This is a genomic window from Cyanobium sp. ULC082 (assembly GCF_977927535.1).
In genome coordinates, this window is sequence record NZ_OZ376398.1 from 271,408 (window position 1) to 328,002 (window position 56,595).

The 56,595-nt window shown below is 63.7% G+C and carries 50 protein-coding genes and 2 pseudogenes; 30 read left to right on the top strand and 22 right to left on the bottom strand.

What is annotated here, in order from left to right:
- Positions 1-8: 8 nt before the first annotated feature.
- Positions 9-1,361 (bottom strand): tRNA uridine-5-carboxymethylaminomethyl(34) synthesis GTPase MnmE, encoded by a 1,353-nt coding sequence (gene mnmE, locus ACXMDY_RS10790; protein ID WP_259701214.1) that lies wholly within the window; start codon positions 1,359-1,361, stop codon positions 9-11.
- Between mnmE and ACXMDY_RS10795 the strand changes: the two genes are divergently transcribed.
- A complete protein-coding gene (locus tag ACXMDY_RS10795; protein ID WP_259701215.1) occupies positions 1,342-1,830 on the top strand; it encodes a DUF2062 domain-containing protein in 489 nt (162 codons plus the stop codon). The two genes, mnmE and ACXMDY_RS10795, sit on opposite strands and share 20 nt — an antisense overlap.
- A gap of 6 nt (positions 1,831-1,836) precedes the next feature.
- Here the strand turns inward: ACXMDY_RS10795 and ACXMDY_RS10800 are convergent, their stop codons facing one another.
- From ACXMDY_RS10800 to ACXMDY_RS10810, 3 genes and pseudogenes are all read right to left on the bottom strand, one after another.
- Positions 1,837-2,025 carry a hypothetical protein gene (locus tag ACXMDY_RS10800; protein ID WP_259701216.1) on the bottom strand — a complete coding sequence of 63 codons (189 nt, stop codon included), beginning with the start codon at positions 2,023-2,025 and terminating at the stop codon, positions 1,837-1,839.
- Positions 2,026-2,121: 96 nt separating this feature from the next.
- On the bottom strand, positions 2,122-3,615 hold the full coding sequence (locus tag ACXMDY_RS10805; RefSeq protein ID WP_259701217.1) for a protein adenylyltransferase SelO: 1,494 nt from the start codon (positions 3,613-3,615) through the stop codon (positions 2,122-2,124).
- A gap of 1,776 nt (positions 3,616-5,391) precedes the next feature.
- Positions 5,392-6,980, bottom strand: a pseudogene (locus ACXMDY_RS10810) (IS3 family transposase).
- A gap of 397 nt (positions 6,981-7,377) precedes the next feature.
- On the opposite strand from ACXMDY_RS10810, the gene ACXMDY_RS10815 reads away from it, so the two are divergent.
- Positions 7,378-7,815 carry a hypothetical protein gene (locus ACXMDY_RS10815; protein ID WP_259702469.1) on the top strand — a complete coding sequence of 146 codons (438 nt, stop codon included), beginning with the start codon at positions 7,378-7,380 and terminating at the stop codon, positions 7,813-7,815.
- Between the two features lie 618 nt (positions 7,816-8,433).
- Here the strand turns inward: ACXMDY_RS10815 and ACXMDY_RS10820 are convergent.
- The 3 genes from ACXMDY_RS10820 to ACXMDY_RS10830 all read right to left on the bottom strand — a co-directional run bounded on the left by ACXMDY_RS10820 (position 8,434) and on the right by ACXMDY_RS10830 (position 10,331).
- Positions 8,434-8,943: a hypothetical protein gene (locus ACXMDY_RS10820; RefSeq protein ID WP_457767613.1), complete on the bottom strand. Its 510-nt coding sequence runs from the start codon at positions 8,941-8,943 to the stop codon at positions 8,434-8,436.
- A 97-nt stretch (positions 8,944-9,040) separates the two neighbouring features.
- Positions 9,041-9,766 (bottom strand): FAD-dependent thymidylate synthase, encoded by a 726-nt coding sequence (thyX, locus tag ACXMDY_RS10825; protein WP_259702478.1) that lies wholly within the window; start codon positions 9,764-9,766, stop codon positions 9,041-9,043.
- A gap of 10 nt (positions 9,767-9,776) precedes the next feature.
- Complete coding sequence (locus ACXMDY_RS10830; RefSeq protein WP_259702477.1) at positions 9,777-10,331, bottom strand: thioredoxin domain-containing protein; 555 nt, start codon at positions 10,329-10,331, stop codon at positions 9,777-9,779.
- A 95-nt stretch (positions 10,332-10,426) separates the two neighbouring features.
- On the opposite strand from ACXMDY_RS10830, the gene ACXMDY_RS10835 reads away from it, so the two are divergent.
- The gene (locus ACXMDY_RS10835) at positions 10,427-10,843 is read left to right on the top strand and encodes an NIL domain-containing protein (RefSeq protein WP_259702467.1); all 417 of its coding nucleotides are present in this window, start codon (positions 10,427-10,429) and stop codon (positions 10,841-10,843) included.
- The gene (locus ACXMDY_RS10840; RefSeq protein ID WP_259702466.1) at positions 10,837-11,361 is read left to right on the top strand and encodes a hypothetical protein; all 525 of its coding nucleotides are present in this window, start codon (positions 10,837-10,839) and stop codon (positions 11,359-11,361) included. Before ACXMDY_RS10835 ends, ACXMDY_RS10840 begins: the two co-directional genes overlap by 7 nt.
- Here the strand turns inward: ACXMDY_RS10840 and ACXMDY_RS10845 are convergent.
- On the bottom strand, positions 11,358-12,581 hold the full coding sequence (locus ACXMDY_RS10845; protein WP_457767614.1) for a lytic transglycosylase domain-containing protein: 1,224 nt from the start codon (positions 12,579-12,581) through the stop codon (positions 11,358-11,360). The genes ACXMDY_RS10840 and ACXMDY_RS10845 overlap by 4 nt on opposite strands.
- Here ACXMDY_RS10845 and ACXMDY_RS10850 point away from each other — a divergent pair.
- Positions 12,570-12,770, top strand: coding sequence for a hypothetical protein (locus tag ACXMDY_RS10850; protein ID WP_457767615.1), 201 nt, complete (start codon positions 12,570-12,572; stop codon positions 12,768-12,770). The genes ACXMDY_RS10845 and ACXMDY_RS10850 overlap by 12 nt on opposite strands.
- Before the next feature lie 301 nt (positions 12,771-13,071).
- Here ACXMDY_RS10850 and ACXMDY_RS10855 read toward each other — a convergent pair whose 3' ends face one another.
- Positions 13,072-13,359, bottom strand: coding sequence for a hypothetical protein (locus ACXMDY_RS10855; protein ID WP_457767616.1), 288 nt, complete (start codon positions 13,357-13,359; stop codon positions 13,072-13,074).
- On the opposite strand from ACXMDY_RS10855, the gene ACXMDY_RS10860 reads away from it, so the two are divergent.
- The gene (locus ACXMDY_RS10860) at positions 13,347-13,670 is read left to right on the top strand and encodes a hypothetical protein (protein WP_259728464.1); all 324 of its coding nucleotides are present in this window, start codon (positions 13,347-13,349) and stop codon (positions 13,668-13,670) included. The genes ACXMDY_RS10855 and ACXMDY_RS10860 overlap by 13 nt on opposite strands.
- A 26-nt stretch (positions 13,671-13,696) precedes the next feature.
- A complete protein-coding gene (glmM, locus tag ACXMDY_RS10865; RefSeq protein ID WP_259702463.1) occupies positions 13,697-15,082 on the top strand; it encodes a phosphoglucosamine mutase in 1,386 nt (461 codons plus the stop codon).
- Here the strand turns inward: glmM and ACXMDY_RS10870 are convergent.
- Genes ACXMDY_RS10870 through ACXMDY_RS10885 form a run of 4 tightly spaced genes read right to left on the bottom strand, consistent with a single transcriptional unit; the run spans position 15,069 to position 19,313 of the window.
- Positions 15,069-16,076, bottom strand: a complete 1,008-nt coding sequence (locus tag ACXMDY_RS10870) for an N-acetylglucosamine kinase (RefSeq protein ID WP_259702462.1) — start codon at positions 16,074-16,076, stop codon at positions 15,069-15,071. The genes glmM and ACXMDY_RS10870 overlap by 14 nt on opposite strands.
- Positions 16,069-17,382, bottom strand: coding sequence for an IctB family putative bicarbonate transporter (locus ACXMDY_RS10875; RefSeq protein WP_259702461.1), 1,314 nt, complete (start codon positions 17,380-17,382; stop codon positions 16,069-16,071). Before ACXMDY_RS10875 ends, ACXMDY_RS10870 begins: the two co-directional genes overlap by 8 nt.
- The gene (trmB, locus tag ACXMDY_RS10880; RefSeq protein ID WP_259702476.1) at positions 17,382-18,044 is read right to left on the bottom strand and encodes a tRNA (guanosine(46)-N7)-methyltransferase TrmB; all 663 of its coding nucleotides are present in this window, start codon (positions 18,042-18,044) and stop codon (positions 17,382-17,384) included. The genes ACXMDY_RS10875 and trmB overlap by 1 nt, the downstream gene beginning before the upstream one ends.
- 6 nt (positions 18,045-18,050) lie before the next feature.
- Positions 18,051-19,313, bottom strand: coding sequence for an FIST signal transduction protein (locus tag ACXMDY_RS10885; RefSeq protein WP_259702460.1), 1,263 nt, complete (start codon positions 19,311-19,313; stop codon positions 18,051-18,053).
- A gap of 59 nt (positions 19,314-19,372) precedes the next feature.
- Between ACXMDY_RS10885 and ACXMDY_RS10890 the strand changes: the two genes are divergently transcribed.
- Together ACXMDY_RS10890 and ACXMDY_RS10895 are read left to right on the top strand one after the other, a co-directional pair.
- Positions 19,373-19,987 carry a DUF3177 family protein gene (locus ACXMDY_RS10890; RefSeq protein ID WP_259702459.1) on the top strand — a complete coding sequence of 205 codons (615 nt, stop codon included), beginning with the start codon at positions 19,373-19,375 and terminating at the stop codon, positions 19,985-19,987.
- Positions 19,988-20,236 (top strand): annotated as a pseudogene (locus ACXMDY_RS10895) (DUF7734 family protein); the annotation flags it as partial.
- Here the strand turns inward: ACXMDY_RS10895 and ACXMDY_RS10900 are convergent.
- The gene (locus tag ACXMDY_RS10900) at positions 20,160-21,689 is read right to left on the bottom strand and encodes a four-carbon acid sugar kinase family protein (RefSeq protein WP_259702458.1); all 1,530 of its coding nucleotides are present in this window, start codon (positions 21,687-21,689) and stop codon (positions 20,160-20,162) included. The pseudogene ACXMDY_RS10895 and the gene ACXMDY_RS10900 sit on opposite strands and share 77 nt — an antisense overlap.
- A gap of 20 nt (positions 21,690-21,709) precedes the next feature.
- On the opposite strand from ACXMDY_RS10900, the gene ACXMDY_RS10905 reads away from it, so the two are divergent.
- Entirely contained in the window at positions 21,710-22,888 is a 1,179-nt protein-coding gene (locus tag ACXMDY_RS10905; RefSeq protein WP_311133945.1) for an FAD-binding oxidoreductase, read from the top strand.
- Here ACXMDY_RS10905 and ACXMDY_RS10910 read toward each other — a convergent pair.
- Both ACXMDY_RS10910 and ACXMDY_RS10915 read right to left on the bottom strand, forming a co-directional pair.
- Positions 22,875-23,747: an aldose epimerase family protein gene (locus tag ACXMDY_RS10910; protein ID WP_259702456.1), complete on the bottom strand. Its 873-nt coding sequence runs from the start codon at positions 23,745-23,747 to the stop codon at positions 22,875-22,877. The two genes, ACXMDY_RS10905 and ACXMDY_RS10910, sit on opposite strands and share 14 nt — an antisense overlap.
- A gap of 50 nt (positions 23,748-23,797) precedes the next feature.
- Positions 23,798-24,706, bottom strand: coding sequence for an alpha/beta fold hydrolase (locus ACXMDY_RS10915; protein WP_259702455.1), 909 nt, complete (start codon positions 24,704-24,706; stop codon positions 23,798-23,800).
- A gap of 53 nt (positions 24,707-24,759) precedes the next feature.
- On the opposite strand from ACXMDY_RS10915, the gene ACXMDY_RS10920 reads away from it, so the two are divergent.
- A complete protein-coding gene (locus ACXMDY_RS10920; RefSeq protein ID WP_259726600.1) occupies positions 24,760-25,056 on the top strand; it encodes a hypothetical protein in 297 nt (98 codons plus the stop codon).
- A gap of 27 nt (positions 25,057-25,083) precedes the next feature.
- Here ACXMDY_RS10920 and ACXMDY_RS10925 read toward each other — a convergent pair whose 3' ends face one another.
- Entirely contained in the window at positions 25,084-25,623 is a 540-nt protein-coding gene (locus tag ACXMDY_RS10925; protein WP_259702454.1) for a methyltransferase family protein, read from the bottom strand.
- Positions 25,604-26,941 (bottom strand): cation:proton antiporter, encoded by a 1,338-nt coding sequence (locus tag ACXMDY_RS10930; RefSeq protein ID WP_259702453.1) that lies wholly within the window; start codon positions 26,939-26,941, stop codon positions 25,604-25,606. Before ACXMDY_RS10930 ends, ACXMDY_RS10925 begins: the two co-directional genes overlap by 20 nt.
- Positions 26,942-27,249: 308 nt before the next feature.
- Here ACXMDY_RS10930 and ACXMDY_RS10935 point away from each other — a divergent pair, with 308 nt between their 5' ends.
- The 3 genes from ACXMDY_RS10935 to ACXMDY_RS10945 are packed head-to-tail and all read left to right on the top strand — an operon-like array spanning position 27,250 to position 33,410.
- Positions 27,250-29,715, top strand: a complete 2,466-nt coding sequence (locus ACXMDY_RS10935; protein ID WP_399244198.1) for a phosphoketolase — start codon at positions 27,250-27,252, stop codon at positions 29,713-29,715.
- Between the two features lie 55 nt (positions 29,716-29,770).
- Positions 29,771-32,314: a glycogen/starch/alpha-glucan phosphorylase gene (locus ACXMDY_RS10940; protein ID WP_259702452.1), complete on the top strand. Its 2,544-nt coding sequence runs from the start codon at positions 29,771-29,773 to the stop codon at positions 32,312-32,314.
- A 7-nt stretch (positions 32,315-32,321) separates the two neighbouring features.
- A complete protein-coding gene (locus ACXMDY_RS10945; RefSeq protein WP_259702451.1) occupies positions 32,322-33,410 on the top strand; it encodes an acetate/propionate family kinase in 1,089 nt (362 codons plus the stop codon).
- On the opposite strand, the gene ACXMDY_RS10950 is transcribed toward ACXMDY_RS10945, so the two are convergent.
- Positions 33,364-33,873, bottom strand: coding sequence for a hypothetical protein (locus ACXMDY_RS10950; RefSeq protein ID WP_259702450.1), 510 nt, complete (start codon positions 33,871-33,873; stop codon positions 33,364-33,366). The two genes, ACXMDY_RS10945 and ACXMDY_RS10950, sit on opposite strands and share 47 nt — an antisense overlap.
- A 56-nt stretch (positions 33,874-33,929) precedes the next feature.
- On the bottom strand, positions 33,930-34,271 hold the full coding sequence (locus ACXMDY_RS10955; RefSeq protein WP_259702449.1) for a hypothetical protein: 342 nt from the start codon (positions 34,269-34,271) through the stop codon (positions 33,930-33,932).
- A gap of 310 nt (positions 34,272-34,581) precedes the next feature.
- Here ACXMDY_RS10955 and ACXMDY_RS10960 point away from each other — a divergent pair, with 310 nt between their 5' ends.
- The 6 genes from ACXMDY_RS10960 (at position 34,582) to ACXMDY_RS10985 (ending at position 38,841) form a co-directional block, all read left to right on the top strand.
- Positions 34,582-35,484, top strand: coding sequence for a hypothetical protein (locus ACXMDY_RS10960; RefSeq protein WP_457767617.1), 903 nt, complete (start codon positions 34,582-34,584; stop codon positions 35,482-35,484).
- Between the two features lie 687 nt (positions 35,485-36,171).
- Complete coding sequence (locus tag ACXMDY_RS10965; RefSeq protein WP_259702447.1) at positions 36,172-36,669, top strand: SLOG family protein; 498 nt, start codon at positions 36,172-36,174, stop codon at positions 36,667-36,669.
- Positions 36,670-36,719: 50 nt separating this feature from the next.
- Complete coding sequence (locus ACXMDY_RS10970) at positions 36,720-37,352, top strand: siphovirus Gp157 family protein (protein ID WP_259702446.1); 633 nt, start codon at positions 36,720-36,722, stop codon at positions 37,350-37,352.
- 95 nt (positions 37,353-37,447) lie between these two features.
- Entirely contained in the window at positions 37,448-37,660 is a 213-nt protein-coding gene (locus ACXMDY_RS10975; RefSeq protein ID WP_259702445.1) for a hypothetical protein, read from the top strand.
- 37 nt (positions 37,661-37,697) lie between these two features.
- On the top strand, positions 37,698-38,495 hold the full coding sequence (locus tag ACXMDY_RS10980) for an RAD52 family DNA repair protein (protein WP_259702444.1): 798 nt from the start codon (positions 37,698-37,700) through the stop codon (positions 38,493-38,495).
- A gap of 64 nt (positions 38,496-38,559) precedes the next feature.
- Entirely contained in the window at positions 38,560-38,841 is a 282-nt protein-coding gene (locus ACXMDY_RS10985) for a hypothetical protein (RefSeq protein ID WP_259702443.1), read from the top strand.
- A gap of 29 nt (positions 38,842-38,870) precedes the next feature.
- Here ACXMDY_RS10985 and ACXMDY_RS10990 read toward each other — a convergent pair whose 3' ends face one another.
- Both ACXMDY_RS10990 and ACXMDY_RS10995 read right to left on the bottom strand, forming a co-directional pair.
- A complete protein-coding gene (locus ACXMDY_RS10990) occupies positions 38,871-39,536 on the bottom strand; it encodes an Abi family protein (protein ID WP_259702473.1) in 666 nt (221 codons plus the stop codon).
- Positions 39,533-39,724, bottom strand: a complete 192-nt coding sequence (locus ACXMDY_RS10995) for an Abi family protein (protein ID WP_457767618.1) — start codon at positions 39,722-39,724, stop codon at positions 39,533-39,535. The genes ACXMDY_RS10990 and ACXMDY_RS10995 overlap by 4 nt, the downstream gene beginning before the upstream one ends.
- A gap of 170 nt (positions 39,725-39,894) precedes the next feature.
- On the opposite strand from ACXMDY_RS10995, the gene ACXMDY_RS11000 reads away from it, so the two are divergent.
- The 10 genes from ACXMDY_RS11000 (at position 39,895) to ACXMDY_RS11045 (ending at position 56,045) form a co-directional block, all read left to right on the top strand.
- The gene (locus ACXMDY_RS11000) at positions 39,895-40,359 is read left to right on the top strand and encodes a hypothetical protein (RefSeq protein ID WP_259702441.1); all 465 of its coding nucleotides are present in this window, start codon (positions 39,895-39,897) and stop codon (positions 40,357-40,359) included.
- A gap of 276 nt (positions 40,360-40,635) precedes the next feature.
- Positions 40,636-43,665 (top strand): ATP-binding protein, encoded by a 3,030-nt coding sequence (locus ACXMDY_RS11005; protein WP_259702440.1) that lies wholly within the window; start codon positions 40,636-40,638, stop codon positions 43,663-43,665.
- On the top strand, positions 43,662-44,117 hold the full coding sequence (locus ACXMDY_RS11010) for a DUF7680 family protein (RefSeq protein WP_259702439.1): 456 nt from the start codon (positions 43,662-43,664) through the stop codon (positions 44,115-44,117). The genes ACXMDY_RS11005 and ACXMDY_RS11010 overlap by 4 nt, the downstream gene beginning before the upstream one ends.
- Positions 44,118-44,127: 10 nt before the next feature.
- Positions 44,128-44,967, top strand: a complete 840-nt coding sequence (locus ACXMDY_RS11015) for a YEATS-associated helix-containing protein (RefSeq protein WP_259702438.1) — start codon at positions 44,128-44,130, stop codon at positions 44,965-44,967.
- Between the two features lie 211 nt (positions 44,968-45,178).
- A complete protein-coding gene (locus ACXMDY_RS11020) occupies positions 45,179-48,163 on the top strand; it encodes a DUF1156 domain-containing protein (protein WP_259702437.1) in 2,985 nt (994 codons plus the stop codon).
- A gap of 6 nt (positions 48,164-48,169) precedes the next feature.
- Positions 48,170-51,418 carry a helicase-related protein gene (locus ACXMDY_RS11025; protein WP_259702436.1) on the top strand — a complete coding sequence of 1,083 codons (3,249 nt, stop codon included), beginning with the start codon at positions 48,170-48,172 and terminating at the stop codon, positions 51,416-51,418.
- A complete protein-coding gene (locus ACXMDY_RS11030) occupies positions 51,415-52,302 on the top strand; it encodes a DUF3800 domain-containing protein (protein WP_259702435.1) in 888 nt (295 codons plus the stop codon). The genes ACXMDY_RS11025 and ACXMDY_RS11030 overlap by 4 nt, the downstream gene beginning before the upstream one ends.
- Positions 52,303-52,757: 455 nt before the next feature.
- Positions 52,758-53,891, top strand: a complete 1,134-nt coding sequence (locus ACXMDY_RS11035; protein ID WP_259702434.1) for a PP2C family protein-serine/threonine phosphatase — start codon at positions 52,758-52,760, stop codon at positions 53,889-53,891.
- 55 nt (positions 53,892-53,946) lie between these two features.
- A complete protein-coding gene (locus ACXMDY_RS11040; RefSeq protein WP_259702433.1) occupies positions 53,947-54,963 on the top strand; it encodes a serine/threonine protein kinase in 1,017 nt (338 codons plus the stop codon).
- An 8-nt stretch (positions 54,964-54,971) separates the two neighbouring features.
- Positions 54,972-56,045 (top strand): serine/threonine-protein kinase, encoded by a 1,074-nt coding sequence (locus ACXMDY_RS11045; protein WP_259702432.1) that lies wholly within the window; start codon positions 54,972-54,974, stop codon positions 56,043-56,045.
- The last annotated feature ends 550 nt before the right edge of the window (positions 56,046-56,595 follow it).

A 56,595-nucleotide genomic window follows, 5' to 3' on the forward strand; every position in this document is an offset into this window, starting at 1 on the left:
CAGCGCCCTCACTTGCCGATGCAGAAGCGCGCGAACACCCGATCGAGCACCGCTTCGCTCACCTCCTCGCCGGTGATCTCGCCGAGGCTGCGCACGGCGGCGCGCAGATCGATCGTCCAGAAGTCCCAGGGCAGCTGGTCTGCTGCCGCCTCCAGGCTGCGCTCCAGGGCGGCGGCGGCGGCGGCGGCCAGCTCGCGCTGGCGGGCATTGAGCGCCACCTGCAGGCCCTCCTGCAGGGTGGCGCCGCAGCGCTGCAGCAGCGTTTCCACCAGGGCATCGCAGCCCGCGCCGGTGCGGGCACTGATCAGCAGCCGGGCTGGGGACCCCGGGTCTGGCGGCGCCGCGTCGGCCTTGTTTCCCACCAGCAGCAGCGCCGCCCCCTCGGGCACCAGGTCGCGCAGCTGCTGATCGGCAGCGGTCCAGCCGGCGGTGAGGTCGTAGAGGAGCAGCACCGCATCGGCGGCCGCCAGGGCAGCGCGGCTGCGCTCGATGCCCAGCCGCTCCACGGGGTCGTCGGTGGGCCGGATGCCGGCGGTGTCGAGCAGGGTGAGGGGCACCCCGTGGAGCACCAGCTCGCTTTCCACCAGGTCGCGGGTGGTGCCGGGCTGATCGGTCACAATCGCCCGGTCCGTGCGGCTGAGGGCATTGAGCAGGCTGGATTTGCCCACGTTCGGGCGCCCGACGATCGCCACCTTCAGTCCAGCGCGCAGCAACAGACCCTGGCCGGCTTCCGCCACCAACTGCTCCAGCTCCTCCTTCACCGCCTCCAGGGCCGCCACCACCGCCGATCCAGCCAGCGGAGGCAGGTTCTCCTCGAAATCCACCCGGGCCTCCAGCTCGGCCAGCTGATCGAGCAACCGGTCGCGCAGCGCCGTGATGCGTCGCTGCAGCCCCCCGTCCAGACCGGCCATCGCCAACTGGGCCGCACGCCGGCTGCGGGCGGTGATCAGCTCACTGATCGCCTCGGCGCGGGTGAGATCGAGCCTGCCGTTCAGGAAGGCCCGCTGACTGAATTCCCCCGGTGCGGCGCGGCGCGCCCCGGCCGCCTGCACCAGCTCCAGCACGCGCGCCACGGCGATCAGCCCGCCATGGCAATGGAGCTCCACCACGTCTTCACGGGTGAAGCTGCGCGGGGCGCGCATCAGCAGCAGCAGCGCTTCATCGACGCGCTCGCCGCTGACTGGATCCTGCACATGGCCGTAGAGCACTCGGTGGCTCTCCCAGAGCTGGCGGCCGGCGACACGGAACAGCCGGCGGCCGATCGCCTCCGCCGCCCCACCGGAGATGCGTACGATCGCAATACTTCCCTGGCCAGGCGCCACCGCCGTGGCAATCGCTGCAATGGTGTCCTCCGAGCCCAAGAGCCCTCCAGGGCCACGCAGCCCCCAGTCTCGGCTGCGGCGGGCCCTGCTCTGGTTGTGGGAACAGGAGGGCAGCCATGGCCAGCGGGCCCGGGGCCTGGCGGCCGGCATCTTCTGCGGCTGCTTCCCGTTCTTCGGGCTGCAGACCATCCTGGGCATCGGTCTGGCCAGCCTGCTGCGGGGCAACCATCTGCTGGCGGCGGCGGGCACCTGGATCAGCAACCCGATCACCTACCTGCCCCTCTACTGGTTCAACTATCAGCTGGGCAGCTGGATGCTGGGCCCGGGCCGGGGCTGGCCGAGCCTGGAGGTGATCCGCCAGGAGGGAATCTGGGATCTGGGCTGGTCGTTCTCGAGCCGGATCCTGCTCGGCTCGACCGTGGTGGGGCTGCTGGCCTCCGTCTGCATCTCGGCCCTCTACTGGACCTGGCTGGAGCGAAACCTGGCCAAACCGGTGAAGCCATCCTGAGCCGGCTCAGCCCCTGCTGAACCCAGGGCAGAGCATCAGATCAATGTGGCCACCGCTGGGTTGGCGCCACTCCCGGAATTCATCGGCCAGGGCCTTGTGCTCACGGCGCCACTGGTCGTCGTCCAGTTCCTGGAGCCGTTGATGGACCAGATCCAGGGTGTCGTCGATCAGCTGGGCGGCCTGTTCGGAAGTCATCGGGAACCATCGAAGCAAACATCCATTGATGAGAAGTCAGACAGATTCAGGCGCCAGGGGCTGTAGCGCCAAACACCCCGGATCCCGACAATCGGGTCATCGAATCAACGCCAGCCAATCCTGCAGCGGCTGCCAGTCGTCCCGTTGGTCGATCGCCTCCCAGAGACGCTCCACCTCAGCCCGCACCGGGGTCAGCGGCAGGTTCCAGCGCCGCAGGCTGGTGGGGATCGCGGCCTGCTGCTCGGACGAAAGGCCATGGCTCCAGGCCCACCAGCCATCACGCCAGTCCTGCCACGGGCGATGCGGCGGCTCGACGGCCCCCACCAGGAAGGGGGCGAGCGCATCCGGCTCCGGCGGCAGGCCACCGGTGGCGATCCGATCGGCAAGCGCCGCAAAGAAGGAGCCATAGGCCACCGGCCAGGCCGCCAGCAGTTGCAGGGTGAGCGGCACCAGATCGGGACGATCGCCGCTGCCATCGCCGCTGCCAGCACCGCCACCATCGATCGGCGCCCCAGCGGTGGCCTCGAAACCCAGCCGTCGCATCAGGCAGTGGCGGTAGTGCCGGTCGTAGGTGGGAGCGAAGCGCTCCAGCCTCACCTCCAGGTCAGGCCGCGGCAGCAGCATCGCCAGGGGCTCCTGCAGCAGGCGCAGATTCTGATGACAGATCAGCGGCTGCTGGCCGTAGGCATAAAGGCCGCTGTGGTCGAAGTAGGCGGCGGTGAAGCCCGGATCCCAGGTATCGAGGAAGGCGAAGGGGCCGTAGTCGAAGCTCTCGCCCGCCAGCGACATGTTGTCGGTGTTGAGCACGCCATGGGTGAAGCCGGCCACCATCCACTCGGCCGCCAGCTGGGCCACTCGCTCCACCAGCTCGCCGTAGAAGGCCAGCAGCTGGGGCACTGCTCCGGCCTTGCCCGTGGCCGGATGGGCCAACGCCAGATGCGGGTAGTACACAGCCACCACATGGCGCAACAACTGCTCCAGCTGCTGGGGCTTGCGGAGGTAGAGCAACCGTTCGCAGGTGCCGAAGCGCAGATGGGTGCGGGCCAGGCGCACCATCACCGAGCTGCGGGTGGGCGAGGGTTCGTCGCCCCGCCACAGCTCTTCGCCCGTTTCCACCAGGCTGAGGGTGCGGCTGGTGGTGACGCCGAGCCGATGCAGGGCCTCCGAGGCGATCAGTTCGCGCACGCCGCCCTTGAGGGTGAGGCGGCCATCGCCGCCACGGCTCCAGGGGGTGGTGCCGGAGCCCTTCGAGCCGAGGTCATGGAGGGCGCCATGGCGATCACGCAACTGGCCGTAGAGGAAACCCCGTCCATCGCCGAGGCAGGGGTTGTAGGTGCCGAACTGATAGCCGTGATATCGCAGGGCCAGGAGGGGAGTGCGTGCCTCGAAACGGCCATAGGCGGCCTCGAAGTCCGCGTCACTGATCGAAGCGGCGTCAAGACCGAGCTGCTGCAGGAGGGCGTCGTTGCGGAAGCGCAGCCGGCTGAGCGGAAAGGAGGCCGCCTCCACCACATCCCAATGCTGGGGCCCGAGGCTCTCGACCGCAGGCTCGAACGGCAGGCCGAGCAGGGGATTGATGCGGGCGGACATCAGCGAAGACCGCGACGGCGAGGCGCATGGGCCGGGGGTGACCTTAGGGAAGGAGCCCAACCCACCTTGAGCTGGGAACGCCTGAAACCGGCTCCCTCGAAACCCCCCGGTTGTTCATGCAGCGCCAAGGAATCGGCGGGAATCCCGGGGATCGCAGCGATGTGGTGCGGCCCAAAGCCGTGGGCGGACGTACCTGAAGGCCCAACGGGAATGACCCTCGGAATGGGCGTGACGCAGCGCAAGCGACAGGCCTTCTGATCTCAGAGCCTGCTGAGCAAAAGGATGGCATCGAACAGGCGAATCTGTGATTTGAGATTGCAGATCATCCATGGAAGCGAATCCCCAGCATTCGAACTGCATAGGACTGAACAGATGGTTCACGGACCCGCAAAAAATCCGTTTCTGCAGGCACCAAAAAGAGCAGAACCCAGCCAGCGCAACTTCTGTCAGACCAAAAGACAGGCAAGACAAAGATGCTTAGACTGATCAGGAGGCATCGACTGGCGTGGTTAACGGACCCGTCTATTTACTGTTGGGCAGCAGCATTCACGAACCGCATTCGGCCGTCCAGCTAAGCTAAATAGTCGACGCGACATCAATATGGTGAGTGCCAGCATCATGGCTTACCCGATACGAGTCATTAGAACCAATACCTGTTTGGCTGTTCATGCCGACATTGATGCTTTGCTCCGCGTTTGGGGGGGCGATAAGACCGCACTGTTTATGTGTCTGTCTGCTTGGATGCACAGAGTTAACCAGCTCGACGAAATACACCAGCTTCTGATCGAGCACGAACACAATTGCTACACTTCGGCTCCAATCTTGATGCTTGCTGGCCTAGTGTCAGAGGGACACTTGTTCTTCAGAAAAAAGGGAAAGGTCAGCACTCACTTCAGAGAGGAGATTTTAGCGGATACTCACCTGCGAGAAGCGGTCGGTGCACTTCAGAAGTTCCACTCTCGGCCCGCAGAAGGAACACCTGAAATGAACATGGTGAGGCACCTTCGGAACAAATATTCGTTCCACCCAAACGAATATGCTGCGGTATTGGATGCACTTCAACATTGGCGAGAATGTACAAATGAAAATGGCCAGCCTAGAGAAATGGCGATTTATCGTATAGATTACGAACGGCGTCCACATTTCAACGCAGAAGGTTGTAATGCTCTATACCTACTTGGCTTATTTGACTCTACAAAGGGCCCATCGTTAGTGTCCTCGTACGCCGAAGTGATACGTCGGCTTGGCCAGGACGTGGCCAGGCTTCGGAACCTCACGGGTGACTTTTTTATCTGTCTGGGAGAATATCTTGAACAACACCAAGATTCGTCATTCGACTAGACATTATGATGAGACCAGAGGGGAAACATAGCAGTTACATGCAAGCGTTGCCCAACAAGCCCCTCGAGTGGACAGGCCACCGCCAGCTCTCTGCTAAGCCACCGCAAGCTCCTTGCCTGCCACTCAGGGGCAGCGTTAGGACGAAGCATGCCCATGCAGTGCCCCCGGGCTTAGGAAGGAGCCACCCCTCACCTCCGTATCGCGTTGGGAGTTGGGATGTCCGGTCTGTATGACTCTGGTGCTGATGTGATGCTCGTAGAAATAAAGCATAGAACGGCCACCAATTGACCAGGTTGGCCACCCGATCGGTGATAGACCGCAGCCAAGGTGGGCCTGAGGAATTGGGCTGTTGGGTGGGCTAGCCCAGGGATCACGGACCACCATATGAATCATGTCCTCGGTGACTGCCAGAAAAGATGACGCCCCTGCCGCCAATCAGACGGCGATCGACAAAGTAGCCGGACCGTTGGCGTTTTCTGGAGGCGGTGGATTGATCCAGACCACCTCCGGTTGATGCCAGCTGCGGGTGCAGCGGCTCCAGCGGCGGGGGTGACACTGCCGGGCCTGCTCATAGACGCGGGAACGGTGGCGGCAGATTTCCTCGGCCTGACCGCTGTGGCGCTGGTGGGGCGTCACGAATCGGATGGCGCTGTGGCGGTGCTGGTGGTTGTACCAGCTCACGAACGTGGCCACCCAGGCGCAGGCGTCGTCCTTGCTTTGGAATGGCCGCCTGGGGTAGTCCGGTCGGTACTTGACCGTTCGGAACAGCGACTCCGAGTAGGGATTGTCGTTGCTGACCCTGGGCCTGGAGAAGGATCTGAGCACCCCCAGCTCCTCCAGCCGGGCTTCCAGGGTGGCAGCGCGCATGGCGTTGCCGTTGTCGGCATGGAGGACCAGCGGCTGGCGGCGGCCCTTACTGATCCGCTCCCGCAGACAGCCACGGCCGACCAGATCAGCGGCGATCTGGGCGTCTTCCCGCTCGGCCACATCCCAGGCCACCACCTTGCGACTCCAGACGTCGATCACCAGATAGAGGTACAGCCACACCCCCCGAACGCTGGTGGGCAGGTAGGTGATGTCCCAGCTCCACAGCTGATTCGGCCCCCTGGCCTGCAGCCGTGGCACCGGACGGGGCTCTTGGGGCGGACGGGCCCGCCCGCGGCGGTGGGCCTGGCCGTGGGCATGGAGCACCCGGTAGAAGCTCCGCTCCGAGCCGATATAGAGGCCCCGATCCGCCAGGACCGGCACGATCTGCCCCGGCGGCAGCGCCGCGAATTCCGTCTGGTTGCAGGTGAGCAGAATTCGCTGGCGCTCCTCCTCACTCAGGCGATGGGCCACATGGCGGGGGCTTCCTCTGCGGCGATCGCTGCCGTCCCCATCACCAGCGAACTGACGCCGCCAGCGCTGCAGGGTGGTGAGCCCCACACCAAGCAAAGCGGCCACCTCACGGGCCCGTGCGCCCGCGGCCATGCCGGCCTCGAGGATCCCCAGGGCCTTGCGGCGATCAGACGGTGAGGTCAGTCGCCCCCGTCCTCTCCCCAGAAGGCCTGGATCTTTTTTGAGGCCATCAGCAGCGCCGCCGCCTCCGCCAGGGCCTTGTCCTTGCGGCGCAGCTCCTGCTGCAGCCGCTTGATCTCCCGCTGATCGGCCTGGTGGCGCTTCTCCAGGTCCTTCTGCTCGGCCATCGTCACCAGCGGCTGTGCGTTGGCATCCTGGGCGGCCTGGCGCCAGCGATCCACCTGCTCGGGGAACAGACCCCGCTCGCGGCAGTAAGCGCCGAGTTCGGTGGCGTTGAACCCAGCAGTCTCCAGGACCACCGTGAACTTGTCAGTTGGGCCCCAACCCTCGGGGTCCTTCTGGGTAGCCGGCACCACCTCCCCCTGCAGACGCCAGGCCTTGCGCCATTTGTAGAGGGTGATCACGTGGATGCCCAGCTCCTGGGCGATCTCCGTCACGCTCTGGCGATGGGGAGGCCCCATCCGCCGGCGGACATCAGCTTTGACAGCCTCGCTGTAAGGGCGCATTGATCGGTTCCATCAGGCCCCCTGGTGGTGGAAATGGTCGAGATGGAGAGGCGTCAACTTTCCTGGCAGAGGGGGCCTTGTCAAAAGCAGCTTTGGCGTCTTGCACTTGGGTTGCGTTCACGGTGTACTGATTGAGTTTTCAGAGCACACATGCCGCATGTGTAGGACACTTGGGAGTGCTTCACAGAACAGACTATTGAGCTATTTGCTACAATATGTAAAATCAGCAATGCAAGGTCTTGGCATGCCCTGGGATGGGGCAGGCACAATTCAAGGCCTCCATCTCGACTTTGTTCTCTGCTGACTGCTTGCAAAATAGTTCTTTACTGAGTATTCTTAGCAAGGCCATGCCTTGTCTTTTTGAATTTCACGAAACCATTCACGTTCAAAGTAAAGTATGACCAAGCCTCCACGCGCTTCTTACACTCACGACCATTACGTCTATCAAGCAAAAGCGATTGTTGCTTTTTTCGAGGATATCCAGGCCTCGCGACGACACTTTAACCCAGATGAAATCAAGCTAGTCGCAGAAGACATAGAGTCAACGACAAGAATAGCCAACGCAAAGATTTCATCCATTGCCGAATCGGTTAGAGCAGGCGTGGAATTGCTCAAAGGCAAGCATGGAAAGTACCGCGTGACCCAGGAATATCTAACATGCTTAATCAATGAAGTTAAATCATCGAATACATTTCCCGTAGATCCACTGATTAAGCTTGTCTATGCGATCTTCAAAGAAAAGTGGGTTGCTGACTCAGATTTTCATCGGTTTATGAAAAGAAACTTTCCACATTTGATACAAGTGGCTGACAGGATGCAAGTGGGTAGAGACTGAGTCTCATGTTTAGAACTATTTGAGATGCCGATAGGGTGACTGCCATGAATGAAGGCGTTGTTGCTGCTGGTCAGGCCAGGGGAAATAGAGCTGGATTAGTTGAGTGTTTGGCGGTCGAGGATTGATCCAGATCGCCTCTGGCTGACGCCAGCGCCGCGGGGATCGTGACCAGCGGGGTTGGTTCCGCTGGCGTGCCTGCTAGTACACGACAGCCCGGTGTCGACACATCTCCATGGCTTGGCGCCTGTGACGCCGCGGGGGTGTCACGAACTTGATGTCGCTGTGCCGTTGCTAGTGGATCTACCAGGCCACAAACGAAGACATCCACTCGTAGGTCTCCCCCTTGCTGGCAAACGGTCAGGCCGTTACGTCGCGGGCTTGATCATGGATTCTGAGTGCGGGGTGCCTTTGGCATCCGTGGCCAGGAGAAGCTTCAGAACACTCCCGGCTCCTCCAGCCGGCTTTCTAGCATGGCGGCATGCAACTCTGCGAGAAGCCTGAGGCTAGGGAGTTGCTGCTGTCGGCATAGAGGACCGGCGGTTCTTTGTGGCCCTTTCTATTCCGTTCGTGCAGGCAGGCTCTGATCACTTGATCAGCTGCAATCGCTGAATATTCGCGCTACACCCAAGCCGTCGGTCGCGTCCGCCTGATCAGCGCTGCTACCAGATCGATCGTCTCGACACAATGGCGTAAAAACTTGCTATCCACCTTCACAAGCGTTGCGAGATCGGACACGTTGCCCTCATTAAAGAACTCGTCCTCTGCGCCTACTCTGAACGGCAACTGACCCCTTTGGGCCATCAGCTCGTCGTGGCTACGTCCTCGCCCGTGCTTCAACACGTTCGCTGCACGTTGCAAAATCTCGAACCTATCTCGCAGCTCAAAGTCTCCGGTCTGCTCGATGATCCGTTTTGCTTCTTGAAAGCCGTTCACTGCGTCCAGTGCATCCTGCAGCGCAGCATCAAACATCGCCACCATTGCACCTTGTAGCTCTACTGCCTGCAGCTGCTTGACCAAGGCAGTAGTCCCATGGTCTTGCAGCTCTGAGAGTAGATCTGCTCTCTGAACATCGAGAAGACCGTTGGTCAGCGCCGTGAAGCGCATGGCCAGTTCAGAGAACGGATGCATTGTTATTGGCGTTGCCGACGTCAAATAGTGAGAAAGTACCTGCACAGCTTCGCAGTGCAGGTACTTTCAATAGTTCTCAAGTGCTCAGCAAGCGCCATCAAGGCGCCAACCGCGCCTTATGCAACCGACTCTTCTCATACCACTCCGCAAACTCCGGCACCCATGCCTGCAGATGCGGCCACATCAGATCGCAGAGCTCGCGGATCTCCTGCTGGGCATCGAGCTTGGCGCGTAGATCGAGGAAATGCAGGAAAGCCCGCAGCGTGAAGCTCACCACGAAGTGCTGGCGGTAGTCGAACGGCAGGATGCCGCGGGCGTGCTCTTCGGCATAGCCGGCATCCAGTAGATCGCGGTAGCGCGCGGCTGCGGCGCGGCAGATCTCCAGATCGATGGCTCGCTGCGTTGCGTCGTAGTTGTATTTCTTGCCTTGGCGGTCGCTATAGGCGCCAACGGGCCTTAAGTAAAACACTTCTTCCAGGTCTATTTCACCCTTTGCAGCCCTGGAGATTCGCTCGCCCGTATATCTCATCGACTGCACATCGAAACTCACGCCAACACGATGGGTGCGCGCCTGCTGCATCACCGAATGGGGGAACCAGCCCACGTTCAGCACGATCTGGGCATGCTCCAGCGGGCCGTAGTGGCCCCGTTCGCCGGCCAGCAACCGTTTCACGCAGATGGCGCCCGCCGTCTGCTCATCGGGCCACTCGGCTCGATCGGAGGCCACGAATCCTTCCGAATAGTCCTGATGCATGCCGGCATACACGCACTGCTGCGGGTTGGGCGTTGCGGCGATCAGCTCCACCCGGAAACGGGGATCCATCGGCGTGAATTCAGCCATGACTGCGGGGTCCCGCCACGGGTGTGCTGGCGACATCGAGCTGGCTGAGCGAGCCCACCCCGGCCAGGCGCGGCAGCGGCTTGCCGGCGATCAGGGCAGTGGCGATGGCGTCGAGTTCGGCGAGGCTGCGGCCGCCGAGGGAGCGGCCCACCGACTGGCCCTCACGATCGAAGAACTCAAGCTGGGGAATGCCGTTCACGTCGTAACGCTCGATCTCGGCAGCCCAGCGGGGGTTGTCCACGTTGAGCAGCACCACATCGAGGGCGCCGCGGTGCTTGGTTTCGATCGCTTCGACGGCCGGGGCCATCGAACGGCACACCGCACACCAATCGGCATAGAACTCCAGGATCGTCGGCCGACCGTTGGCCAGGGCAACGGGCAGCTCCAGGGAACGGCGAGCCATCTGCTCGAGCGGTGCCTGGGGCTGAAGGCCACCCCGCAGCTGGAAGAGGAGCAGGCCCAGGGCGGCGGCGATCGCGGCCAGCAGGAGCCGCTCTCGCCTCCCCAGCGGGGAGGGCGCCGGGTCTTTGCTGTTCGGCTCGGTCATGGCGCCTTCCGGATCAGGCTCGGCTGCGTTGCACTCTGGCAGCAGCGCCACGGCTGCTGCCGCGTCAAACTGAGCTCAAGCGGCATCTGCCAACGGTGAAGCACCGTCTCACCATCCACTTCCCCAGCGAGGCGGTGCACCAGCCGATCACCTACCGGCTGGCGGTGGATTTTGATGTGGCCGCCAAGATCCTCAGGGCCCAGATCGCTCCCAACCGCAGCGGCACCATGGTGGTGGAGCTGTCCGGCGACATCGACGAACTGGCCGCCGCCGAGCACTGGCTCGAGGGCATCGGCCTGGAGCTCGACCGCGCCCAGGGGGAGATCCGGATCGACCGCGAACGCTGCGTCGACTGCGGCCTCTGCACCAGCGTCTGCCCCAGCGGCGCCCTGGCCATCGGCTTGCCCGACTGGCGGCTCGGCTTCGATGCCCAGCGCTGCCTGGTCTGCGAACAGTGCATCCCCAGCTGTCCGTTCGAAGCGATCAACCTGGTGCTGACAACCCGATGCTGAAATCGCTTTCCACGGGCCTGGGCAAGGCGGTGCTGGGCTTCACCCTGCTGCCTTTGCGGGCTCCATTACTGCTGCTGTTGCTCGTCGTCAGCGTCTACCTCGGCATTCACTGGTCGGATCAGGAGGGGCCTGTCCGGGTCACCCACCTGGGCCTTGAAACCGCCCGGCAGATCTACTGGTCGGCGGAGTGCTTCCAGGCCGTCACGGTGGTGGTGCTCTGCAGCATGCCGGATCTGCTGCTGCGCCAGCTCTCGGCGATCATGGCCGCCAGCCGGGTGATGACGCTGGTGGTCAGCCTGTTTCTGGTGACGGTTGCCGGCCTCTACCTGCTGAGGCTGAGCGCCCTGGCTGACGTGATGATCCTGGCCACGGCGGTGCTGCTGGCCCGGCTGGACCTCACCCGCATCCGGGTGGTGCCGCCCCCCATCTACGGCGCGATCGGACTGAGCGCCTATGTGATGGCCGGGGTGTGGCTGGGGCGCCTCTGGCATCAATCCGGCCAGATGCTCGGCATCTAGCAGCCCCGCACCGACAGCTGCTGATAACTCCAGAGGTTGCCCAGCACCTTCTTGGCATACAGACGGGTTTCCGGGTAGGGGATCGCCTCCACCCACAATTCCGGCTCCAGCTCGAGCGTGGGGTTCCGCCAGCCCTGCACGGCACCGGGCCCGGCGTTGTAGCTGGCAATCGTGAGGAACGGATTCCCCTGCCACTGCCGCAGCAGCAGGGCCAGATAACGGGCGCCCAGCTCGGCGTTGAGCTCCGGTTGGCGCAACTGGTCTTCGCTCACCGGGGCACCGGCCAGCTCCGCAGCGGTGGCCGGCATCACCTGGAGCAAGCCGATGGCACCCGCCGGCGAGGCCACCCCGGCCGTGAAGCGCGACTCCTGTTTCGCGACGGCCAGCAGCAGCGTGGGATCCAGGCCGGCCGCAGCCGCCGCACCGGCAAAGGTCGCCCCGTGCCGAACCGGGTGAAGGGAACGCTCCAGCGGAAGGGCGACCGGGCAACGGGCACCGATCCAGCGCAACTGGGCCTGCTCCAGCTGGGCCAGGCCCATCCAGTCGTCGCCCACCCCCTGGCGCAGCCGACCCTCGACAATCAGGGGCGCTGGCGCCATCGGGGTCCGGCTGCCGCGCTGGTGCCGCCACTCCTCCCAGGCCTCCAGGGGCTGATCGAGCCGCCAGAGGCGATCGAGCCGGGGCTGGCCGCTGCCGAGCGGCTGCCAGACGGATGGCGCCAGGGGCGCCGCCTGGGGGTCTGCCTTCAGCCGCAGGGGAGGCCGCTCCTCCCCCAGCCGCACCACGGCCCGCCAGCCGTAGTAGCCCCAGGGTGAGCGCTGCAGCAGCTGCCGCCAGTGGTAGCGAGCCTGCTCCTCCTGCCCCAGCCGCTGCTCGGCGAAGCCCAGCCAGAACAACTGACGTACCGCCAGGGGGGTGGGCAGGCGATCGGGGGACAGGACCTTCAGGATCGCCGCGGCCTGGGCCCATTCCCTTTTCAGCAGCCGCTGGCGGGCCAGCTCCCAGGAGAGATCCCAGCTGGCCGGATCCGCCGGCCAGCGCGCCAGCACCTCCCGCCAGGCCCGTTCACCCTCGAAGGCCTGGCGGGCCTGGACCGGCGCGGTCTGGCGCAGGGCCGGGGGCAGCTGGGCCAGCAGCGCCAGAGCGGCAGGGCCGGGACGCTCGCTGAGCAGCCGGGCGGCCTCGGCCGCCTCCGGGCTGGTGGGCCAGTGCCGGCTCAACCCCAGCAGCCGCTTCTCCCCCTCGGCCGGCTGGGTCGCCGTTCCCTTCAGCAGCGCCCGTCCCAGGGCGAGTTCGGTGCCGACGGAGCCGCGCCGGGGACCCAGGCAGCTCAGGGCGCCGGCCCCATCACCCAGCTGGGCGAGGGCGCCGGCGAGCTCGTTGCGCTCAGCGGCGCCGAAACCGCCTGAGCCAGATCCGGCGCCGGAGCGGCAGACCTGGCGGATGCGCGCCTCGGCACCGGGCCAGCGCGCCCCCCAGCGGGCCAGGTGCAGAGCGCCGCCGGGACCCGCCTCCAGGGCGGCGGCCAGGGCGGCGGGATGGGCCGGGAAACGCTTCAGCAGCGCTGCACGCTGACCTGGCTCCGTGCGGCCTAGGGCATAGAGCGCGTCGGCACTGGCCGCTGCCGCTGGAAATCGCCCCCCCAGCTGCCGCCAGGGCTGCTGGGCCCGGGGGCCTGACCCAGAGCTTCAGCCGCCTGGGCATCGAGCTTCAGCACCAGCGCAGCCAGTGGATCGGCCCCCAGCCCTGGCCACGCAGCAGGCGACGGCGACGGGCTGGATCGGCTCCAGCTCCCACCAGCAGCAGGCTGGACTCGCGGCGGCGGTCGGGGTCGGGATCCAGCAGCCGGATCAGCTCCAGCTGGGCCGCCGGGGTGGCAGGGGTGGGCTGGGGCCGCAGCAGCAGGGCCTGGCGGCCGATCAGCAGCAGGGCCCAGCTGCCGAAAACCGTGAGGGCAAGGATCGGCAGACCCCGGGCCGGAGCTGGTGGCGGCAGCACCAACCCGCTCGGTGTGGGCGACGGCTGCGGGCAGGGAGCTGCCGGGATGTTCCTCATGGCTTGGCATTCTGAAGGGGCGCCATGAATCGCCGATGGGCCTGCTTCCCTCCCTGCCACCCCGCTTCTCCACCCTGCCGGGGGCCTTCCAGCGACGCCGTGCTCTGGCGGTGGTGGCCGGAGCCGCCCTGGTGGTGGGACTGCGCCCGCTCTGGCCCTTTCAGGCCCTGCCGGGCTGGGTGGTGGGCGGCCTGCTGCTGTGGGCCATCGCCGAGCTGGTGCGCTGGGCCTGGTGGCCCCGTCGGAGCACCTAATCTGCTGGCCAGCAATGGGTGCCTGGATGACCGAGCTGGCCAGTCTTCCCGTTGGGTTTCCGCTCGGCCCGGCCGCAGCCGGCTTCGGCACCGATGGCATTCGCGGCCGGGTCGGCAGCCAGATCACCCCGGCCCTGGCCCTCCAGGTGGGCTACTGGACCGGCCAGGTGCTGCCGCCGGATCGGCCGGTGCTGATCGGGATGGATTCCCGCAGCAGCAGCCCGATGCTGGCCGCAGCCCTGACGGCGGGGCTGAGCGCCGCCGGCCGGGACGTCTGGAACCTGGGGCTCTGCCCCACCCCGGCGGTGCCCGGCACGATCCGACGGCTCGGGGCGGCCGGCGGGCTGATGGTGTCCGCCAGCCACAACCCGCCTGAAGACAACGGCATCAAACTGTTCGGCAGCACGGGCGCCAAGCTGAGCAGCCGGGAGCAGGCGGCGATCGAGGCCGGGCTGCGCGGCGATTCCAACGGGGCGATGCTTCACTGCGGGGCGGCCCATCACCGCCCCGACCTGCTGGAGGCGTACACCGACTCCCTGCTCGCCAGCGTGGCGAACCGTCGCCTTGATGGCTGCGCGATCGTGCTCGATCTCTGCTGGGGATCCGCCACTGCCTGCGGAGAGGCGGTGTTCAGGGCCCTTGGCGCCGATCTCACCGTGCTGCATGGCCAGCCCGATGGCCGTCGGATCAATGTGGGCTGCGGCAGCACCCAGCTGGAGCCGCTCCAGCAGGCGGTGCTGGCGGTGGGTGCCGAGATGGGCTTCGCCTTCGATGGCGATGCCGATCGGATGCTGGCGGTGGACGGTAAGGGCAGGGTGGTGGACGGCGATCAGGTCCTCTTCCTCTGGGGCGGCGCCCTGCAGGATGCCGCCCGGCTGCCGGACAACCGGCTGGTGGCCACGGTGATGTCCAACCTTGGTTTCGAGCGGGCCTGGCAGGCCAGGGGCGGCGTGCTCGATCGCACCGCCGTCGGGGATCAACACGTCCATGCCGCCATGGAGGCCAGCGGCGCCGCCCTGGGCGGCGAGCAATCCGGCCACATCCTCTCGGCCCACCACGGCATGAGCGGCGATGGCCTGCTCACGGCCCTGCAGGTTGCAACCCTGGTGCACAACCGGGGTGGCTGCCTGGCTGACTGGATGGAGGCCAGTTTCCGCCCCTACCCCCAACGCCTGATCAACGTCACGGTGCCCGACCGCCAGCGGCGCCAGCAGTGGCAGCAGAACGAACCGCTGCGCCAGGCGGTGGAGCAGGCCGAGTCGGCGATGGCCGGCAGCGGTCGGGTGCTGGTGCGCGCCAGCGGCACCGAACCGCTGTTGCGGGTGATGGTCGAAGCGGCTGAACAGGACGTGGTCGATCACTGGTCGGGGCACCTGGCGGCCTTGGCCCGCCAGCAACTCAACCCGGCCTGAGCAGAGCCTCTGCGGCCAGCCAGAGGGCGCCCTGGCAGGCGTCGCCCCGGGCTGTCACCGCCACGGCGCCTGGCAGCTCGTGCTGCAGGGCCGTGCCATAGGCGGCGGCGAACCGGGGCAGATGGGTGAGGGCCCCGCCGACCCCGCAGACCCGGACCCGCTCCAGGGCAAGAGCCCCGGCGACCCCCCGCACCAGTCTGCTCAGGCCCGTGGCCGAGCGCACCAGCACCGCCTGGGCATCGGCGTCGCCTGCCGCCGCCAGGGCATCCACGGTCGGGGCAAGCCGGGCGAAGCCGGCCGGGCCGAAACCGGGTTCCACCACCAGGGCCTTGATCCGCTGGGCCGTGATGGCCGCAGCGGTGCTGCCCCCACTGGCATCCGGCGGGACCATCCGGCTCCAGAGCGCTGGCCGCAATGGGCTGTCGGGGCGGCGCCCATCAGCCATCTCCAGCGACAGGGCCAGGGCATCTCGGCCGATGTCGCAGGCTGAGCCGCAACGGTCCAGCAGCCAGCCCCAGCCACCGCAACGGTGCTCCAGGCCAGCTGGGTTCCGGCCGAGGGCGATGCAGCCGGTGCCGCTGATCACCACGATGCCCGCACCCGGGCCATGGCGATCACCGAGGGCGCCGCGCAGGGCCGTGCGCTCATCTCCCGTCACCACCACCTGTCCCAGGGGCAGACCGAGGGCGGCGGCGGCGAGCGCCTCCCCCCGCTGCTGCACGGCCGCGCCCTGCTCGATCCCACTCGCCCCCACCGCGGCGGCGGCCAGATCGGGCCGAACGGGCCAGGTTCCGGCAGCCATGGCCTGGTGCAGGCTGCCGGTGAGGGCCGCCGTGAACCGCCCTTCTCCGCCAGCGGCCGCCAGGTGGCTGACGCCCGGACCCTGGCCCTCGGCGAGGACCGTGAGCCGGCCATCGCCGTGCAGCGCCGCCAGCCGGCAGGTGGTGTGGGTCTGGCCGGCATCGAAGCCGGCCAGCAGGGCCGGCTCAGCCATCCCTGGCCGGTTGGGCGGCCAGGCTGGCCAGGCAGAACCAGCCGATCAGCTGCACCTCCGGCCGGAAGAAGATCGTGTCGGTGAGGCCCTGCACGCCGAGGCCGACGATCGCCGCCACGCAGCCGAGGGCCGGCAGGGCCAGGCCCGCTTCGCTGCGCATCTGGCCCAGCCCGCAGCGCAGGCTGCTCCAGAGCAGCCCAAGACCGGCCAGCAGGGCGGGGATGCCCCCTTCAACCGCCAGCTCCAGGGGGATGGAGTAGGCGCTGAGCGCATTGAACTTGGGTTGCTGATAGAGGGGATAGATCAGGTTGAAGGCGTTGTTTCCCGGCCCGATCCCCAGCCAGGGGCGGTCCTGGACCATCTGGAGCGCCGCCATCCAGACGTTGATGCGGAAGTTGTTGGAGCTGTCCTCACGGCCGGCCACCAGGCTCATCAGCCGCACCCGCAGCGGCTCCACCTGGGTGACCAGCACCGCCAGAACGGCCGCAGAGCCCAGCAGGAGCAGCAGGGGGAACAGGCGTCGCCACAGCACGGGCCAGTGGCGGGTCTGACGCAGCACCAGCAGCAGGGCCAGGCTGCCCAGCCCCGCCAGCATGCCCAGCCAGCCGCCGCGGCTGTAGGAGAGCACCATCGCCACGATCCCGAGCACCAGGCTGGTGAGGGCGAAGAGGCGGCCGCCGATGCCCTTCCAGCGCAGCAGGGCCACCACGGCCAGGGGCAGGATCGGCAGCAGATAGCCGGCCAGCAGATTCGGGTTCTCCAGGGTGCTGTAGATCCGCACCGTGCCCCGGGCCACCGAATTCGGATCCGACCAGCGGGCCAGCGCTGAGGAATCCACGTAGAGCTGGCGGATGCCGATCACCACCGTGACCAGCTGACCGGCCAGCAGGGCGGCCACGATCCGGTCCCACCAGGCCGGGGCGGTGGCCAGCAGCTGGCGGGCGAGGGCATAGACCCCCAGATAGCTGAGCAGCTTGAGCAGGCCCTTGGCGGCGGCGGCGGGCACCGGCGAGAAGCCGGTGGCCAGCACGGTGAGGCCGAGAAACAGCAACAGCCAGCCGTTGATCGGCCCGATCCGCCCTGGCGGGGTCTGCAGGGCCCAGACCACCCAGAGCAGACCGCTGGCCAGGATCAACAGACTCAAGCTGGTGCGATTCAGCATCGGCAGCCCTGCCATCAGGGCGCAGAGCACAATCCCGGCCACCCCGCTCAGCCGGCGCGACAGCCAGCCGCCAGGGGCACCGGCCAGCAGTCCCTGCCAGCGCAGCAACCAGGGGATCGACGGGGCGGGAGGGGCGGCCGGCATCAAGGGCGAACGGCGATGGCCGGATTATGGGCCGAGCTGTTCCGACAGAACAGCACCCGGTACACCGCCCCCCCCCGCCCGATCACCTGCAGCTCCCGCTCGGTGGACACGGGCAGGGGGTTGGTGGGCCGCCAGGGACGCGGATCATCGGCGGGGCGCTCGAAGGCGCCGCTGGCCTCGGTGAGCGCCACCATCGGCTCGATCACCTCGGCAACGTCGCTCTGCAGAAACAGTTCGGCTCCAGGGGCGAGGGCGGCGGCGATCGCGGCCAGGAGTGGAGGCTGGAGGACCCGCCGCTTCTGGTGCTTGCGCTTGAACCAGGGGTCGGGGAACTGGATCGTCACCCGTTGCAGACGCCCGGCCGGCAGATCAGCGAGCCAGTCCTCCAGGCTCACGTTGGCGTTGCAGAACAGAAAGCGCAGGTTGGCCAGATCAAGGCGCCGCCGATCCTGCTCGGCGGCGTCGACCAGACCCCGGCGGATCTCCACGCCGAGAAAATTCCACTCCGGATGCCGGGGCGCCATCGCCAGCAGGAACCGGCCCCGGGCACTGCCGATGTCGAGATGCAGCGGCCGCTGGTAATCGGCGAACAGCTGCCGGGTGGGTGGCAGTTGCCGGGGTTGCTGGTGCAGGCTGCTGAGCGGGTTGACGTGCTGGCGCACCACCGCTCAATCCACTGGGATGTTGGGCACCACAAAACCCCAGCTGGCCGTGTAGCCGTGCAGATGGGTGTTGCCGGCCACCGGGCCGATCTCACCATTGCAGAAGGCACCGGCGATCGGCAGCCCCGGAAACTGCTCCCGGCAGATGGTCACATCGCCATCCGGTTGACCGAAGAGCCCCTGGCCCCTGCCCAGGCAGGCGAACAGCAGGGCGGCCAGGGGATCAGCGGAGCGCCGCGCCTGACGCCGCAACAACAGCCTGGATTCCTGGCGGGACGAGGACGCATCCCTGAGCTGGAACTGCACCTGCTGGCCCACCCGCAGTTTCTCGGCCACGGCCACGGCACCGTTGCGGGGATCCACCCCCAGCAGATTGCGCACCAGGAAGGCGGTGGGTTCAGGTTCGGTACCGAGGCCCGGCAGACTGAAGCTGCTGCGGGCGACCCCCAGGAACAGGGAGTGACGCACCTGCTCCCGTTCAGCGGGAGTGAGCGACTGAAGGATGCCCTGCAGGCAATTCACCGGTGTGTTGCGCTCCTGACCACTGCTGAGCTGCAGCACCACGTTGCGCTCGGCCTGCTCGATCTCGAACACCGGGCCGATCGGCCGGCAGCCCTGGGCCACCACCGGATCAATCCGCCAGTCACCACCGACCAGGCAGCCGACGGCCCCACTCACCACGCGATCTTCGAAGAGCAGGGAGCCATGGCTGGCACTGTGGTGGCCAGCGATGCCGCCCACCTTGTCGACGCCGGGGAAGCCGTAATCGATGCCGCTGATCAGATCGTTGATGGCGGCGCTGGTGGGGTCGACGAACACCAGCATCGAACTGGCCAGGGCTGGATCCGCTCCGATCCAGTCCACCCAGTCCTGGCTGTCGCCGTCCAGATCGGGAAGGGTCTTGGTGTCGAGCTCGAACAGCTGAAGCTCAGCGCCCGGCAGGCGCAGCAGGGTGACGCTCAGGGCCGGTTGCTGCTCCACTTCATGGGGAACACCGCCGCCATCGGTGCCCACCACACCCCCGGCGGCGCAGCCGATCCAGTGGCGGGCGCTGAGCCGGGCCCGCAGCAATGGCAACAGCCGCGGCAGATCACTGGCGTAGCTGGAGGAACAGAACACCAGGGCAAGGTCGGCGCCGCGCCGAGCGTTCAGATTCCGCACCACCTCCTCGACAGCGCCCTCCAGGGAAGGGTTGCTGGAGAGGGCCGCCTGGCAGAAGGCAGGACCATCGCCACGTTGGAGCCAGGAGGGCAGTGTGAGCGCAGCCATGGCTCGGACCCTACTGCCGGTGCACGACTACGGATAATGGCGCTTCCCGTACCCCGTCCGTGCCAGATCTGCTTTACCGCACCCTGGTGTGGCTCGATTACCGACTGGCCGTGGTCTTCACCGTCGGTCTGCCCCTGGTGCTGCTGGTCTGGGCGGCCGTCCGGCGGGAGGGATCGATGGTGCGCCTGCTGACGATCTACTGGAAGGTGGCCAGCCTGCTGGCGATCACCGTTCTCCTGCTGGTCGACGGCCGCCGCCTCGGCTACGGGCTGGCGGTTCTGGCCCAGTTGCTGATGGTGGCGTCGGTCTGGTTCTGGGTGGACCTCAATGAAGAACTGGCCGATCTGCCCCCCTGGCGGCCCCTGCCCCTGACGGTGCGGTGCTGGCGCTGGGCCCTCACCCTGTTCGGCCTGCTGGGCGCCGCCCTGAGTGCCACGGCCCTGGGCTGCCTGGCTGGAGAGGTGCAACGCCCCATCTGTCAGGTGTGGCTGGAGGCGCCCCGGGGATTGCAGCTCGGCGCCGCCAGGGTGTTCGGCTTCGTGTTCGGCGCCGACCTCACCCCGCCGCTCACCGCCTTCATCGGCTATCTCGGCCTGGTGGCCTATGTGGTGGGCCTGTTGCAGTGGCTGCTGGTGCGGCTGCCCCGCCAGGGGCGGGTGGCGGGGGGGTTCTGAATGTCCGCCGCCACCCTCGCCGAACTCGAAGCGCTGAGTCGCAGCCGGCCCGATCGGGTGCTCAGGCTGAGAGGAACCCTGCCGGTGGCCCATTCCGGCGACAGGGCCACCGCAGCGGGGGCCGCCCGGGAGCCGTTCGAGCTGCTGATCTTCCGCGGCTTCGCCAGCAGCGTCAGCCATCCCACCGCTTTCGACCCCGACCAGCCGGCCCTTCCAGCTGAAGCCCGTCTGGTGAGTGCCGAGCTTCTGCAGGCGCCTCTGGACCCGCGGGCGGAGCGGCTGCTGGCGGGCCCGCTGCCGGCGGAGGCCCTGCTGGATCCGGCGGCCTGGCTGTAGCCGCAGGAAGGCCGCCTGAATCCATCCAGTGCCAGGCCTGGCGCAGGGTGTCGTCGTCGCCGAGATTGCCCGGCAGCGTGAGCAGGGGCAGAGCGGGAAAACGGGGATGCTCGCTCGGCAGGCGCAGCACCGAGAGACCAGGGAGCAACTGGCCCTCCAGCCGCACCGAGCCCAGGGCCAGCCCCTCGGCCAGCAGGGTCTGACTGGTGGTGCCGCCCTTGCTGATCAGGAAGCCCAGGGACTCCGGCAGGCCTGCCGCGATCCGGGCCATCAGGCCGGCGATGGCCAGGCTCAGCCGCTGGCGCTCCCCCTCGTCCTCACAGAGACGTTCACCCCGGCTCGTGAACAGCACCGGCGTTCTTCCCTGCCGATGCAGCCCGGCCATCGCCTCGACCAACTCCTGCTGCCAGGACCCTTGCCAGCCAGGCTCGGTGGCCCCCTCCGGCTCGCGGCGCCAGGCCGCCAGCAGCCGCTCCACCGACAGCTCCACGCCACCGCAGGACGGCTCCGCCAGCAGACGCTCCAGCTGGCGGTCGCTGAGCGGCACATGGGAGCCGACCAGCACGGCCCCCGGCGCCCCGCCGCGTCGCAGGGCCGCCAGGCCGCCGGGACCCAGGGGCTGGGGCGGCAACTCCGCCAGGCCCTTGAGCAGGCTGGCGGCCGACTGGACCAGCAGGCGCCGGGGACCCACCACGGCGCGCAGCGCCGTCCCCAGGGCGACCAGCTGCTCCGGCCGCTCGGCGTCCACCACCACATACCGGTTGCCTTCCAGCTGCTCCAGCCGCTTGATCAGGGCCTCCGCCTGCCCGGGCTGAAGTTCCGCCAGGCCGATCCGCGCCACCTGGCCGGCCTGGATGCGGCCGCCACTTTTCGCCTCGAGCCAGTCGGGCAGAAAGCTGGTGGCGTAACCGAAGCGCCGATCTGCAGCGAAGGCGGAGTGATGCACAGGTTCGCCATGCAGCAGGTGCATCCCGGCCACCGTGGTGCGTCCCCCCTCCACAAACGCCGGCACCAGCAGGGTGGCCTCGAAGGGACCGAGCTCCGCCTCGATCACCTCCAGCTCCAGGGGGCAGTGGCCCCTCAAGGTGGAATCACCCCGGCTCACCAGCAGCCAGCGCTCGATCCCCGCCTCGTGGACGGCCGCCGGAAGGGCCCGGCAGATCTGCCGCACCCTCTCCGCCGCCGCCGCGGCAGGCAGGGCGCGGGTGTTGGCCAGCAGGAACAGCAGCGGCGAAGGGTCCTTCAAGCCCTCCACCAGGGTGTGGTGATCCCAGCGCAGCAGCAGCGGGCAGCTGTGCACCGCCTGGGAGCCGGTGGGATCGTCATCGATCACGACGATTTTCAGGCCTGACACCCCGATCGCCATGGCACCATCGTGCCGTGATCATGCCCGAGTCCCACGAACTGCCCGATCTGGTGCGGCAGCTGTACGAGGACGCTGTCCCCTGGCTGCCGACCGGCCTGGGCAGCCGCCTCGACTGGGGTCCCGCCGTGCAGGGGCCGGCCACCGAGCTGAGCTGCCAGCGCCTTGACCGCATCCTCGACCACGCCATCGGCGATTTCACCGTGACGGTGCAGGCAGGCCTGCCGCTGCGGCACCTGCAGGAAACCCTGCGCAGTCATCAGCAGTGGCTGGCCATCGACTGGCCGTGGGGCAGCGAGGCCGATGGCAGCGGCGCCGGGACGGTCGGCGGCCTGGTGGCCCGCGGCCTGGCCGGCGGGCTCAGCCATCGCTACCTCGGCGTACGGGATCAACTGATCGGGATCGGCCTGATGCGCACCGATGGGGTGGCCGCCCGGGCGGGCGGGAAGGTGGTCAAGAACGTGGCCGGCTACGACCTGATGCGGCTGTTCACCGGCAGCTGGGGGTCGCTGGGTTTGATCACCGAGCTGACCCTGCGCACCACCCCCCAGCCCCCGCAGCGGCTGGGGCTGCTGCTGCAGGGTCCGCTCGAGGCGCTCGATCAGCTGCGCCGCTGGCTGCTGCGCTCCAGCCTGACCCCGGAACTGATCGACTGGTGGACGCCGGCCCTTTGCCAGAAAGCTGCCCGGGAGCCCCGCAACGCCCTGTTGCTGAGCCTGGCCAGCGTCAGCGCCGGAGCCCTGGCCGATCAGAGCCTTGAAATTCAACGCCACGCCGAAAGCCTGGCCCTGCACGGCCAGCCGCTGGATCCCGAACGGCTGGAGGCGCTCCGGGCGGTGGCACTCGGCCAGCGGCAGCCGGGGGGCTGGCTGCTGCGGCTGGGGTTGTTGCCCAGCCGGGCAGCCGCCCTGCTGGGCGAGCGCGCCCTCAGGGACCTGCCACTGGTGCTCGGCGCCGGCAGCGGTCTCGGCTATGCCTGGGCCCCGACCGGGGCCCTGCCGGCCTATCGGGTCGAGGAACTGCGCCGGCTCTGCCTCGGCCACGGCGGTTTCCTCACCGTGCTTGAGCAACCGGCGCCGCGGACGCTCCCCGCCTGGCTGGACGCCCCCTCCCGACGGCTGATCGAGGCGGTGAAGCGGGAATTCGATCCGAAGCAGCAACTGGCCAGGGGCCGCCTGCCGGGGGTGCTCACAACAGCGTGAGCCCGTAGCGGCAGGCCAGGCTGTGGGCGCCACCGGCCGGCACCTCAAGGCGGCGATCACCGCTGACCAGAGCACCTCGGGGGCCAGTCCAGGGCTCCAGGCAGAGCATCGGCCGTGGTGGGTCCGTCCAGATCACCACCAGGTCGAGGGGCGTGCTGGGCTGCAACTCCAGGGCCAGGCCAGCGACTGGGTCCACCAGCCGCACCGCTCCGAGCGGGCGGGCCAGCAGATCAACCCCCTGCGGCAACCGCTCCAGCTGGTTCTGGGTGGCTTCCTCCGTCATGGTGAGGTGGTTGAGGCAGCGATCCGGCAGACCCTCCAGCCGCACCGCCAGCTGGGCAGCCTCGGCATCCAGCGACGACACCCTGAAGTAGGGGTGCAGCCCGAAGCTGTAAGGCATCGCCACCTCACCACGGTTCTCGATCCGCACGGTGATCGCCAGGGCGGCGGCTTCGAGCTGGAAGGAAAGCTCCAGGCTGAATGGAAAGGGAAATGAGGCGAGGCTGGCAGGGGTGTCCTCCAGGGTGAGCCGCACGCCGCGTCCATCTGGCGTCCCCTCCAGCTGCCAGGGCAGATCACGGGCGAAGCCATGCTGCTTCAGGCTGTAATCCCCGTCTGGCAAAGGCAGGCAATCGCCGGGCAGGTTGCCGCAGATCGGGAACAGCACCGGCATGCCGCCCCGCACCGACAGGGCCGGATCGGCGAAGCGCTCCTCATCGAGGTAGATCAGCTCGCGACCAGAGCAGCGCCAGCCACTCAGCAGGCCGCCCCGCTCGGGGACGAGACGCAACTGATCGCCGCTGATCGGATCCTCCAGCTCCCAGTGGGGATAGGGGGTCAGGCGATGGGTCAGCGGCATGGTTCGGCAACGAAGATCGAATCGGTGAGGCGCTGAGCGAAAACCCTTGCTCAGGCTGCCGGCAATGTGGCCAGCCAGGTCAGCAGAGCGGCATTCACCTGATCAGGAACCTCATCATGGGGACAGTGACCCGCCTCAAGCACCACTTCGGTGGCGAAGGGGGCGTGGCGCTGGAAGGCCCCGCGGCGCCCTTCGGCGTTGATCCATGGGTCGCGGATGCCCCAGAGCAGCAGCAACGGTGCGGTGAGCTCAGCAAACAGCTCGTCGAGCGGCTGACCGCGGGGGATGTCGAAGACGGTGCGAAACACGCCGAAGGCGCCCGGATCGAGCGAGGGCCGACGGATCGACTCCACCAGCTCCTCGTTGACATTGGTGCGATCGAGATACACCTGGTTGAGCGTGCGCCGGATCGTGGCCGGTCGCCGCAGGTTCTCGAACAACAGCCGCTGCAGCACCGGGCTGCGCAGCAGGGCGGCACCGATCGTGCGACGGGCGATCGCCCCCCAGCCCCGGGGTTCGGCCTGCTCGTCGCTGAACGGCCCCGCCGCATTGATCAACACCACACCGGCGGCCGCGTCGCCAAGGGCTGCACCGGCGGCCAGAACGGCGAAGCCCCCGAGGGAATTGCCGACCAGCACCGTGGGGCGGCCGATGCGCTCGTTCACGTAGGCCACCAGCTGATCACGCCAGAGCCCGCCGCCATAGGCGAGGCTGGCAGGCTTGGAGCTGCGGCCGAAGCCGAGCAGGTCGAGGGCGTGCACCTCATGGCGCTCCGCCAGCACGGGAATGTTGAAACGCCAGTGGTCCGTCGAGGCGCCGAAGCCATGCACGAGCAGGATCGCCGGACCCAGCGGGGCGGCCGGTCGCCGGCTGAGGGCGTGAACGGGATGGCCCTGATAGCTCCAGACCTCCGGCACCGTCCGAGGCTCCGTGGCGGACTCGGGGCTGGAGAGGGTCACCGCAGGGTTGGCTTGGTGGTCGATGCTAGGGAGCCGTTCCCAGCATCCGCACCTTGGTCGACTGGTCCAGCCTTCTGCCGGGCATGGCGCTGTGGGCGCTGGCGCTCTACCTACCCTTGTCCAAGCCCCTCGGACGGCTCGAAGCCGCCCTGGCCGATGGCCCGCTCGGGGCAGGGCTGCAGCAGATCGCCCTGCTGGTGAGCAGCCTGCTGCTGGCCCTGGCCGTGGGTGGGATCACCCAGCTGGGCCTGAGCTGGATCCTCAGCCCCAGCTGGGCCGCCAGCCTGGGGCTGATGGCGGTTCTGGCTGGGGCCTTCTGGAGCCTGGCCTCCCGTCGTCAGGAGGATTGAGCGCAGTCCAGCGGTGAGCGGCTCGGCTCAGCGGCGCCAGTCGAGCCAGGGCAGGCCCGCAACGATGGCCGGCGTGACCAGGCGGTAGGCGGCGTAGCCGGGATGGCTGCTGATCAGGCCGCGCTCCTCCCGCCGCGCCTTGCCGCCCAGCACCCCCACCAGGCCCAGCAGCAGCAACAGGTGAACCAGGCTGCCGAGGGCCAGGCAGACCCCCAGGGAACAGATCAGCACCGCTTGATACAGGGGGTGGCGGCAGCGGCCGTACGCCCGATCGGTGACCAGGGCGGCGCCCGGCTTTGGATCAGGCAGGGGGCTGAGACTGGCGCCCAGGTTCAGAAAGGAAGCTGCCGCCAGAACCAGCCCCAGCCCCAGCAGGATCAAACCAACCACGACCAGGAAAGGGGGCCAGGCCAACCCGAGGCTCGCTGGAGCGGGCAGCGGCGGCAGGGCGTGAAGAAGGATGAGCACGATCTGGGCCAGCAGCCACCATTCCCCCTGGCGATTGTCCAGAAGGCCAGCCCAGCTGAGGCCCCAGCCCCGCAAGGGCTCAGGCAGGTTGTTCGGCAACGGTTTCCTTGCGGCTCAGGACCAGTCTGAGCAGCACGGGCGCCAGGAAGGTGGTGCCGATCACCATCAGCAGGATCGCCGCCTCCAGGGCGGGAGTGAGCAGGCCGGCGCTGGTGCCCAGGCCGAGGAAGATCAGGCCCACCTCGCCGCGGGGCATCATGCCCAGCCCCACCACGAGGCGATTGGTCGGCTTGGCGCTCAGGAAGCTCCAGCCGGAAACCAACTTGCCGAGGATCGCCACCACCAGCAGGAATGCCGCCACCACCAGGCCGGCCCGGTTGGCGGGATCGGCGGGATTGATCACCGAAAGATCCATGCTGGTGCCGATCAGCACGAAGAAGATCGTGGCGAACAGCGACACGAGGGGCAGAACGGAACCCTGAATCGCCTTCGTGTGCTTCGAGCCGCTGAGGATCAGGCCGGCGGCGAAGGCCCCCAGGGCCGCCTCCAGACCGATCGCCGTGGCGGAGAAGCAGCAGACGCAGAGCACCAGGAAGGAGGCCACGATCACCTCGCCAGGGGCCTTGAGAAGGTCGAGCAGCCAGTCGAAGGCAGGGGCGGCGGTGCGACTCAGCACCAGGGCCACCACCACGAACAGGGCCGCAGCAACGCAGAGCTTGACAATCGGAGCCACTTCCAGGTTGCCCCCAGTGCCCAGAGCCACAACCACCGCCAGGATGACGATGCCGAGGATGTCGTCAAGGACAGCGGCGCCAATCACGATCTGGCCTTCCCGGGTCTTGAGATACTGGAGTTCGCCGAACACACTGGCCGTGATGCCGATGCTGGTGGCCGTCATCGAGGCGCCGGCGAACACCGCCGGGATCAGGTCCACGTGAAAGATCGCCATCAGCCCGGCCGTGCCGAGGGCGAAGGGAACAACCACCCCGGCCATGGCCACTGTGGATGCCTGGGCCCCCACGGCGATCAGCTCATCGAGCTCGCTCTCAAGGCCGGTGAGGAAGAGCAGCGCATAGAGGCCGAGGGTGGAAACCCCCTGCAGCACCGGAAACGTCTCGTTGTAGATGCTCTGCACCTCACCGATGGGAATGTCAGCCAGGGATCCCACCAGCCGGAGCATCCCCTGATTCAGCTCGCCATGGGTTTCGGGCGGCACGACCAGATGCAGGCCGGAGGCGCCGATCAGCACGCCGGCCACCAGCTCGCCCAGGATGCTGGGCAACTGGAAGCGGACCAGCAGTTCGGCCAGGGCGCGGGCCACCACGAAGATCACCACGAAGCGACCCACCCCGATCAGGGTTTCGGCCACCTCCACCTGGTGGTTGCTCAGCTCAAGGAAAAGGGTGGGAACGATCATTTCAGCCAGAAGGAACCCGGTGGTGGATCCTGAATTGCAGGCGACCTTAAAGCCTTTGCCGCCACACCGACCGTCCCTGCCCAAGCGATCGACGGACCGGATCGGCCGCCCCCTGGCATCGATCAGCAAACCCACATCCCAGCCGATTCCGCGCCGACAAGGGTCTTCGCTGATGTATTGCAGAAGGCATCTCTGGCAGTTGGAGCTTCCTACGGTGCAAAAAAGCTGGATTTCTTGCTGAGCTGATCAACGGCCTGCCCCCTGGCTCTTGATTATTTGCGAACTGTTCCATTCAGCCCTAATTCCCCATGACAACCATGCCCGCCACCGCTGCGCAGACGGACATCTCAGCCACCGGCGGGTTGCCTCTGGGCAACTCCGAGCCGATCAGCACCGAAGAGATTCAGCTGCTGGATGCCTGGTGGCGGGCCGCCAATTATCTGGCGGTCGGGATGATTTATCTCCAGGACAATCCCTTGCTGCGGGAGCCCCTGGCCGCCGAACACATCAAGAACCGGCTGCTGGGGCACTGGGGCTCCAGCCCTGGGCAGGCCTTCATCTGGGCCCATTCCAACCGGCTGATCCGTCAGCGGGACCTGGAGATGATCTACCTGTCGGGCCCAGGCCACGGCGCCCCCGGGGTGCTCGGCCCCACCTATCTCGATGGCAGCTACAGCGAGATCTATCCAGACAAATCAGAGGATCTCGAAGGACTGCAGCGGTTCTTCAAGCAATTCTCCTTTCCCGGTCACATCGGCAGCCACTGCACTCCGGAAACCCCCGGCTCGATCCATGAAGGCGGAGAACTCGGCTACGTGCTCTCCCATGCCTGTGGAGCCGTCTTCGACAACCCAGACTTGATCGCCGTTGCCTGTGTCGGCGATGGCGAAGCCGAAACCGGCCCGCTGGCCACCTCCTGGCACATCAACAAGTTCCTCAACCCGATCTCCGACGGCGCCGTGCTGCCGGTGCTCCACCTCAATGGCTACAAGATCGCCAATCCCACCCTGCTGGCCAGGATCAGCCATCAGGAACTCGAGCAGCTGATGCGGGGCAACGGCTGGAATCCGCTGTTTGTGGAGGGCCACGAGCCCGAGGCCATGCACCGGGCCATGGCGGCGGCGATGGATGCGGCCGCCGACCAGATCCTGGCCATCCGCGCCCAGACCCGCAGCAGCGGCGAAGCCGTTCGACCCGCCTGGCCGATGATCGTGCTGCGCTCACCGAAGGGCTGGACCGGTCCGAAACAGCTCAACGGCAAAAAGCTGGAGGGCTTCTGGCGCTCCCACCAGGTGCCGCTGCCCAACCCCAAGCACGACAGCCAGCAGCTGGCCATGCTGGAAGAGTGGCTGCTGAGCTACCGGCCCACGGAGCTGTTCAGCCCGGAGGGCACCCTGTTGCCCCACCTGAAGGCGCTCTCTCCGCTCGGTTCGAGGCGGATGGGCTCAAGCCCCCACGGCAACGGTGGCCTGCTGCGCCGCAAGCTGCGCCTGCCCCCGATCGTCGATTACGCCGTGGCGATCGAAGCTCCAGGGCAGGTGGAAGCCGAGAACACCGCTCCCCTCGGCGCCCTGTTGCGCGACACCATCGCCAGCAATCCCGATTCGATGCGGGTGTTCGGGCCGGATGAAACCGCCTCCAACCGGCTGCAGGCCATCTACGAGGTGAGCAAGAAGGTCTGGATGGAGGAGTTCCTCCCGGAAGATCTCAACGGCAGTGAACTGGCCCGCGAAGGCCGGGTCGTGGAGATGCTCTCCGAACACACCCTGGTGGGGATGATGGAGGGCTACCTGCTCACCGGCCGCCACGGCTTCTTCCACACCTACGAGGCCTTCGCCCACGTGATCGCCTCGATGTTCAACCAGCACGCCAAGTGGCTGGAATCGTGCATCCACCACGCCCCCTGGCGAGCTCCGATCGCCCCCTGGAACTGCCTGATCTCCTCCACTGTCTGGCGGCAGGATCACAACGGCTTCACCCACCAGGACCCCGGCTTCATCGACCTGGCCGGCAACAAGAGCGGTGAGGTGGTGCGGGTCTACATGCCGGCCGACGCGAACTGTCTGCTGGCGGTGGCCGAGGAGGCGTTCCTGGAAACGAACGTGTGCAACATCATCGTTTCCGATAAGCAGAAGCATCTTCAATACCTTTCAATCGAGCAGGCCCGTCGGCACGTGGCCAAGGGGATCGGCCTCTGGAGCTGGGCCAGCAACGACGACCGCGCCGATCAACCGGATGAACCGGATGTGGTGATGGCCTGCGCCGGCGACATTCCCACCAAGGAAGTGCTCGCAGCCGTGGAGATCCTCAACCGTGAGATCCCCACCCTCAGGATCCGGGCGCTGAACGTGGTCAAGCTGTTTGCTCTCTGCGAGCCGAGCGAGCATCCGCATGGGCTCTCCGATCGCGATTTCGACAGCCTCTTCACAACAGACAAGCCGGTGATCTTCAACTTCCACGGCTATCCCTGGCTGATCCACCGTCTGGCTTACCGCCGCACGAACCATGCCAACATCCATGTGCGCGGTTACAAGGAAAAGGGCAACATCAACACGCCCCTGGAGCTGGCGATGAACAACCAGATCGATCGTTTCAACCTGGTGATCGATGTGATCGACCGGGTCCCGACCCTGGGATCCCGCGCTGCCCACGTCAAGGAACGGATGAAGGAGGAGATCCTCGGGCACCGCGCCTATGCCCACATCCACGGGATGGATTCACCCGAGGTCACCGATTGGCGCTGGGGTCTGAGCCCTGGACCCGATCCGGCCTGACGCGGCCTGATCAGGCCTTCCCGTTTCGCTTCTCCCCTCCCCTGCTGCCGCTGCCATGACCAACCCCGTACTCAGCCAGCTGAGGCTTCCCACTCCGGGCTGCCAGGACGACCCGGAGCGGAGCGGACTCACCGCCGACGGGGTGTTCGACGGCATGGCCGAGCACCTCTTTTACACGCTCGGCAAGCTCGCCCCCACCGCCAACCGCCACGACCTGTATCTGGCGCTCAGCTTCGCCGTGCGCGACCGGCTGATCACCCGTTATCTGGCCGGGATCGAAGCGATCAGCGCCACACCCACCCGGGTGGTGGCCTACCTCTCCGCCGAGTTCCTGATCGGTCCGCAGCTGGGCAACAACCTGCTGATGCTCGGCATCCAGGCCGAAGCGGCCGAGGCCCTGGAGCGGTTCGGGATCGGCACGCTGGATGAAATCCTCGATGTGGAAGAGGAACCCGGGCTGGGCAACGGCGGACTCGGCCGTCTGGCGGCCTGCTATCTGGAGTCGCTGGCCAGCCTGGAGATCCCCGCCACCGGCTACGGGATCCGTTATGAGTTCGGCATCTTCGACCAGCTGATCCGCGATGGCTGGCAGGTGGAGATCACCGACAAGTGGCTCAAGGGTGGCTGGCCCTGGGAGCTGCCCCACCCCGACCAGGCCTGCTATGTGGGCTTCGGCGGCCACACCGAGAAGTATCGCGATGACAAGGGCCAGAACCGGGTGCGCTGGATCCATGGCGAGCAGGCGATCGGCATTCCCCACGACGTGCCGGTGCTCGGCTACCGGGTCAACACCTGTGACCGGCTGAGGCTCTGGCGGGCCGAAGCCACGGAAAGCTTCGACTTCTACGCCTTCAACGTCGGGGATTACTACGGGGCTGTGCAGGAGAAGGTGAGCATGGAGAATCTCTCCAAGGTGCTCTACCCCAATGACGGCACCGATGAAGGGCGCCGGCTGAGGCTCAAGCAGCAGCACTTCTTCGTGAGCTGCAGCCTGCAGGACATGCTGCGCAGCCTGGAGCTGCGCGGCCTGCCGGTGAGCGATTTCCCCCTGCACTGGGCCGTGCAGCTCAACGACACCCACCCATCCATCGCCGTGGCGGAGCTGATGCGGCTGCTGATCGATGAGAAGCAGCTCGAATGGGAGCAGGCCTGGGCGATCACCAGCAGCTCCCTCGCCTACACCAACCACACGCTGTTACCGGAAGCCCTGGAGAAATGGGGCCTTGATCTGTTCGGCAGCCTGCTGCCCCGCCATCTCGAATTGATCTACGAGATCAATGCCCGCTTCCTCCAGCAGGTGCGCCTGAAGCACCCCGGCAACGACCAGTTGCTCAGGACCGTTTCGATCATCGATGAAACCGGCGGCAAGGCGGTGCGGATGGCCAACCTGGCCACGGTGGGCTCCCACCATGTCAATGGGGTGGCGGCCCTGCACAGCGAACTGGTGCGCACCCAGCTCTTTCCGGAGTATGCCGCCCTCTGGCCAGAGAAGTTCACCAATGTCACCAACGGGGTGACGCCGAGGCGCTGGATTGCCCTGGCCAACCCGCGGCTGCGCAACCTGCTCGATGAAGCGATCGGCCAGGAGTGGGTCCGCGATCTCTCCGAACTTCAGCGGCTCGAATCCTTCGCCGGCGACAGCGCCTTCCTGGAGCGCTGGGGCGCCACCAAGCTGGCCGTCAAGACCGACCTGGCCCAGTACATCCACCGCTGCAACGGCCTGCTGGTGGACCCGTCCTCGCTGTTCGATGTGCAGGTGAAGCGCATCCATGAGTACAAGCGCCAGCACCTCAATGCCCTCCAGGTGATCGCCCACTATCTGCGCATCAAGAACGGCCTGGCCGATGGCCTGGCGCCGCGCACGGTGATCTTCGGCGGCAAGGCGGCACCGGGCTATTACCTGGCCAAGCTGATCATCCGTTTCATCAACGGCATCGCCGAGACGGTGAATTCCGACCCCGACATGGCCGGGCGACTGCGGGTGGTTTTCCTGGCCGACTACAACGTGAAGCTGGGCGAGCGGGTCTATCCGGCCTCCGATCTCTCCGAACAGATCTCCACCGCCGGCAAGGAGGCTTCCGGCACCGGCAACATGAAGTTCGCCATGAACGGCTCACTCACGATCGGCACCCTTGATGGCGCCAACGTGGAGATCCGGGAGCGGGTGGGAGAGGAGAACTTCTTTCTGTTCGGCAAGACGGCCGCCCAGATCGATGCCCTCGCCGCTGGGGGCTATTGCCCCTGGGAACTCGCCACCAGCGTTCCGGAGCTGCCAGAGGTGCTCAGGCTGGTGGAGCAGGGCCACTTCAGCAACGGCGACGGCGATCTGTTCAAGCCGCTGCTGGAGAACCTCACCGGCCGCGATCCGTTCTTCGTGCTGGCCGACTTCAGCGACTACCTGCGTGCCCAGGCCGATGTGAGCGCCGCCTGGGGCAACCGTCATCAGTGGAACCGCATGTCGCTGCTCAACACCGCCCGCAGCGGCTTCTTCTCCTCCGATCGCTCGATACGTGAGTACGCCAGCCGGATCTGGAAGGCCGAGCCGTTCCCGGTCACGATCAGCTGCGCCTACGAAGACCGGGACCACAGCGGCAGCTGAGCGCACCATGACCCCGGAGCTGGCGCTGGTGCTCAACGTGGGTAGCTCCAGCCTCAAGGCCTGCCTGATCGACCGCGATGGCGAGCGGGTCTGGCAGGAGCAAACCAACTGGGCCAGCGGGGGCCAGAGCGCCGGGCCGGCGGGGGCGCTCGGAGGCTGGCTGCCCCGGGCCCTGGCTCCCTGGCTGGATCAGATCACCCTGGTGGGCCACCGGGTGGTCCACGGCGGCGAGCGCTTCGTCGCCCCCACCCCGATCACCCCGGAGCTGGAAGGTGAGCTGGAAGCCCTGGTGCCGCTGGCCCCACTCCACAACGCCGCCGCCCTGGCGGTGATTCGCTGGCTGGGTCGTGCCTTCCCTGCCCTGCCCCAGTGGGCCTGCTTCGACACCGGCTTCCACAGCAGCCTGCCGGAAGCGGCCTACACCTACGCGATTCCGGCCAGCTGGCGGGCCGGCGGCCTGCGCCGTTTCGGCTTCCACGGGCTCAACCATCAACACATCAGTGAGGTGGTGATGGCCCAGCAGGGGCATCCCCCCAGCCTGCGGCTGATCAGTTGCCATCTGGGGGCCGGCTGTTCGCTGGCGGCGATCCGGGATGGCCGGAGCATCGACACCACGATGGGCTACACCCCCCTGGAGGGCCTGGTGATGGCCAGCCGCAGTGGCTCGGTGGACCCTGGTCTGCTGCTGCATCAACTGCGCCACGGCCTGGGAGTGGATCAGCTGGAGCGGGACCTGCAGCAGGGCAGCGGCCTGCTTGGCCTGTCGGGCCTGAGTGGCGACATGCGCGAGCTGCGGCAGGCCGCAGCTGCCGGCCATGCCGGGGCCGGCCTGGCCCTGGAGGTGTTTCTGCATCGCCTCCTGCTGGCGATCGGCGCGATGGCCGCCAGCCTGGGGGGAGTGGAGGTGATCGCCCTCAGCGGTGGCATCGGCCAGAACGACCGCAGGCTCCTGGACGATCTCAACGAGCGCCTGGCCTGGCTCCAGCCCGTACAACTGGTTCAGATTCCCGCCGAGGAGGAAAAGATGATTGCCCGGCTCTGCCGGCGGGCTAGCCGCGATCGGGCAGATCGGGGGTCTGATGGAGGAGGCGATTGAGCCGCAGCCGATCCGCATTGAGGGGATCGGGGGCCAGCTCACCGGCGACTTCGCGGAACTTCTTCTCGACCTCCTCAGGCACCCGCACGTCGAAGATGCGCTCCATCAAGGCTTCGATCGAGAACAGATGGGCGTTGATGTTCTCCAGATCGCCGATCGCCTGCTGCATGGAGTCCGCCTCGCCCGCATCGGCGCCGGCTCCGGGGGCCGTGGCTGAAACACCACCACCGGGAGCCTGAGCACTGCTCTCGTGGCTGGTTCTGGGCGTGGAGCTGTCGGCCTCCTCCTCGCCGTGCTCCTTCTGCAGTTCCTCCAGAACCCTGCCAGCCAGGGTGCGAAACGACTGCAGCGCAGCCCAGTTGAGCTCCTGCTGCTGGCGCAGGGTGGCGTGTTCGCGGATCAATCGGTCGTGTTCCCGATAAAAACGCTGACAATCAGGGCATTGGCAGGCCTCTTCTGGCACCGAGCTCCCTTTTTCCTTCTGGTACCCATCATGGCATTGCGGGCCAGGCCTGATGGTCAGGCCACTCCGGAAAAGGGCTCACCGTCACCATCTCCATCCTCCAGGCCGACCGGGCTTTCCTCCTGGGCGGCGGGCAGGGGAATCTCGATCGAGCTCACCACCTGGATCACATCCCGCAGCCGCATCGAATCGGCGAACCAGCCCATCGCCTGCTCCATGTCGCCGTGGCGCTCGGCTTCCCCGGCCTGGTCTTCGTGGGCTTCCGAGAGCAGCGCCAGCCAGCAGAGGCAACGGGCCTGAACCACGGAGAGATCCAGTTCGGCGGGCTGACTGCGGGCGATGCGCTCGCTTTCCTGTTGGACCAGCAATCTCAGCCGCAGATCGTGAAGCTGGGTCATCGGACGGGGACGACTCGACTCACACTAGGCGCGGTGACTGCATTTTGCAGGGCGCTACAGGTGGTGCACACGACACCCCCTCCAGTGTCATGAATCCAGGATCCGCAGCCAGCCCGGGGGTAGATCCGCCCGGTGCTCAAGGCTGTCTGGACCCAGGGCCAGCCGAAGGCAGTCCGCCAGGCCGGCAGACCCTGAGATGAGGGTGAAGAGCTCCTGAATGTTTGAGCAGAAGTCCAATCAGCGGGGGGCGGATTGCTAAAATTTAGTGAAAAGGATTGGGCAATTGGGATTGATACATCTGTCAAGGAATTTGCTTTCTTGCTGCAGGGGAAATTCTTGCTACAAAAAAGATTCATGTGATTCAAGGACAGGCCAGCTTGGCCGGCTGGCTGCTGGTCTGGCGGTTTCGGCGATCACGCTCTGCCCAGCCGGCGACGCCAAGGCTGTTTTTCAAACCTTCTTCGGGGAAGACATCAATCCTGCAGCCAGTGCAGGCCCCAACGCTCCGAACAACCAGGTTCCGCGGCTGGCCAGTTTCCCGAATGCAGCGGCCGCAAGAGGCAACTTCTCCAATGCACTGCTGGTCGTTGAAAATGAGAATTTTTCATCTTTCTCAACCGGAGCCCCTCCACAAGGAGGCCTGGTTCTTACCTATACGCAGGTTCAGGCCACCCTTTCCGGAGGCAATGGCCAAATTCGTGATGTTCCATTGAGCGCAAATGGCGGTCAGGGAACAACCAACGGCCAATTCGGCACTTCACCGACCAGGTTCTGGGGAGCCAGGGCAGGTGGTGACAGCAATTTTGTTGTCAACTTTTCCACTCCCATTGCCGCCTTCGGTTTCTACGCCTCTGATTTCGGCGATTTCGGCGCCATCCTCAGCCTTGTTCTGACGCGCTCTGACAGCACAACCACTACTCTCCTCCCCCCCGTCACGCCGGGGTCAGGTGGCAGCACATCGGGCTCGGTCTTTTTCTTCGGAGCGATCGAATTCGATCCAACCAAGCAGATCAGCAGTGTCAGCTTTCAAACCACCGCTGCCACAGATGATCTCGCCTTCGATGATTTCATCGTCGGAACCCTTGCGCAGGTGGATCCCGCCGCGGTGCCGGCCCCCTTGCCTGCCCTTGGCGCTGCAGTTGCATTCGGTTGGAGCCGCCGGCTGAGACGCCGGATCAGCGCCAGCAGCGCCAAGGGCCGAACATCAGGCTGAGCGGGGCAACGGCTACGGGGCTGGCGGGACTCGAACCCACGACCTACGGTTTAGGAAACCGCCTGGGCCATAGACGCCGCAGGGGGTCTGGGCACCTCTTGCCTAGTGATTTGCCTAAATGTGGTCACAGACTGACGCCCATTGGCGACGAGTAGCGACCAAGTTCGGCCAAGTGGATCGATTCCGGCCTTGTCTTACCAGCCAATCAGCAGGCGCCGCAGGGCTCCGGTCGGCAGCGGCCGTCTTTGAGCGTGCCACGGCTGCGCCGTGGCGTGCATCGGCCAGCCGCCGCCGCCCGCCGCTCCGGGGCCGGTGATGGGATATGGCGGGCAGGGCCCCACTCCCGCGCCTGCGGTGGCCGGGCGCATGGGTCTATTCAGTGGCCAGGGTGCTCGCCCAGGATTCCTCACGCGGCTGCGTGGCCAGTGGTCATTCTGGGCTCGATTCGCTGCTCTTTCTTCTTGCTCATCTGCGGTGGGCTCAGATCGCTCACCCCTCCCCAGATCGATTGCAGCACAGCCAAGTTACTCGACTCATAGTGCGCTTGTACTGGTAGAATAAAGGCTACGCCAAAGGCCCCGAGCCCATCGCCTGCGGCAACCTCATCCCCTGGTCTCGCCATCACTATTGCGTATTGGTGAGCGGCTGTGATGCCCCGATCAGTTGTCACCTTCGGCAACTGAATCCATGGATCTTTGTTTATTTCCAAGGCCGCCTCTGGCCTCCTCCTTTTCGCTGGTGATCGCGGCCGGCGGCGGCCGGGATCTGGCCTGGCCCGATCAGCGGGTGGCTGCTGAGCTGCTGGCCCGCAGTGGCGGCCGGCTGGTTCATCTGCTGCTCCATGGCGGAGCACGCGGAGCCGATGCCGCCATTGCCCGCGCTGCCCATCAGCTGGGTTGGTCGGCGCTGGTCATGCCCGCCGAGTGGCGGCGCCATGGCCGGGCTGCCGGTCCGATCCGTAATCGGGAGCTCATCGAGCTGGCCGTTGCCCGGGCCGTGGCCCACACCTCCCCTGGTGTCTCCACCTCGGTGCTGGTGGTGGCCTTCCCCGGCGGGCCCGGCACGGCCTCTTTGGTGCAGCAGGCCCGCCGGATGGCCTCCCGCTCCCCGGTGCCGATCGCCGTGGTGGAAGTCAGCCCATCCGCCGGGCTCTGGGCCAAGCCCGCCGGTTGCACCCGCTCCTGAAGCCTTCCGCGCCTGATGGCGCCTTCGTTCCCCATCCCCTTCTCACTGTCATGCCTGTTCTCACCCCCATCCCCTCCGATGTCTCCACTGCCCGAGCGGTAGCAGCTCCAGAGGCCGCCGGCCCCGCCTGCACCCTGCAGCGTTCTGGTTCCCTCTGGCAGCTGGGTATCGAGGCCCAGGAGCTCACCACCGCCATCGGCCGGTTCGCCGAGCAGCTGGAGGCCGATGACGACGACACCCGCGCCCAGGCCCTCGCCCAGCTGGAGGCTGCTCTGCTGGCCGAGGAGGGCAACAAGCAGTCCCTAGCGGCCAAGGCCGACGCCACCTGCTGGGTGATCGAGCACCTGCGGGGCCAGGCCGCCTACCGCCAGCAGCAGGCCAAGCGGCTCACCGATCTGTCCCGCTCCGATTCCTCCAGGGCTGATGCCCTGGAGGAATCCCTCGTCCTGGTCCTCACCCGCCTGCAGCCCTCGGCCACCCGCTTCTCCTTCCCCAATCACGAGCTGAGCAGCCGCAAGTCCCAGACGATCGAGATCGAGGACGAGCAGGCCCTCGATCCCGAGTGGCTGACCTTCACCACCACCAGCAGACCGGATAAGGCCGCCATCAAAGAAGCCCTCAAAGCCGGTCACCAGATCCCCGGCGCCCTACTCCACTCCCGCCGCTCCTGGCGCATCCACTGAGGGGTCAGGGGGCAGAGCCCCCCGTTCATACGGGTCTGCTGCAGGAGCAGGCCCAGATCAGGCATCCAGTCGAAATCTCCACCACGCCAGCACCCATGGATCTCTCCACCTACGACAGCGCCACGGCCATCACCACACCCACGTCCCCGCGGCCCAGGGGCCACATCTGGTCCACACGGCTGAGCAGCTGGGTGGTGCCGATCACCCGCAAGCCCGGCCGCCGGCCATCACCCCAGCACATCCACTGCAGCGAGCCGCCCTGCTGGGTGCTGATCGAGCCACTGCTACCCGAAACCTCAGCCCACTGATTCCGGTTCCACTTCCCACTACCCCCCCCTCGAAGCCATGACCTGCACTTTCTCCACCGAGCAGATCGCCTCTCTCTCCGCCCCCCTCGATCGAGCCAAGGTGCGCCAGCGCGAGCAGGGCCGCACCAACGTCAGCTACCTGGAGGGGTGGCAGGTGATCGCCGAGGCCAACCGCATCTTCGGGTTCGATGGATGGCAGCGGGAAACCACCTCCGTCCGCTGCGTGAACCAGGCCGAGCGAACCATCGGCCGTGAGGCCAGGCCCGGCTGGGGCGTCACCTACACCGCGAGGGTGCGCATCACCGTTGGCGGCACCGCCCAATCAACGGTGATCCGCGAGGGGAGCGGTGCCGGCCACGGCATCGACACCGACCTGGGCCAGGCCCATGAATCGGCTCTCAAGGAAGCCGAAACCGACGCCATGAAGCGTGCGCTGATGACCTTTGGCAATCCATTCGGGCTGGCCCTCTATGACAAGCAGCAACGGGAGGTGACGCGCTCGCCAGGGGAGAGCACCGGTCAGAGTCCTGCCGGCAACGTCACGCGATCAATCCATCGCAGCCCCTCGTCCGCAGTCTCAAGCGCCCGCGACGACGCCGGCCTGACGCCACTGGACCAGTCCGTCATCCGTCAGGTCCTCGGCACCCTGCGCGGTCTGCCTCGGCCGGTGCTGGAGGGATTCACCAAGGCCTTCCGCAAGCGGTTTCAGGTGCCGGAGGAGGCCACCTCCATCGCCGATCGAATCCTGCAGAAGCGGCACCAAGACTGGATCGAGGCCTTTCTCGTCCAGCACCATGTCCCGGCTTCCAGCCAGCCGGACTGCCAGCCCGGCTGAGCCGATCAGACTCCCACCTGTGCCAGTGGGCCGCCGGTCCTTTGCTGCAGCCCCGCCCCTTCTCATGCGTCATTCCCTCGGCCGCGTTGTGGCCACTGCCGCTGTCGCCTCAGTCGTGCCCCATGCGGTGATCATCGGCCTGCTCGATTGTCACGCCGCCCGCGACTGGGGGGATCTTGACGCTGGGGACAGAGCAGCCAACGATTCAGACCACTCCCATGCTGAAGGCCGCCTCTTCTCCAGCTACGACACCGCGGCGCACGGCACCATCTGGGTGATCACGGAAGACCTGCACGGCGAAGGCGGTGGGCCGGTCACCACTGTGCTGTTTCCTGAGGACTACTGAGATGTGGATACCTGGATCCAGCGGCTCGCTCAGATCCAAAGCTCTTGCTTCTCCCAGTCAACCGGGCAACCCATGTCTTGCTGCTGCTCGGTCGGCATGTCGGAGATGACAGCCGATATCCGCATGGGCCACGTGCTGAGAGGGGCGACTTTTCGGACGATGATTGCCATTACGGCGAGATAGTTGTACAGCTTCTTTGTTGGCTGCACCCCCTCTCCATCGGCATCCTCCATAACGAAGTGGTGCTGGTACTTCTTGATTTTCGGGAGCCTCTTCACAATCAGTCGGTTCCAGAGCCTGCCGTGATGGGCACTGATGTTTCGCAGCAGATTCAAGGAGTGCAAAACGCCATTCAGAACCTGGGCGGATGGTATCCCGAGCGATCTGGCCACGTTGGACTTGATCTCCGGCTCTGTTGCAGCGATCCAAGCTCGCAAGGGTCCGAGGGAGATCAGTTCAGTCATCGCCCAGACAGGGGGGAGGTCGGGCTCTGAATAAGTCTGACGGTAATGAATTACGAAAGTTTCGTTGCTTTGCTGCAGCTGGCCACGCAACTGCTCAAGCTGCACTTCATGGTTGAAATCAGGCTTGAAAAGCTGAGGGTTGATGTAGCAGTGGGGACCATGCTTGATGCTCATCTCCTGAACCCATGCCGATCTGGCGGCAATTTCGATCCGCTCAATCGCATCGATCACCAACAGCCAATGAGACGATCCTTGTTGTAGAGCTCAATGACCTGGTCAAAGCCTGAGCCAGGTTTGAAGCGGTGGCTTCTGGTCTCCCCTGCAGCAGGAGGCTCCTCAAAGAACAACCAGTAAGCGCTCAACCGGTAATAACCGATCAGACTGAGCGCGTTGAGTGCCACCTGCTCCGACTGCACCACCAGCCCGCGATCTCGTAACTGCTGGAGTTGATCAGGAATGCTCAGCGGAGGCTTGGAATACCTCAACAAACGTCCGCTGGAAAGAGTGACCCCCCTGTTTGGGCATGCCGGGAACCGGCAGAGGCCTGGGGGGTGTCGCTTCTGAAAAGCTAGCAGGCGAGTCAACCGGCGTGGTGCTGGCCCATCGGCACTACACCGGCAATGCCGCTGCCAAGCGGCGGGGCTCCCGGCCGGCGTTAGCGCCCTGGTGGCTGGCGACCAAACCACCCGGACTGCCCCAGTTCGCGTACCGCGGCGAAGCAGTGGTGTCCTTCGCCATCACTGCCATGGCCCGCCCACTCCTCCCCACTCAGCTAAGTCGCGATCCCATCGAGCGCCAGTGTCCGATCCGCGTGGTTTCAGTCCATCTGATCGGCACAACCGGCCATCTGCTCCGGGTGCTGTTCCTCGATCGCGTGGGGCACATCTCCAGCCAGCCGCACTACGTGCACCGCGGGGAGGCCCTGATCCTGGCCTCCAATCAGCACCGGTGCTCAGGCCCCAGGCCCGGGTGCAGGTGGTCTGAGGCTCAGGCCCACCACTGGGGCAGTGGCCGGCGGGTCGCTCAGCCGGGCCCTTCATCAGGCGAGGCGTAGCGGTGAAAAGGGCCCTGAACACGCACTGCGATATAAATCACTATCGCAAGTCATTACACCGAAGTGATACTTGATGCTCAAATCAGCAACATCGGGCTTGCCAGCCTCAAGCAAGGTCTCAAGCGGCTTTCCATGCAGCAGCTGCATAGATCTGCAATCGGTTTAACCACTCGTCTCGGCTCGATGGCCTGAGGATGCACCAGGGCCAATGACCGAGCATCATGGGGCTCGACACCCTCGAGCACCCTGGCTTGCCAGGGCCGTCCAGCTGTCTCCATGAGCCCTCCCACCATCTACGAGCTCTGCCGGCCGCGGGCCGACGTGCTGGAAGGGCGGATCCGTGATGAGGACTTCGCTGCTGACCTCAGCCAGGTGCTCAAGGGCACAGCGCCAGAGCTCTACAAGAATCCGGCCCTGTTCTTCGCCAACACCCACCCCACCCGGGGGCTGAAGGACCTGATCAAGGCAGTGGTCGGTCGCCTGACAGGTGCCGACAGCCAGCTGGGCAGCATCCTGCGGCTGGATACCAGCTACGGCGGCGGCAAGACCCACGCGCTTATTGGCCTGAACCACGTGCTCACGGCGGCGGATCAGATCCCGAACCTCGCCGAGTTTGTTGACCTGGCCACCCTGCCTAGCCAGAAGGTGGTGGTGGCGGCCTTCGACGGTGAGAACGCCGACCCGATGAACGGTCGGCGCATGGACGGCAACGTGCTCGCCTTCACCCCCTGGGGGGAGCTTGCGGTACAGCTGGCGGGCGCAGCGGGCTACGAACGCATCCGCAACAGTGACCGCCTTGGAGCGGCACCACCGGGAGCCGAAACCCTGAGGGAGCTGATCGGCGAGCGGCCGGTGCTGATCCTGATCGATGAGCTCTCGATCTACCTGCGCAAGATCAAGGGCCCCGCAGCCGGTCAGGCTGCCGAGCAGCTCACCCCTTTCCTCACCGACCTGATCAAGGCGGTGAACTCTTCACCCCAGGCGGTGCTGGTGTTCACCTTGGCGCTGGGCAAGGGCGGCCAATCGGTGGATGCCTATGGAGAAGAGAACCAGCGGATCGATCGGATCTTCGCGGAGCTGCAATCGGTGACGGGCCGGCAGATCACGGCCCTCACGCCCACCAGCGAAGACGAAACCGTTCAGGTTTTGACGAGGCGGCTGTTCGAATCGATCGACCGCAGCCGGGTGGAGGACGTTGTGCATGCCTACCAGGAGATCTGGAGCCGCACGGCCGATGCCCTGCCGCCGTTCGGGCAGAGCGATGACCGTGCTGCCAATTTGCGCAAGGGTTATCCGCTCCATCCAGAGCTGATCGACACCCTGATGCAAAAGACCTCCACCCTGGAGAACTTCCAGCGAGTGCGGGGGATGCTGAGGCTGTTGGCGCAGACCGTGGGCCAGCTCTGGCGCGAACAACCACGGGGCGTCACGGCCATCCACCTGCACCACGTCGATCCGGGTAACGAACGGATTCGGCTGGAGCTCTCCACCAAGCTGGGGCTACAGGCCTTCATCCCGGCGATCCGGGCGGATGTATCCACCACACCAGCGGAGGGAGGCAGGGCCCTTGCCCAGCGTCTGGATGCCCAGGAATTCACGGGGATGGAGCCCTACGGCTCGATGGCAGCTCGGACGGTGCTGTTCCACTCGTTGGCCTTCAACGAACCGCTGAAGGGCCTCAGCCGCCTGGAGTTGAACTACAGCCTCTACGCACCGGCTGTGGACCCTGCCTTTGTCGACAAGGCCGTGCGCCTGCTGCAGGAAGAGTCGGAGTATCTGGACGACAGCGGCACCAGCAAGCTGCGCTTCCTCACCGATGCCAACCTCAACCAGATGGTGAGGAAGCGTGAGCAGCAGTTCGATCTGGAGAGTGTGCGTGAGGAGTTGAACCGGCGCATCGGCACGATCTTCGCCAAGCAAAGGCTGGAGCTTGCGTTGTTCCCGTCCAGCCCTGCTGATATTCCCGACGACACCGATGGCCCCTACCTGGCCGTGATCCATTGGGAAGGCCACACCGTGGAGCAGGCGAAGATCCACCTGCCGGAGCTGGTGGTTCGGCTGTTCAAGGAGAAGGGCGACAACGCCAATGTGCGTCTGAACCGCAACAACCTGGTGTTCGTCTGCGCCGATGCCCTGCAGGTGGACGACATGCTGCGCAAGGCCCGCACCTACCTGGCGCTGCAGCAGATGCAGCAGGGTGATCTGTTCGCGAGTCTCCAGTCACACCAGCAGGATCAGGTGAAGGAGCGCTACGGCCAAGCGCAGCAAGGTTTTGCCCTGGCGGTGCAGCAGTGCTACCGGCATGTGTTCTATCCCGAGCGGGGCCAGTGGCCCGAGGTGCCACTCACCCATGCCGCCATCACTGTCACCAGTGCCAGCAGCGAGCCCGGGGTGGGGCAGAAGCAGGTGGAGCGAGTGCTGCGCGAAGCCCGCGAGCTGGTGATGGCGGAAGACGCGCCGCCGGCGCCGAACTTCATGGCCGACAAGACGCCACTGAAGCGACTGGGGGTGATGAGCACGCGGGATCTGCGCAACGAGTATTACCGCGATCCGGCCCTGCCGATTCTGCTGGGGGATGAGGTGCTCAAGAAGTGCCTGCGCATGGGGCTGGATCAGGGCTTGTTCGTTTACAAGGAAGGCGATCGCCTCGAAGGCCAGGGATTGCCACCGGGCACGCTCTCAATCAGTGAAGACGGCAAGATCTTCACGATGGAGAAGGCGCTGGAGTTGAGCGTCTGGCCGCCGAAGACTGATCCAGATTCAGACCCACCTGGACCCGGTCCCGGTCCCGGTCCTGGTCCTGGTCCTGGTCCCAATCCTCCGCCACCACCGCTACCGCCTCCAGGCCCTGGGGTCATCGAGCGCACCGACAATGTGAAGACGGCCCTCACCCAGCTGGCCCAGCAAGTGAGCAGCTCGGGCAAGGCGATCAAGGCGCTCACCTGGCGGATGAACAGTGGCGATGGCTTCCTGCCGATGGCCCTGCTCAAGGCCGAGCCGGGGGCCACGGTGCGCGTCGAGATGATGGAGGGGGGCTGGAGCAGCGGTGACGGCAGCGCCGAATGGAGCTTCGAGTTCAACGGCATGCCGGAGGAGGCCGCCCACTTGCGGGGCTTCATCGAGGGCCAGTGGCGGCGTGGCGGCGAGAAGTCGCTCGACATCACTTACCAGCTCCGCTACGAGCCACCCTTGCGCTGGGACGACAACGGCGAGGGCTGGATTGCTCGCCTCACCCGGGCAGGCCTCAGCGCCCAGACCGCCACGATCCGCCTGGAGCTGAGCACAGCTGCCGAGGGTCAGCCATGACCCAGGCCATTACCTCAGGTCGACCAGCCTACGAACTGCGCAGCAAGCAGCGCGGCCCCAGTGATCTGGAGCTTGAGGTATGGCAGGTTCCCAGCACCGCCACCCCAGAGTTGAAAGAACCCCGGCGCGTGGCCGGCCTGGGCGGCCATAAGCTGCTGCTGGTGGAGGGGGCCGTACTGCGGCGCCTCAAGGCCGAGAAGGTGAGCCTGGCCAAGCTGAAAAAGGGCGAGGCCCGACGGGATCCCCTCTCGGAAGAATTGGCCCTGGCCATGGGGTTGCTGTTCAAGCTGCTGGCGCCAATGCGCAACGTGGCTTTGATTGAGAACTGCGCGCGCGGCATCGATGCCATGGCCCGCGAGGAGGCGGCCTACTGGCTGGGGATGGCCATGCACCGCAAGAACCCGCGCCGGGTGCTGGCGGCGCTGCGCATGTTGCTGAGTACTGGTAGTTAAGTAGCCCCATATGACGATGCACTTTTTTGCAATCTCCGCGGCAACCAATTCAACTGTAAATGGACATGGCTTTCATGCCCTTGTTATTGTCTTGCTGTTATCAGGCCTACTGGGAGGCCTCGTTGCATATCTGATTGACTTCTCTGATCGAGCAAGAGTCTTTCGGTCTCTAGAGGATTCTACCGGCCAAGTACAAATCGATCGGCGCGGCAAAGGGAGGACGCAGATCGACCACAGTATTGACTTTGCGATGCACATGCTTCTCGGCATATCTGCATCATTGGTCGTGCCGTTGTTTTTGAATACAATCTCCAGCTCCCTCGTAGGCGAGGCAATCAAGGGAGGCCAAGACTCGCTGCACAGCCTGCTGGTGATCATGGGATTCTGCGTGATCGCCGCGGTTTCGAGCAGGCGCTTTATCGATTCAATTACTGATTCCGTGATACGCGATTTCAAGAGTAAATTTGAGAATCAGAATCAGCAAATTGAAAGTCTTAACGAGAAAGCCAGTCAAGCACTAGATCTTGCTTCGGTTGAGACCGAGCCTGAGACTTTCGATGAAGATCTGGCGCTTGCAGAGCCGGTTATCAAGGATTATCGAATCCCCTCCCTTGGAGAGCAGGAGAATAGAGTCATTAGCGCAATATTAAGCAAGACTTACGGGAGCAGGGCTTCCGCCAGTATCGCCAGAGACCTAAAGATGCCAGAAGCCGAGGTGCTGGCTCTTCTTGAGGGCTTAGCCGACAAGCGATTTGCCATCATGAAGACGACTCCCAAGAGACTTACTAGGTGGTCACTTACGGAAAGAGCAATCCAAGAAGCCGTTCTTGTCGGTGAAGCGACTCCATGAGAGACAACAAAGCAATCAATGCATTTTATCCGAGGAATCCCTTGGCGACTATTTCTCAAGTAACCATTTTCCCCCTCCACTCATTTTCGTCACCCATGGGTTGCCTGCCCGGCATTAATCGGAGCAAAGAAAGTACGCATTTAGCTCTATTTTCCTGTCGTTCTGCCACGCGCGCTATTCGCGCTACTTGGTCGATGAATGAGGTGCTCACATGACCAAACGCCTGATCGAAGAGTGGCTGCCGATCGCTGAGTTGGGCATCGAGAGCGTGCGCGAACGCACCCCGATGACGCCCTTCCCGGCGCCGAATCGCCTACATGTGTGGTGGGCTCGACGACCTTTGGTCGGCTCCCGTGCAGCGGTATTGGCTTCAATTTTGCCGGCCGATGCGGATCGCAAAAACTTTATGCACTTGCTTGGTATTCATGGGGATCCAATTGCCACCAAGAAGAAAATAGCAACAGCCAAGAAGTCAGGTCAAGATCTTGGCCTAAATCCCTATGGCTACTCGCGAGCCTTCCAGCACTCGCCAGATGATAGGGATGGGTTTTGGTTTTTGGAAGAAATACAGAAGCTTGGGATCAAGATCCCTACTGTACTTGACCCCACAGCAGGGGGCGGAGCCATACCACTCGAAGCTTTTAGACTCGGGTGTAAAACATTCGCAAATGACATAAATCCTGTTTCCGTTCTTATTCAAAAAGCTACATATGAATGGCCCGCCAAATATGGACACTCGCTATTAAGCGAGTTCAGGCGCCTGTCAGATCGTTTTCTCGAGTTAGCAGAGCGTGAGTTTCAAAAGATTTACCCAAAAGAGGAGCCTGATACCCAGGTGCTTGGGTACTTGTGGGCTAGGACGATTAATTGTCCATACTGCTCTGGCAAGGTGCCTTTGTCACCTAACTGGAAACTTGCCCCGGATGGGACGGGGGTGCAAGTAATCCCACATCTTTGTGGTGGTCCTGGCGACAAAGGGCGTCACTGCGGATTCAGAATTGTTGGGAGCACTGGTGAACAGAGCGCCCCCACGGTAAAGAGCGGTAATGCAACTTGTCCGTATACAGACTGCGGTCGCGTTATAGATGGAGATCAGGTCAAGCTGCAAGCCCAAAAAGGCGAGATGGGGGATCAGATATTCGCGGTCGTGTTCAAGAAGAAATTGCCAACAGAATTCACTAAATCTGGCAAGCCCAAAAAAGACAAGTGGCGTCGTGGCTATCGGTCGGCAGAGTTGGTCGATGATAATACCGCAGAAATCCAGACTCTCCTAGCGGAGAAGCTGCCAGAGCTCGAGGCGCTTGATGCAATTCCAAGCGAAGATATTCCATTCGGTTTTGAGACAAATATTAGATGGCCGCTTCACCTCTATGGAATAAAGAAGTGGACCCAGTTCTTTTCTGGAAGGCAACTCCTTGCGCACTCCATTAACGTTGAACTGTTTCGAAAAGTCCTCCACGAGGAAGAGAGCGCACAAGGTGGACTTGCTGATGTGACTAGAGCGGCTCTTGGTCATCTCGCTCTTGCCCTTGATAAACTTCTTGACTACAACGGAAGATGTTCTACATGGATAAGCCTCCGTGAGGTTATTGGACACGTCTTTCAGAGGCACGACTTTGCGTTTATATGGCAGCACGCGGAGATGCCGCATGCCGTAACTGGCGGAGGCTTGAGATGGGCGTTTGATAGCAGTGCAAAGTGCCAAAAAGAGCTGATAAATCTTGTGGGCGGAGCCAGCCTCGAGACGCCTGACAATCCTTTACTTATGGCCCTTCAAGGCGCTCACGGACGTACAGGAGACTCTGCAGTCATTTCATGTGGCCCAGCGGATTCGTTGTCTCATATTGAGTCTGCCAGTGTGGACGCCGTGGTAATGGATCCCCCCTACTACGACAATGTTATGTATGCGGAGCTAAGTGATTATTTTTATGTGTGGCTGAAACGAACAGCAGGATTGCTCTACCCGGAGTTGTTCATGGCCCACCTGACTGATAAAGATAATGAGGCGGTGGCAAACCCCGCTCGACATGAAGGGAAAAAGGGGGCCAAAGCTCTTGCTGGCATGGATTACCAGCACAAGATGGCCGAGATCTTCGCCGAGTGTCGTCGTGTGCTCAAAGATGATGGGGTAATGACCCTAATGTTTACCCACAAAGCCACCGGCGCATGGGATGCCCTCGCCAAGGGGCTAATCGATGCCGGATTTGTAATCACTGCTTCATGGCCTATTAACTCTGAAGCAGAGGGGTCGTTGCATATCAAAGAAAAATCTGCTGCCAATAGTACGATTTATTTGGTTTGCCGCCTTCGCCCTGAGCAAAGACAGGAAGACGGTGTGCAGTACTGGGAAGATCTGGAACCACGCGTGAAAGCCGCTGTTCGCAAGCGCATTGAGCAGTTCCAGGCCGGAGGTATCCGGGGTGTTGATCTTTATCTCTCCTGCTTCGGGCCAGCGCTCGAAGAGTTTTCACTGCATTGGCCGATCAAGCGCGGCCAGCCCAAGCTGATCGAGGAGCGCGCAAGAAAACGGGGCCGGGCCCAGCTCACCCTTGATGAGCTGCTGGGCGAAGACGATCCCTACGCGGTGTCTCCGGAAGATGCCCTCGATGCCGCCCGCCGCGAGGTGAAGGCCTGGCGCATGGAGAAGCTCACCTCTGGATCGCGTCGGGCCCAGCTCGATCCGCTCACTGAATGGTTCGTGCTCGCCTGGGATGCCTTCCAGGCGCCCCAGTTCCCCTACGACGAAGCATTGCGCCTCGCCCGCGTTGTCGGTCTCGATCTGGACAAGGACGTGGTGGGCGTGCTGGCCGAGAAGAAGTCCAGCGATCTCATCCTCTGGGACAGCTCCACCCGCGCCACCAAGGGCAAGCTCGGTGCCCCCGATGGCACCAAATCCTGGATCGATGCCATCCACCACTGCGCCCACCGCGCTCGCAGCATTGATCTCAATGCCGCCAAGCAGCTGCTCGAGGACAACGGGCTGGCCAACAGCCCCGTCTTCCTCACCGCCCTGGAAGCCGTGCTGGAAGTGCTGCCCCTTTCGGCCCGCTACACCGGCTTCGATCCGGTGAAAGCTGCAGCCCCAGCTGCGTCCGACTTCGAAGCTCTGGAGAACCTGCGCCGCCTCGCCCTCGCTGAGCAGGTGCCGGCACCCAAGCAGCTGGAACTGGTGCTGGCTGAACTGGCCGAGGCGTAAACAGCCATGGCAGGCCTCGCCGATCACGCCTGGAAGGGTCGCTTCAGCAGCTCGATCGAGAGTCTCTTGGAGGGCTTCTACAGGCCGGCCCTGATGGATGCCACCCGCTACTGGCGCATCACCGGCTACTTCACCAGCCGCTCCCTTCTCCAGGTGCTGGAAGGCGTGGAACACCTGGTGGCGGCCTCAGCCGATGGGATGGGGCAAGGCCAGATGCGTCTGATCACGGGCGTGTTCCTCAGCGAGGCCGACATCGCTGCCCTCGCAGCCGGAACTCCCGCTGAAACCGTTCTCACCGATCACCTCTCGAACCACTTCCCCTTCAAGGGCGTGGCGCCGGGCGGGCAGGGGGCCGCAGCCCTCGGGGCCGAGCTCCTGGGCTGGCTGGTGAGCCATGGGCACCTGGAGATCCGAGTTGGGCTGCCTCTCATGGAAGGGCTCATCGTCAACGACGGCGCGATCTTCCATGCCAAGGAAGGTGTGATCGAAGACAAGGACGGGCAACGGCTGGGTTTCAGCGGCAGCGTCAACGAAACGCCCAACGGCTGGACGAGCAACTACGAGACCATCCAGACCTTCTGCTCCTGGAAGCCTGGCGGTATTGAGACCATTGATGAGCTGGAGGCTGGCTTCCTGCGGCTCTGGGAAAACCGCGACTCCGGCGCCCGCACCTTCACCCTCCCCGAGGCGATCCGCCAGCAGCTGGCCATCTTCCAACCCACTGAAGGGGTGCCCCGTCGTCTCAAACCCTTCCTCAAAGATCTGCCTACGCCGGAGCCAGAAACCGTCGTCGAGAGCGTCCATGACATCGATGAGCGGCGCCGCATTGTGTGGAGCTACGTGCTCAAGGCCGCCGCCAGCGATCTGCCGGGAGCCGAGCGGGTCGGTGAAGGCACCAGTGCAGTGACCCCCTGGCCCCATCAGCAGCGCGCCTTCCAGCGCCTCTGGCAGCAGTGGCCGCCAAGGCTGCTGATCGCTGATGAGGTGGGCCTGGGCAAAACGGTTCAGGCCGGCTTGCTGCTGCGCCAGGCCTGGTTGAGCGGCCGCGCCCGCCGCATGTTGGTGATGGCACCCGCGTCGGTGCTCAAGCAGTGGCAGCGGGAACTGCGCGAGAAGTTCGGGCTCGACTGGCCCATCTACAGCGGCAAGTCACTCGACTGGCAGCCCAGCCGCTTCCGCCCATCTGGTCTCTCCCGGCAGGTGGACCGCAGCACCTGGACCACAGAGCCCTTTGTTCTGGTCTCCAGCCACCTGATGCGACGGCGCGACCGCCACAAGGATCTGCTGGAAGCCGAGCCCTACGACCTGGTGGTTCTCGATGAAGCCCACCACGCCCGTACAAGGCGCGAGAACAGCAGCAGTGGTGGCGAGCGCTTGCGCCCCAACACCCTGATGCAACTGATGCAGCAGCTGCGCCAACGCACCAACGGTCTGCTGCTGCTCACCGCCACACCCATGCAGGTGAGTGAGCTGGAGGTGTGGGACCTGCTCGCCCTGCTGGGAATGCCCCCCGAGTGGACCGAAGATGCCTTCGAGCGGTTCTTCGAGTGGGTGGAGAAGGAGAACCCCGATGAAGCCACCCTCTCGTATCTGGCGGGGTTATGGCGCAGCAGTGTGGCGGCGTTTGGCGAGGCACCAGGCAATGCCATGCCGGAGGCGCTGCGGAAGGCGCCGCTGCGCAAGCGCAAGGCCCTGCGGGCCCTCAACGACACCGACTCCCTCTCCCGCCGCAACCTCAGCATTGAGATCCGCCAGGCCGCTCTGGCCCTGGCCAAACGCTGGACCCCGGTGCAGGGGCTGATCTCCCGCCACAGCCGCAACCTGCTGCGGGCCTACAAACAGCAGGGATCGATGGACCTCGCCATCGGCACCCGCCATGTGGACGACCGTTTCCTCGAGAGCACCCCAGACGAACGCGCCCTCTACGACGCTGTGGAGGACTTCATCTCCACCCAGTACGCCCAGGCAACCGGCCAGAAGAAATCGGCGGTGGGCTTTGTGATGACGATCTACCGCCGCCGGCTCGCCAGCAGCGTGGCCGCCTTGGTCTCCACCCTGGAGAAACGGATGGCCGGTCAGCAGCAACAGCTGGAGGAAGACGCCGCCGCCAGCGAAGACGACGACATCACCGGTGAACTCACCCTCGATCTGGAGGGCGTGCAGAGCGCCTTTCAGGAGGCCTCGCTCCAGGGCGAACTCGATGCCATCGCCGTGCTGCTCGATCAGGCCCAGCCCCTGGTCGGCCATGACAGCAAGGGAGCCGAGTTCCTCAAGGCCATCGAGGAGCTGCAGGCCCAGGGCTACAAGCAAGTGATCGTCTTCTCCCAGTACACCGACACGGTCGATGCGCTCAAGGAGCTGCTGATCGGCGCCGGACGAACCAGCTTGATGGCCTTCACCGGTCGCGGTGGTGAGATCCTGCAGAAGGGCGGGGTGTGGAAGAACCTGAACCGCGAGGCCACCAAACGCGGCTTCAAAGAGGGCAAGGCGGAGATCCTGCTCTGTACCGATGCTGCAGCTGAAGGCCTGAACTTCCAGTTCTGCGGAGCCCTGATCAACTACGACATGCCCTGGAACCCGATGCGCGTGGAGCAGCGCATCGGCCGCATCGACCGTATCGGCCAAACCCACGAGCAGATGCAGATCATCAACCTGCACCTTGATGGCACGGTGGAAGCCGATGTGTACCGGGCACTCAAGGGCCGGATCGCGATGTTCGAGCAGGTGGTGGGCAAGCTCCAGCCGATCCTGGCTAAGGCCTCCAGCTCGATTTCCCAGGCCACCCTGGTCAGCCGTGATCAGCGGGAAAAGGCTCGGGCATCCGCAGTGGCGGCTGTGGAGCAGGAGCCTGAGATCAAGGGTCTGGACCTCGATGAAGTCCTCCAGGACCTCGATGCCATTCGTGATGTGGTCAACACTCTGAAGCCTTCACCGCTCACATTGGCTGATCTGGAAGCCATCCTCAAGCAACCGGCGTTGCTGCCCCCCGGTTGTAGTGCCCGGTCGATTGGCGCCTATGACTTCGCCTGGTCCCAGCCGGGTCTAGACAAGGAAATGCGAGTCACTTGCAACGCCTCCTACTACGAGGACAACAGCGATAGCTGTGAGCTGTGGGTGCCGGGGAGCCCGCTGTTTCCTTTGTCCGAGACTGAAGCCCTAACAAAAGAGGGCGAAATGACGATAAGCAATAACATGTTTCGGCAAGCACTAATGAATTCGCATGGCCCCGTGATCAATGCGCACCGACGCAGATGACGCAATTCATCCTATATATCGATGACTCGGGGACCAAGGAGTACACCTCCACTGGCCAAGAATACTCCCTTCGGGGTAGAGGCGTTTCAAGATATTTTGTCTTTGGTGGAATTCTGCTTTCCGAGGTTGAGTCAGGTCGTCTTGTCGAAGCCATCAAGACTCTGAAGCGTGGATTCTTTGGAACGGAAGACATTGAGATTAAGTCGAACTGGCTCAGAAATCCCGATTCATGCAGGAATAAATACTTAAATCGATACGGAAAGACTGCAGCGCAACTTGAGGAATTTGTCAAGGATATGTATTGCAGCATCGCTGAGCGCGATCTCATGATTATCGCTGTTGCTGTAGACAAGGTTGAGTCAAAGACTCAGTACGGGGATAGGGCTTGGTATCCGCCTGCTATTGCATATGAGCTCTTGATGCAACGCGCAGTTCAAGAGATTCGCATTCCAGACAGTCTTGCTGTTGTCATTGATGACATGACGGGCGCAACCCCCGCGGGCAATCAATACAAAGCCAACCTAAAGTCTCACCACGCCCAGCTCCGGAAAACGGGCTCTAGGCTGCAATCAAAACTTCGCTTTGACTCAATCAATAACGATCTTAGATTTGTTGATTCGGCGCACTGGAACCAAATTCAAGTGGCTGACATTATTGCTTACAACGTCTATCGTCAATTTGTGGAATACGGAGAAGAATGGGAGGGGAAGGGGCTTGGCGACGGGGACGAGCTACCCGTATATCCATGGTTTGAGAAACTTGGTTCAAAGTTCCGATCGGACAGCAGCGGAAGGGTCCAGGGATATGGAATTATTAAGTTTCCGATGGGTATAAGAGTGCCATGGTCCTTCAAAGAAGGAGAAAGTGGTGCGACCACATCTTGAGACCCGGCGTAGTTTCGCGGGAGGTCAAATGGACCCAGGGAAACCCCCTCTTGTTTGCAGCCGCAGTTTGATACTATCACGAATCAGGCTGGCGAGCAATCAATCAGTACTTAGTGGCCTGCTTGTGTGAAAAAGTGGCCTATTGGCTCGAATCGCGGAACCATAAAGCCAGTAGCTGAAGAACAACATACTTCAGCTTTGCGAGCCCACATCTAAGTCGGCTGCCGTATCAATCTATGGCTGTGGAATGACATGAGTTGACAAGGCGAAGAACACAGACAAATGGCACAGTGAGTTACTCGGTTGGTGTCTCATGGCATGCCGACATCTGGAGCGGAGCACCTCTGATGCACAGCTCAAATCGCATTTGTTCCTTAGACATAAGAGGCCGCTGGTCTCTCCAGCAGATACCGCTAGAATGTTGAGGAACCCCATCAGAATCCGTTCCTGACCCCATGACTGCCGGCGGCTATCAACGGCTTGTTCAGTCTGCTATTAGCGACTGGCTACGGGATGGCAAGAAGACAGGTTCTGTAAGCGCTGATTTTGGTGGTGTTCATATAGCTAGCTCCAAGGGCGGCAGAGAAGAGAACCAAGACCGTGCCATCTTTCTAAGAGTTCAATCTGCAATTAAGGAACGACCCGCAATCGCATGCATCGCACTTTGCGATGGCATGGGTGGCATGCAGTCTGGGAGTGCAAGCGCTGATTTGGCAATTAGTACGTTTGCTAGCTCATTAGTCACGGGAAGAAGTAGCAGACTGCCCGAGAGACTTGAGCTGGCAGCTGAGGCAGCCAATCAGGCTGTCTATCAAGAATACAAAGGTAAAGGTGGTGCAACACTTGCTGCGGTTGCGTGCTCAAACACGGGAGAGTGGTCAGCCATAAACATAGGGGATAGCCGTATTTATACATTTCTGGCACCGCACGGGATTAGGCAGATCTCTACGGATGACACCCTTGAAAACATGTTGTCAGACTTGAGGCTTTCCATGCCGGGTTCGGAGTTCAGAAAACTTGTTCGGTTTATTGGAATGGGGGACGGTCTTGACGCTCAGTCAATCTCTGTATCCCAAGCGCAAGAGGTAACATGGTTTGTGTTGGCATCCGATGGCGCATACGGCATTACTGAACCCATTTTCAAAGGCATTGTAAGTCACAGTAAATCGGCTTTGGATGCAGCTCACAAGATCAATGATGTGTCCGAGTGGATTGGAGGAAGTGACAACTCGACCATGGCAATACTAGATCCTCGCGCAAAGTTCTTCTCTTCATGGCAGCCATCAAAAGTAGGTTCTCTTCAGATAGTTGGAGTACCGGGCTGCCTTCAGTTAGTTATCCACAGCGAGAGCCAGAAGACTGCACTGCCTTCCCCCTCAATCGAAATGCGCAGGGCTCCACGGAGAAGAAACCGAGACAAGCCAGATCATCAAACTAAAATTGTGGACACTACACGAGAAATGGTATCCAGCAATGTGGACGAGAAGACTGACCCAAAAGACATAAAGCAACCTGGCACCAAGCCCGTCCACGAAGACTACATTGAGCCTCGACTAGATATTGAAATAATTGAATCTGGGAAGTCCTAACGTGAGGCAGCTTCCTACTCGCTATCAACCAATAGGGCCAGCCCTGGGAGGCGGCATGAGTGAGGTAGTTATTTGCAGAGACTCGGACTTAGATCGTCTCGTTGCAATTAAGTTCATAAGAGATCTGGCAGATCGCCGAAGACTCTTTGACGAGATCAAAGCACTACAGCGGATCAGATCAAAGCATGTCGTGCAAATATACGACATATTTGCGCATGAAGGAGAGCCTGATATTGGCATCGTGCAGGAATATGTTGATGGAGCCGACTTGAATTGGTCGCACAATCAAATTGCCGGTGATGCCAAGGGCTACCTAAAGCTTCTATACCAGGTAGCGAGAGGCCTTGAGGATATTCACGCAGCCAATGTGATCCATAGGGATATCAAGCCAGATAACATTAAGATTGACAGTGTCGGCATTGTTAAAATCTTCGACTTTGGTTTGGCTCGTGAAGCAGGTGTTGATGATGCGACTGACGGCTTTGTTGCAACACCCAGCTATGCAGCACCTGAACTATGGGGAGCAGGCAGAGTCGAGTTCACAAAGTCTGTTGACGTATTTGCATTTGGCTTGCTTGCATGGAGCTTGACACAATCTGGCATCCCTGTTTGCTTGCGTAAGATTCCACCTACGTTTTCAACGCTGCTACCTAGCTTTGCGGATGCAATTCCAGAATTACCAGAAAGTGTTTCCATGTTGCTCGATAGAACACTTTTGTCTGATCCAGGTCAACGACCTACTTCGGCTGCCTTGAGGAATTGCCTTGAGAAACATCTCTTGCTGGGTAGCCATAGAGCATTGCTTGTACATCGAGGGACACCATACTTCCTTGACAAGGACAGGCATCAAGTAAAGCTGAAGAATCCACCTCATGCCGATTCCATTGTAATTGTATATACCGGATTTCAGTTTATAGTATCAATCGTCACTGGCCACGTCTTTATTAACAATCTTCCTGTAGCGCCTGGGACTGTTCTTCCCAGCAGCTGTGTGATCGGTCTTGGCCAACCGTCTCAACGTGGTCGTCTATTTCCAACCTTTGACATCTCTAACCCAGAGGTTGTCCTATGAGATCAACGATGATCCTCAAGGCCAACGACGTCATAGCCGGTAAGTACCGTATCTCCGAGTTTATAGGCCAAGGGGGCATGCAGCAGGTCTACAAATCTGAACACATCCTGCTCGGCAAAGAAGTTGCTATTAAGACACCAATTAATCCATCTGCTCTAAAGCGTTTCAAAAGTACCGCAGTTGCAAGCGCAAGAGTCAACCACCCTAATGTTGCAAAGACATTGGACTACTGCGAAATCGGTAATTTATCTATTCTTGTTGAAGAGCTGATCGCGGGCCCAGACTTGAAGCAAGGCCTGCTTGCTCATGCCGGAGCGCTGGACCCATCCCTTGTTGCCAAGATTCTGCACCACCTTGCCAAAGGCGTAGCTGCTTCACATCAGGCTGACGTGGTTCATCGTGATCTTAAGCCGAATAATGTAATGATCACAGGTGGATATTCTGTAGATGAGATCAAGATCACCGACTTCGGGATTGCGAAGCTTGTGGAGGATGAAATGAGTGACGCCGAGGATGGCGATCTTTCTAGATCAACATCGTCAACTGTTATTGGGGCGTGGCCTTACATGGCCCCCGAGATGATTCTCAAATACAGAGACGCTGGAAAGCCTGCTGACGTTTGGTCTCTTGCTGCTATGGCTTACGAACTGATGAGTGGGAACAAGCCTTTTGGCCCGGGGCCAACAGCTTTAGCCGCGGTTCTGCGAAGTCCAATTCCTGTGCCTCCTCGTCCAGCTCAACTTCACTGTAAGCCACAGTTTGAGCCACTTGGGGATGAGCTTTATAATCTTATTTGCAGTTGTTTGCTGGCTGATCCCTCAGCAAGGCCAACGGCTGCCCAGCTCGCAAAGTATTGCGAGTCGTTATGTTACTCGGTTTCGAGCAGATTCAATGGGCAATGCAATTACATTCATCCGCGTGGCGCTATGGGACAGATCACGACTGTCAAAGGTGACAGAATCTTTTTCAACATGGATAGCGTGTATGGCGATCGTCCTGTAGTTGGATCCAGTGTTTGTTTTTCTGCTTTTCCTGGCCAGCCTTTACCAAGGGCGCATCCAGTGCTTGTCTTGAGACCTTAATCCTGCTTCTGAAGCATAGGAGGAGCCGTAAGTAGAGCATCAACAGCATCCCTTGGGCCAGTAATGCGCCTCAACAACAATCGACTCCGATCTCTGCTTTGCGGGTCTGATGTCTGGTGTCCGGGCAGCAACTGCCCTGTTCCCGCTAAGGCACCACTCTGACGTGAGGGGCATTATCACCACTAAGCCGGCGTCATAATCTTTGCTTCCCTAGGTCGGTCCTTACGCCGCGTCCTTCAAAAAGCTTCCCTCTCCTCCACGTCCCGCAACTGGTAGCCGACCCAGGGCCTCAGCCACTCTGCCCTCAAGAACCACCGGCAGCTAGCTGGTGGGGTCGGGCTGAGCCAAGGGTCGCTCAACTGCTAACAGGCGGTTCAGCACAAAGGCCACGGCCGTCGGCGGATCGGTCTCACCAACGGCTTGAGCGTCGGCGGGATCTGCAGCTGCTGATCGGCCCAGTGGGGAGCCAGGGCTGCCAGGAGGCTGTCGCGGTCGCTGTGAATGCAGAGCATGGCAGTGGCTGAAAGTTCTAGCCACCAGCCTGATCGGA

Excerpts from the sequence above, each read along its gene's own strand:
- ACXMDY_RS10795 (WP_259701215.1), top strand. The coding sequence starts at position 1,342 with ATGGTGTCCTCCGAGCCCAAGAGCCCTCCAGGGCCACGCAGCCCCCAG.
- ACXMDY_RS10800 (WP_259701216.1), bottom strand. The coding sequence starts at position 2,025 with ATGACTTCCGAACAGGCCGCCCAGCTGATCGACGACACCCTGGATCTG.
- ACXMDY_RS10805 (WP_259701217.1), bottom strand. The coding sequence starts at position 3,615 with ATGTCCGCCCGCATCAATCCCCTGCTCGGCCTGCCGTTCGAGCCTGCG.
- ACXMDY_RS10815 (WP_259702469.1), top strand. The coding sequence starts at position 7,378 with ATGACCAAGCCTCCACGCGCTTCTTACACTCACGACCATTACGTCTAT.
- ACXMDY_RS10820 (WP_457767613.1), bottom strand. The coding sequence starts at position 8,943 with ATGCATCCGTTCTCTGAACTGGCCATGCGCTTCACGGCGCTGACCAAC.
- thyX (WP_259702478.1), bottom strand. The coding sequence starts at position 9,766 with ATGGATCCCCGTTTCCGGGTGGAGCTGATCGCCGCAACGCCCAACCCG.
- ACXMDY_RS10830 (WP_259702477.1), bottom strand. The coding sequence starts at position 10,331 with ATGACCGAGCCGAACAGCAAAGACCCGGCGCCCTCCCCGCTGGGGAGG.
- ACXMDY_RS10840 (WP_259702466.1), top strand. The coding sequence starts at position 10,837 with ATGCTGAAATCGCTTTCCACGGGCCTGGGCAAGGCGGTGCTGGGCTTC.
- glmM (WP_259702463.1), top strand. The coding sequence starts at position 13,697 with ATGACCGAGCTGGCCAGTCTTCCCGTTGGGTTTCCGCTCGGCCCGGCC.
- ACXMDY_RS10870 (WP_259702462.1), bottom strand. The coding sequence starts at position 16,076 with ATGGCTGAGCCGGCCCTGCTGGCCGGCTTCGATGCCGGCCAGACCCAC.
- ACXMDY_RS10875 (WP_259702461.1), bottom strand. The coding sequence starts at position 17,382 with ATGCCGGCCGCCCCTCCCGCCCCGTCGATCCCCTGGTTGCTGCGCTGG.
- ACXMDY_RS10885 (WP_259702460.1), bottom strand. The coding sequence starts at position 19,313 with ATGGCTGCGCTCACACTGCCCTCCTGGCTCCAACGTGGCGATGGTCCT.
- ACXMDY_RS10900 (WP_259702458.1), bottom strand. The coding sequence starts at position 21,689 with ATGGCGATCGGGGTGTCAGGCCTGAAAATCGTCGTGATCGATGACGAT.
- ACXMDY_RS10905 (WP_311133945.1), top strand. The coding sequence starts at position 21,710 with ATGCCCGAGTCCCACGAACTGCCCGATCTGGTGCGGCAGCTGTACGAG.
- ACXMDY_RS10910 (WP_259702456.1), bottom strand. The coding sequence starts at position 23,747 with ATGCCGCTGACCCATCGCCTGACCCCCTATCCCCACTGGGAGCTGGAG.
- ACXMDY_RS10930 (WP_259702453.1), bottom strand. The coding sequence starts at position 26,941 with ATGATCGTTCCCACCCTTTTCCTTGAGCTGAGCAACCACCAGGTGGAG.
- ACXMDY_RS10935 (WP_399244198.1), top strand. The coding sequence starts at position 27,250 with ATGACAACCATGCCCGCCACCGCTGCGCAGACGGACATCTCAGCCACC.
- ACXMDY_RS10940 (WP_259702452.1), top strand. The coding sequence starts at position 29,771 with ATGACCAACCCCGTACTCAGCCAGCTGAGGCTTCCCACTCCGGGCTGC.
- ACXMDY_RS10945 (WP_259702451.1), top strand. The coding sequence starts at position 32,322 with ATGACCCCGGAGCTGGCGCTGGTGCTCAACGTGGGTAGCTCCAGCCTC.
- ACXMDY_RS10955 (WP_259702449.1), bottom strand. The coding sequence starts at position 34,271 with ATGACCCAGCTTCACGATCTGCGGCTGAGATTGCTGGTCCAACAGGAA.
- ACXMDY_RS10965 (WP_259702447.1), top strand. The coding sequence starts at position 36,172 with ATGGATCTTTGTTTATTTCCAAGGCCGCCTCTGGCCTCCTCCTTTTCG.
- ACXMDY_RS10970 (WP_259702446.1), top strand. The coding sequence starts at position 36,720 with ATGCCTGTTCTCACCCCCATCCCCTCCGATGTCTCCACTGCCCGAGCG.
- ACXMDY_RS10975 (WP_259702445.1), top strand. The coding sequence starts at position 37,448 with ATGGATCTCTCCACCTACGACAGCGCCACGGCCATCACCACACCCACG.
- ACXMDY_RS10980 (WP_259702444.1), top strand. The coding sequence starts at position 37,698 with ATGACCTGCACTTTCTCCACCGAGCAGATCGCCTCTCTCTCCGCCCCC.
- ACXMDY_RS10985 (WP_259702443.1), top strand. The coding sequence starts at position 38,560 with ATGCGTCATTCCCTCGGCCGCGTTGTGGCCACTGCCGCTGTCGCCTCA.
- ACXMDY_RS11005 (WP_259702440.1), top strand. The coding sequence starts at position 40,636 with ATGAGCCCTCCCACCATCTACGAGCTCTGCCGGCCGCGGGCCGACGTG.
- ACXMDY_RS11010 (WP_259702439.1), top strand. The coding sequence starts at position 43,662 with ATGACCCAGGCCATTACCTCAGGTCGACCAGCCTACGAACTGCGCAGC.
- ACXMDY_RS11015 (WP_259702438.1), top strand. The coding sequence starts at position 44,128 with ATGACGATGCACTTTTTTGCAATCTCCGCGGCAACCAATTCAACTGTA.
- ACXMDY_RS11020 (WP_259702437.1), top strand. The coding sequence starts at position 45,179 with ATGACCAAACGCCTGATCGAAGAGTGGCTGCCGATCGCTGAGTTGGGC.
- ACXMDY_RS11025 (WP_259702436.1), top strand. The coding sequence starts at position 48,170 with ATGGCAGGCCTCGCCGATCACGCCTGGAAGGGTCGCTTCAGCAGCTCG.
- ACXMDY_RS11030 (WP_259702435.1), top strand. The coding sequence starts at position 51,415 with ATGACGCAATTCATCCTATATATCGATGACTCGGGGACCAAGGAGTAC.
- ACXMDY_RS11035 (WP_259702434.1), top strand. The coding sequence starts at position 52,758 with ATGACTGCCGGCGGCTATCAACGGCTTGTTCAGTCTGCTATTAGCGAC.
- ACXMDY_RS11040 (WP_259702433.1), top strand. The coding sequence starts at position 53,947 with ATGAGTGAGGTAGTTATTTGCAGAGACTCGGACTTAGATCGTCTCGTT.
- ACXMDY_RS11045 (WP_259702432.1), top strand. The coding sequence starts at position 54,972 with ATGATCCTCAAGGCCAACGACGTCATAGCCGGTAAGTACCGTATCTCC.